General features: G+C 68.5%; 52 protein-coding genes (1 of these 52 only partly in view). 29 read left to right on the plus strand and 23 right to left on the minus strand.

What is annotated here, in order from left to right:
* Positions 1-84: 84 nt before the first annotated feature.
* Positions 85-2046, minus strand: coding sequence for a hypothetical protein (locus PSS76_RS01325; RefSeq protein WP_337455761.1), 1962 nt, complete (start codon positions 2044-2046; stop codon positions 85-87).
* 380 nt (positions 2047-2426) lie between these two features.
* Between PSS76_RS01325 and PSS76_RS01330 the strand changes: the two genes are divergently transcribed.
* Both PSS76_RS01330 and PSS76_RS01335 read left to right on the plus strand, forming a co-directional pair.
* Entirely contained in the window at positions 2427-3995 is a 1569-nt protein-coding gene (locus tag PSS76_RS01330; protein ID WP_064076005.1) for an exosortase/archaeosortase family protein, read from the plus strand.
* Complete coding sequence (locus tag PSS76_RS01335) at positions 3992-5506, plus strand: glycosyltransferase (RefSeq protein ID WP_337455762.1); 1515 nt, start codon at positions 3992-3994, stop codon at positions 5504-5506. The genes PSS76_RS01330 and PSS76_RS01335 overlap by 4 nt, the downstream gene beginning before the upstream one ends.
* Positions 5507-5581: 75 nt before the next feature.
* Here the strand turns inward: PSS76_RS01335 and PSS76_RS01340 are convergent, their stop codons facing one another.
* From PSS76_RS01340 to PSS76_RS01360, 5 genes are all read right to left on the minus strand, one after another.
* Positions 5582-6637 carry a cellulase family glycosylhydrolase gene (locus tag PSS76_RS01340; protein ID WP_044991518.1) on the minus strand — a complete coding sequence of 352 codons (1056 nt, stop codon included), beginning with the start codon at positions 6635-6637 and terminating at the stop codon, positions 5582-5584.
* A 157-nt stretch (positions 6638-6794) separates the two neighbouring features.
* A complete protein-coding gene (locus PSS76_RS01345) occupies positions 6795-7526 on the minus strand; it encodes an amino acid ABC transporter ATP-binding protein (RefSeq protein ID WP_013417655.1) in 732 nt (243 codons plus the stop codon).
* 3 nt (positions 7527-7529) lie between these two features.
* The gene (locus PSS76_RS01350) at positions 7530-9326 is read right to left on the minus strand and encodes an ABC transporter substrate-binding protein/permease (protein ID WP_013417654.1); all 1797 of its coding nucleotides are present in this window, start codon (positions 9324-9326) and stop codon (positions 7530-7532) included.
* A 12-nt stretch (positions 9327-9338) separates the two neighbouring features.
* A complete protein-coding gene (locus PSS76_RS01355) occupies positions 9339-10133 on the minus strand; it encodes an LLM class F420-dependent oxidoreductase (protein WP_306255763.1) in 795 nt (264 codons plus the stop codon).
* Positions 10134-10310: 177 nt separating this feature from the next.
* Positions 10311-10550 carry a hypothetical protein gene (locus PSS76_RS01360; protein ID WP_041674489.1) on the minus strand — a complete coding sequence of 80 codons (240 nt, stop codon included), beginning with the start codon at positions 10548-10550 and terminating at the stop codon, positions 10311-10313.
* 78 nt (positions 10551-10628) lie between these two features.
* Here PSS76_RS01360 and PSS76_RS01365 point away from each other — a divergent pair, with 78 nt between their 5' ends.
* The 7 genes from PSS76_RS01365 to PSS76_RS01395 all read left to right on the plus strand — a co-directional run bounded on the left by PSS76_RS01365 (position 10629) and on the right by PSS76_RS01395 (position 18568).
* A complete protein-coding gene (locus PSS76_RS01365; protein ID WP_337455764.1) occupies positions 10629-11108 on the plus strand; it encodes a nitroreductase family deazaflavin-dependent oxidoreductase in 480 nt (159 codons plus the stop codon).
* Positions 11109-11209: 101 nt separating this feature from the next.
* The gene (locus PSS76_RS01370) at positions 11210-12292 is read left to right on the plus strand and encodes an ABC transporter ATP-binding protein (RefSeq protein WP_337455766.1); all 1083 of its coding nucleotides are present in this window, start codon (positions 11210-11212) and stop codon (positions 12290-12292) included.
* Between the two features lie 146 nt (positions 12293-12438).
* On the plus strand, positions 12439-13722 hold the full coding sequence (locus PSS76_RS01375) for an ABC transporter substrate-binding protein (protein WP_005516718.1): 1284 nt from the start codon (positions 12439-12441) through the stop codon (positions 13720-13722).
* A 33-nt stretch (positions 13723-13755) separates the two neighbouring features.
* Entirely contained in the window at positions 13756-14847 is a 1092-nt protein-coding gene (locus PSS76_RS01380) for a carbohydrate ABC transporter permease (RefSeq protein WP_337455767.1), read from the plus strand.
* Between the two features lie 140 nt (positions 14848-14987).
* Positions 14988-15803 carry a carbohydrate ABC transporter permease gene (locus PSS76_RS01385; protein ID WP_175271511.1) on the plus strand — a complete coding sequence of 272 codons (816 nt, stop codon included), beginning with the start codon at positions 14988-14990 and terminating at the stop codon, positions 15801-15803.
* A 1-nt stretch (position 15804) separates the two neighbouring features.
* Entirely contained in the window at positions 15805-16002 is a 198-nt protein-coding gene (locus PSS76_RS01390) for a hypothetical protein (RefSeq protein ID WP_005516721.1), read from the plus strand.
* A gap of 280 nt (positions 16003-16282) precedes the next feature.
* Positions 16283-18568: a transglycosylase domain-containing protein gene (locus PSS76_RS01395; protein ID WP_041674874.1), complete on the plus strand. Its 2286-nt coding sequence runs from the start codon at positions 16283-16285 to the stop codon at positions 18566-18568.
* 32 nt (positions 18569-18600) lie between these two features.
* Here the strand turns inward: PSS76_RS01395 and PSS76_RS01400 are convergent, their stop codons facing one another.
* The 4 genes from PSS76_RS01400 to PSS76_RS01415 all read right to left on the minus strand — a co-directional run bounded on the left by PSS76_RS01400 (position 18601) and on the right by PSS76_RS01415 (position 22815).
* Positions 18601-20145, minus strand: coding sequence for an MFS transporter (locus tag PSS76_RS01400; protein ID WP_005516723.1), 1545 nt, complete (start codon positions 20143-20145; stop codon positions 18601-18603).
* A gap of 368 nt (positions 20146-20513) precedes the next feature.
* Entirely contained in the window at positions 20514-21566 is a 1053-nt protein-coding gene (locus PSS76_RS01405; protein WP_013417647.1) for an ABC-2 membrane transporter-related protein, read from the minus strand.
* Positions 21563-22423: an ABC transporter ATP-binding protein gene (locus PSS76_RS01410; RefSeq protein WP_005516725.1), complete on the minus strand. Its 861-nt coding sequence runs from the start codon at positions 22421-22423 to the stop codon at positions 21563-21565. The genes PSS76_RS01405 and PSS76_RS01410 overlap by 4 nt, the downstream gene beginning before the upstream one ends.
* Positions 22420-22815 carry a GntR family transcriptional regulator gene (locus PSS76_RS01415; RefSeq protein ID WP_013417646.1) on the minus strand — a complete coding sequence of 132 codons (396 nt, stop codon included), beginning with the start codon at positions 22813-22815 and terminating at the stop codon, positions 22420-22422. The genes PSS76_RS01410 and PSS76_RS01415 overlap by 4 nt, the downstream gene beginning before the upstream one ends.
* 197 nt (positions 22816-23012) lie before the next feature.
* Between PSS76_RS01415 and PSS76_RS01420 the strand changes: the two genes are divergently transcribed.
* Both PSS76_RS01420 and PSS76_RS01425 read left to right on the plus strand, forming a co-directional pair.
* Positions 23013-25157 carry a transglycosylase domain-containing protein gene (locus PSS76_RS01420; RefSeq protein WP_044991495.1) on the plus strand — a complete coding sequence of 715 codons (2145 nt, stop codon included), beginning with the start codon at positions 23013-23015 and terminating at the stop codon, positions 25155-25157.
* Positions 25158-25298: 141 nt separating this feature from the next.
* Entirely contained in the window at positions 25299-26882 is a 1584-nt protein-coding gene (locus PSS76_RS01425) for a hypothetical protein (RefSeq protein WP_064079069.1), read from the plus strand.
* Here PSS76_RS01425 and PSS76_RS01430 read toward each other — a convergent pair.
* Complete coding sequence (locus PSS76_RS01430; RefSeq protein WP_013417644.1) at positions 26879-27484, minus strand: TetR/AcrR family transcriptional regulator; 606 nt, start codon at positions 27482-27484, stop codon at positions 26879-26881. The genes PSS76_RS01425 and PSS76_RS01430 overlap by 4 nt on opposite strands.
* A gap of 91 nt (positions 27485-27575) precedes the next feature.
* Between PSS76_RS01430 and PSS76_RS01435 the strand changes: the two genes are divergently transcribed.
* From PSS76_RS01435 to PSS76_RS01445, 3 genes are read left to right on the plus strand one after another with little or no spacing between them, the layout of a single operon-like run.
* Entirely contained in the window at positions 27576-28808 is a 1233-nt protein-coding gene (locus PSS76_RS01435; protein ID WP_005516740.1) for an acyl-CoA dehydrogenase family protein, read from the plus strand.
* Positions 28805-29884, plus strand: a complete 1080-nt coding sequence (locus PSS76_RS01440) for a phosphotransferase family protein (protein ID WP_005516741.1) — start codon at positions 28805-28807, stop codon at positions 29882-29884. The genes PSS76_RS01435 and PSS76_RS01440 overlap by 4 nt, the downstream gene beginning before the upstream one ends.
* Entirely contained in the window at positions 29881-30639 is a 759-nt protein-coding gene (locus PSS76_RS01445; protein WP_005516742.1) for an SDR family oxidoreductase, read from the plus strand. Before PSS76_RS01440 ends, PSS76_RS01445 begins: the two co-directional genes overlap by 4 nt.
* 14 nt (positions 30640-30653) lie before the next feature.
* On the opposite strand, the gene abc-f is transcribed toward PSS76_RS01445, so the two are convergent.
* From abc-f to PSS76_RS01480, 7 genes are all read right to left on the minus strand, one after another.
* Positions 30654-32264 carry a ribosomal protection-like ABC-F family protein gene (gene abc-f / locus PSS76_RS01450; protein WP_064075996.1) on the minus strand — a complete coding sequence of 537 codons (1611 nt, stop codon included), beginning with the start codon at positions 32262-32264 and terminating at the stop codon, positions 30654-30656.
* A 280-nt stretch (positions 32265-32544) separates the two neighbouring features.
* On the minus strand, positions 32545-33639 hold the full coding sequence (locus PSS76_RS01455) for an inositol-3-phosphate synthase (protein WP_005516744.1): 1095 nt from the start codon (positions 33637-33639) through the stop codon (positions 32545-32547).
* Positions 33632-34198, minus strand: a complete 567-nt coding sequence (locus tag PSS76_RS01460; protein ID WP_013417640.1) for a PadR family transcriptional regulator — start codon at positions 34196-34198, stop codon at positions 33632-33634. The genes PSS76_RS01455 and PSS76_RS01460 overlap by 8 nt, the downstream gene beginning before the upstream one ends.
* Positions 34199-34304: 106 nt before the next feature.
* The gene (locus PSS76_RS01465; protein WP_233281824.1) at positions 34305-35105 is read right to left on the minus strand and encodes a DUF1707 SHOCT-like domain-containing protein; all 801 of its coding nucleotides are present in this window, start codon (positions 35103-35105) and stop codon (positions 34305-34307) included.
* A 2-nt stretch (positions 35106-35107) separates the two neighbouring features.
* Positions 35108-35953, minus strand: a complete 846-nt coding sequence (locus PSS76_RS01470; RefSeq protein WP_064079072.1) for a DUF1707 SHOCT-like domain-containing protein — start codon at positions 35951-35953, stop codon at positions 35108-35110.
* Positions 35954-36014: 61 nt separating this feature from the next.
* Positions 36015-36650, minus strand: coding sequence for a hypothetical protein (locus tag PSS76_RS01475; protein WP_064079073.1), 636 nt, complete (start codon positions 36648-36650; stop codon positions 36015-36017).
* Between the two features lie 2 nt (positions 36651-36652).
* A complete protein-coding gene (locus PSS76_RS01480; RefSeq protein ID WP_337455770.1) occupies positions 36653-37531 on the minus strand; it encodes a DUF1707 SHOCT-like domain-containing protein in 879 nt (292 codons plus the stop codon).
* Between the two features lie 147 nt (positions 37532-37678).
* On the opposite strand from PSS76_RS01480, the gene PSS76_RS01485 reads away from it, so the two are divergent.
* The 3 genes from PSS76_RS01485 (at position 37679) to PSS76_RS01495 (ending at position 42339) form a co-directional block, all read left to right on the plus strand.
* A complete protein-coding gene (locus PSS76_RS01485) occupies positions 37679-38098 on the plus strand; it encodes a DUF5318 domain-containing protein (RefSeq protein WP_005516753.1) in 420 nt (139 codons plus the stop codon).
* Positions 38099-38173: 75 nt separating this feature from the next.
* Positions 38174-40708: a transglycosylase domain-containing protein gene (locus PSS76_RS01490; RefSeq protein ID WP_370530791.1), complete on the plus strand. Its 2535-nt coding sequence runs from the start codon at positions 38174-38176 to the stop codon at positions 40706-40708.
* 23 nt (positions 40709-40731) lie between these two features.
* Positions 40732-42339, plus strand: a complete 1608-nt coding sequence (locus PSS76_RS01495) for a glycosyltransferase family 87 protein (RefSeq protein WP_081183885.1) — start codon at positions 40732-40734, stop codon at positions 42337-42339.
* 19 nt (positions 42340-42358) lie between these two features.
* Here PSS76_RS01495 and PSS76_RS01500 read toward each other — a convergent pair whose 3' ends face one another.
* Positions 42359-42787 carry a DUF2752 domain-containing protein gene (locus tag PSS76_RS01500; protein WP_064079074.1) on the minus strand — a complete coding sequence of 143 codons (429 nt, stop codon included), beginning with the start codon at positions 42785-42787 and terminating at the stop codon, positions 42359-42361.
* Between the two features lie 47 nt (positions 42788-42834).
* The gene (locus tag PSS76_RS01505; protein ID WP_337455771.1) at positions 42835-44199 is read right to left on the minus strand and encodes a glycosyltransferase 87 family protein; all 1365 of its coding nucleotides are present in this window, start codon (positions 44197-44199) and stop codon (positions 42835-42837) included.
* Between the two features lie 184 nt (positions 44200-44383).
* Here PSS76_RS01505 and rpsF point away from each other — a divergent pair, with 184 nt between their 5' ends.
* The 8 genes from rpsF to PSS76_RS01545 all read left to right on the plus strand — a co-directional run bounded on the left by rpsF (position 44384) and on the right by PSS76_RS01545 (position 51559).
* Positions 44384-44671, plus strand: a complete 288-nt coding sequence (gene rpsF, locus PSS76_RS01510) for a 30S ribosomal protein S6 (protein WP_005516767.1) — start codon at positions 44384-44386, stop codon at positions 44669-44671.
* Positions 44672-44763: 92 nt separating this feature from the next.
* Complete coding sequence (locus PSS76_RS01515; RefSeq protein WP_005516768.1) at positions 44764-45297, plus strand: single-stranded DNA-binding protein; 534 nt, start codon at positions 44764-44766, stop codon at positions 45295-45297.
* 39 nt (positions 45298-45336) lie between these two features.
* Positions 45337-45579, plus strand: a complete 243-nt coding sequence (gene rpsR / locus PSS76_RS01520; protein ID WP_005516769.1) for a 30S ribosomal protein S18 — start codon at positions 45337-45339, stop codon at positions 45577-45579.
* Between the two features lie 17 nt (positions 45580-45596).
* A complete protein-coding gene (rplI, locus tag PSS76_RS01525) occupies positions 45597-46052 on the plus strand; it encodes a 50S ribosomal protein L9 (protein ID WP_005516770.1) in 456 nt (151 codons plus the stop codon).
* A gap of 511 nt (positions 46053-46563) precedes the next feature.
* Positions 46564-47952 (plus strand): replicative DNA helicase, encoded by a 1389-nt coding sequence (gene dnaB, locus PSS76_RS01530; RefSeq protein WP_005516772.1) that lies wholly within the window; start codon positions 46564-46566, stop codon positions 47950-47952.
* A gap of 80 nt (positions 47953-48032) precedes the next feature.
* A complete protein-coding gene (locus PSS76_RS01535) occupies positions 48033-48575 on the plus strand; it encodes a putative immunity protein (RefSeq protein ID WP_064059474.1) in 543 nt (180 codons plus the stop codon).
* 299 nt (positions 48576-48874) lie between these two features.
* On the plus strand, positions 48875-50338 hold the full coding sequence (locus PSS76_RS01540; protein WP_005516774.1) for a glyceraldehyde-3-phosphate dehydrogenase: 1464 nt from the start codon (positions 48875-48877) through the stop codon (positions 50336-50338).
* A gap of 234 nt (positions 50339-50572) precedes the next feature.
* The gene (locus PSS76_RS01545) at positions 50573-51559 is read left to right on the plus strand and encodes an NYN domain-containing protein (RefSeq protein ID WP_005516776.1); all 987 of its coding nucleotides are present in this window, start codon (positions 50573-50575) and stop codon (positions 51557-51559) included.
* Between the two features lie 12 nt (positions 51560-51571).
* Here the strand turns inward: PSS76_RS01545 and PSS76_RS01550 are convergent, their stop codons facing one another.
* Complete coding sequence (locus PSS76_RS01550) at positions 51572-53170, minus strand: Na+/H+ antiporter (RefSeq protein ID WP_005516777.1); 1599 nt, start codon at positions 53168-53170, stop codon at positions 51572-51574.
* 65 nt (positions 53171-53235) lie between these two features.
* Between PSS76_RS01550 and PSS76_RS01555 the strand changes: the two genes are divergently transcribed.
* Together PSS76_RS01555 and PSS76_RS01560 are read left to right on the plus strand one after the other, a co-directional pair.
* Complete coding sequence (locus tag PSS76_RS01555; RefSeq protein WP_022598545.1) at positions 53236-53565, plus strand: UBP-type zinc finger domain-containing protein; 330 nt, start codon at positions 53236-53238, stop codon at positions 53563-53565.
* A 105-nt stretch (positions 53566-53670) separates the two neighbouring features.
* Positions 53671-53838 (plus strand): hypothetical protein, encoded by a 168-nt coding sequence (locus tag PSS76_RS01560; protein WP_013417608.1) that lies wholly within the window; start codon positions 53671-53673, stop codon positions 53836-53838.
* Between the two features lies 1 nt (position 53839).
* Here PSS76_RS01560 and PSS76_RS01565 read toward each other — a convergent pair whose 3' ends face one another.
* Positions 53840-55072: an MFS transporter gene (locus tag PSS76_RS01565; RefSeq protein WP_064076382.1), complete on the minus strand. Its 1233-nt coding sequence runs from the start codon at positions 55070-55072 to the stop codon at positions 53840-53842.
* A 122-nt stretch (positions 55073-55194) separates the two neighbouring features.
* On the opposite strand from PSS76_RS01565, the gene PSS76_RS01570 reads away from it, so the two are divergent.
* Positions 55195-56196, plus strand: a complete 1002-nt coding sequence (locus PSS76_RS01570; RefSeq protein WP_064059472.1) for a LysR family transcriptional regulator — start codon at positions 55195-55197, stop codon at positions 56194-56196.
* A gap of 1 nt (position 56197) precedes the next feature.
* Here the strand turns inward: PSS76_RS01570 and PSS76_RS01575 are convergent, their stop codons facing one another.
* A complete protein-coding gene (locus PSS76_RS01575; protein ID WP_064076380.1) occupies positions 56198-56917 on the minus strand; it encodes a DNA alkylation repair protein in 720 nt (239 codons plus the stop codon).
* A gap of 82 nt (positions 56918-56999) precedes the next feature.
* Here PSS76_RS01575 and PSS76_RS01580 point away from each other — a divergent pair, with 82 nt between their 5' ends.
* Positions 57000-57671: the 5' portion of a type 1 glutamine amidotransferase domain-containing protein gene (locus PSS76_RS01580; RefSeq protein ID WP_005516783.1), read on the plus strand. Its footprint extends 12 nt past the window's final position; only the first 672 of its 684 coding nucleotides appear in the window; the start codon lies at positions 57000-57002; its stop codon lies off the right edge, out of view.

Below are 57671 nucleotides of genomic sequence, written 5' to 3' on the forward strand. Positions count from 1 at the left end.
ATGGCTTCCGCCGCTCGCGGACGCGTGGGGTTCCGCGTCCGGCGCCCCCCTGCGCGGGCGCCGGACGCAGGGCCGTCGTCGAGGTCACGACCGGCGCCGGCGCAGCCACACTGTCGCGCCGACCACGATCACGGCGAGGACCGCGGTCCCCGCGACGATCGCGACGATCGCGCCGGTTCCGATACCGGAGTCCTCCTCGGAGTCGGCCTGCGCGGCCACGTCGGTGACCTTGACGCCGATCGCGAACGGTTGCGCGTCACGCGGACCGATCAGGACGTCGCCGGTGAGGCGCGGGAACTGGGACGGATCGGCGTCGAGCCAGCCGAGCAACGCGTCGAGGTCGCCGGGTTCGCCGTTGGACGTCGCCAGCACCACCGTGCGGTTGCCCTGCTCGGTCACCTGCAGCGTGCCGTACGGGGTGGTCCCGGCGACGCCCTGCAGGGCGAGCAGTGCGGGGTCGGCCGACGCGAGCGGCGGCCGCACCGACTGCGGCAGATTGCCGTCGGCGGCGATCAGGATCGCCGGCAGCGTGTCGGTGGCGGCCTCGGTGAGCGGACGCACCCGCGGCTGCAGCGGCAGGTAGCTGCTGTGCTGCATCTGGACCAGGAGTTGGTTGGCCCGGCGCAGGTCGCCGAGGCCGTTGTCGCCGAGGCCGACGTCGACGGTCGGCAGCAGGGTCTGCGGCAGCGACGCGAACCCGCCGGGTAGCGGCGGCGACGCGAGGTGCGACGAGACGGTGCTGCGCGGATCGACCGTGAGCGACGACGCGTCGCTGGTTCCGCACTGGAAGTCCCCGGTGATGTCGAGCGCCACCGTGAGCGTCATGAAGCGGGACAGCAGGTTGTTCGGCACGTCGGCGCGGACGTCGAACCTGCCCGTCGAGTCGAGCGGCGCACTGGCCAGTTGGGTACCACCGAGACTCACGGTGAGGATGCCGCTCCGGGACGGCGGCAGCGGGACGTAGGTACCGAACAGGTGCGCCGACAGGTCGCGGATCGGCCGGCCGAGCTGGGTCTGATTGACCTCGATCGGCACCGCGATGCGGTTGAGGCCGGACGCCGTGAGCGAGCCGATCTTCAGCTGCTCGAGCGTCACCACGTCCTGGGCCACCTCCGGCACCTTCACCTCGGGAGCCGCGATCGCGCGACTGGCGGCCGCGTAGCCGTCGAGATTCGCCACGAACAGGTCCACCTGCGACGAGAGTGCGCTCTCGTTGCCGGTGATGCGCAGTACCGGCGCACCGGCGGGAGTCGGCTCCAGCCCGATTCCGGCGTCGGAGGCGCCACCGACGGCGATCGATCGCTCGAACAGGGCCGGGGCCACCGGCGGCACACCGGCACCGGCGGGCAGCTGGGCCACCTCGACGCGGGTGGGCTGATTGCCGTAGTGGTTGACGACGGCCGTGCTCAACGTCAATGCGGCGTTCTGCTCGGCCGCCGACGACGGGTCCGCGACGTAGATCGTCAGCTTCCGGAGAATCGGCGGCAGGAACTCGGCGGGGGACGCCGGTTGACGCTCGGCGCCGGCGTAGTCCACGGCCGCGTCACGCAGGGTCAGCGGGGCGAACTGGCTGCGGTCGTAGCAGCGGTTGTCGACGGGAATGTAGTGGCTCGTGATCGTGAGGTTCACCGACCGGTCGGTCACGGGCAGGCCGTCGAGCGGTACCGACAGCGGGATGCCGCCCTCGTTCGCGGCCGGGATCTCCACCCGCTGGACCACACGGGCGTCGGACCGGACCTCGAGCCACCCCTGCCGGAAGTCCATTGGGGTCGTGAGGCTTCCGGTGAGCCGGCGGGCCTGCAGCCCGTCCGGCACCGGGAGAGTGACGGTCACGGGCGCGGAGTCCGACACGAACTGCAGGTCGGCGGGGCGTCCCAGCTCGGGGAACGGAACTGACTGTCCGGTAGGGACAGTCGCGTCGCTGGAGTCCTGAGCCGACGCCGTGCCGGCTCCCGGCAGAAGCGCGGCGATCGCGACGAGCGTGCCCGTCACGAGCGTTGCGAGCCTGCGTCGCGGCGCGCGCGAGGGCGCCCCCGTCCTTGCCATGAACTCTCCCCAGATCGTCCTCTACGTGCTGCCGGCATCCGGTCGAGTGGGTCGACGACGGTCGGCTGAACGAAGGAACCCGAATCCGAAACTTCTTGTGCGCAGCCAGGGCCCGTCGGAACGGCCACCACGCTCACCTTCGTCGCGACCATTCAATCACGGGTTTGTACCAAACGCTGGTTCAAAAGTTGAAGTTTCATCGGTGTGATTCGGAGAGGTTGGTCACGGAGCGACACCTGTCACTTCGTGTAACACTCCGATCGCTGCCGTGATGAGTCAAGATGGAAGTGCAAACGGTCCGGTGTAGACCGCGTCGCTCGACGATTGCGAAATAGTCTCGACTGCACATGTGTTCGAGCGAGCGGGGAGGAAAAACCACGATGACGCATGCCACCCCGGGCATCGAAACCTCCCCCGTGGGCGACGGCGAGGAGGCCCAGGCCGCCGCCGCTGCGCCGGCGACCGCGGGCGGGAAGTCCTCGGCACCGGCACCGTTCACCGGCACGTCGATCTTGTTGCGGTGGCTGCTCATCGGTGGTTGCTCGCTCGCCGCGTTCTGGCCCTCGGTGGTCCGGACCGTCGACGACCTTCGTGGCGGCGACTTCCTCGGCTACATCCTGGTGATGCCGTTCCTGGCCGCCGTGGCGGCGATCGGCATCGCCCGACGCCGCGTCGGCGAATTACCCATTCACGACCGGCAGATCGACAGCCTCGTCGGCGGGATGGCCCTGCTGGTCTCCGTTGCGGTCCAGTGGCTGCTGCTACCCCGATACGCCGAGCAGTTCAGCGTCCTGCGCATCGATCTGCTGTCGTGGTTGCTGTTCGTCGTGGGCGCTGCGGTGCTGCTGTTCGGGCTGCGACCGGTAGGCCGGTTCTGGCCCGTGTGGCTGATGCTTCTGCTCATCGCTCCCCTCCCCTACCGGATGGTCGTGGTGATGCTGGGCGGCCAGTCGCAGCACGTGAGCGTCGTCCTGACTGCGTTCGCGGCGGCCGCCACCGGAATCGCTGTGGGCAGGACGCGGCGACGCGGCATCGTGGGCGCCGTCGCCACGATCGCCGTGGGCGTCGCCGTGTTGGCCTTCATCTGGTTCGTCTTCCCCGACGTGCCCCGGCTGGTCGTGCAATTCGTGCCCGCCGGTGTCGCGGCCGTGACGGTCGGAATCGGCATGTACCTGCAGTACGGGTACTACTTCACGGACCGGCGTGCCGCCTATTCCGTGGCGCCGCAGCGCCCCACCGCCGTGCGCACCGGCCTGGTCCGCTCCGGCCTGGTCGTCGTCGCGGTCGCCTTCGTGCTCTCCCTCATCCCGCTGCCCGATCCCCCGGCCACCGTCGTCGCCGACGGTCCGTCGACGCCCGGCACGGGCCTGGTCGTGCCGTCGGGATGGACGCAGGAGGACGTCGAGGATTTCGACTGGGCCAACCGCTTCTTCGGGCGCCGCGCCACGCTCGTGCGGCAGACGATCGTCGCCGACGAGGGGAACCCGGACTGGGATTCGAAGGCACGGCCGCGGCGCGTCGTCATCGACACTCTCGACACGCACCGCCCCGCGACGCTCACCGTGTACCCCACCGACACGCTCTACCGCCTCAGGGACGCCCGCCGCAGCCCCACCGTGCCGGTGGACCTCGGTCACGGCGTGCAGGGCGAGTTCTCGACGATCGTCGACGAGGAGGCGCTGCTCACGTGGAGCCTGCTGTCGTTCACGTGGACGCGAGACGACATCAGCCAGCGGGTCAACCTGGTGACCGTCGACGATCATCGCCCGGACGCGATCTTCCCGCGGCCGACGCCCTCGATGGCGTCCGATGTCACCAACACGTTCAACGTCCTGATCCGCGGCAACGCGGTCACCGTGGACGACAACTCCGAGTACAAGGATCGCGACATGCTCGCCGTCGTCGGAACGCAGCTCGTCGACGCCCAGTGGAAGGCGGACGAGGCATGAGCGCCGACCGTTCGGCCGCCGTCGCCGACGAGTTCAAGGCCGCGGCGTTGAACGACGCCGTCGACGGCCTGCGGGAGCGGCATCCGCTCGCGTCGGCCGCGGTCGCGTTCGTGCCGTGGCAGCGCAACCTGGCGCTCGCGGTGGCGGCGCTGGTCGTGGGCTGCGCGGTGTTCTTCCCGATCGGCACCTTCACGGTGCTGATCGCGGTGTGCACGCTCGCGTACGTCGCCACCATGATCGACCGTCTGATCATCTTCGCCCGCGGGCTCGACCGGGAGGCCATCGTCACTGTCTCCGACGAGGACGCCCGGGCGATTCCGGACGACGAACTGCCCTCCTACACGATCCTCGTGCCCGCGTACGACGAGACCGAGGTGATCTACGACCTCGTCGCGGGCATGACCGCGCTCGAATACCCGCGCGAGAAGTTGCAGGTGCTGCTGCTGCTCGAGGAGGACGACCACGGCACCGTGGAGGCCGCGAAGGACGCGATCTCCGTGCCGGGCGGCGAGATCGTGACGGTGATCCTGGTGCCCGCCGCGCAGCCGCGCACCAAACCCAAGGCGTGCAACTACGGCCTGCATTTCGCGACCGGTGAGATCGTCACCATCTACGACGCCGAGGACAAGCCCGATCCGCTGCAGTTGCGCCGGGTCGTCGCCGCGTTCGCGCGTCAGCCCGACGACGTGGCCTGCGTACAGGCCAAGCTCGCCTACGACAACGGCCGCCAGAACCTGCTCACCGGCTGGTTCACCGCCGAATACGCGGTGTGGTTCAACTTCCTGCTGCCCGGGCTGATGAAGACCAGGTCGCCGATCCCGTTGGGCGGCACGTCCAATCATCTGCAGCGGTGGGTGCTCGACGAGATCGGTGCGTGGGATCCGCACAACGTGACCGAGGACGCCGACCTGGGCGTGCGGATCGCGGCGTCGGGCTACTCGACGGCGGTGTTGGACTCGACGACGATCGAGGAGGCCAACAGCGATCCGATCAACTGGATCCGGCAGCGATCCCGTTGGTACAAGGGGTATCTGCAGTCGTGGCTGGTGCACACCCGCAGGCCGCTCGAGGCGTGGCGTTCACTCGGTGCGCTCAGCTTCATCCGGTTCACCCTGTTGCTGGCCGGGACGCCGATCATCGCGTGCCTCAACCTGGTGTTCTGGTTCATCACGTTCACGTGGCTGCTCGGCCAGCCGCTGATCGTGGCCGACGTGTTCCCGCCGTACATCTACTACGGTGCGCTGGTCTCGCTGGTGTTCGGCAACGCCGCCGCGATCTACATGAACATCGTCGGCTGCCGCGAGACCGGGAACTCGCACCTGCTGCTCGCGTGCGTCACCGTCCCGATCTACTGGCTCATGATGAGCATCGCCGCCGCCAAGGGCTGCTGGCAGCTGCTGCGCAATCCGTCCTACTGGGAGAAGACCTTCCACGGTCTGGGAACACCCTCTCCCCAGTCCCCGGCCGCCCCCCAGTCCCCGGCCGCCCCCCAGTCCCCGGCCGCCCCCTGACCGCGTTTTGCGCACTTGTCGCAGATTTCCGGCGTCCGCCGGCGCGACAAGTGCGCAAAACGCGGGGGTAAGGGATCAGCCGTAGGTGTTGAATCCGGCCATCAACGGGAACAGCGGGTCGTCGTACCCGATGTCCATGGTGCAGTCGTTCGGACGCGGGTCCGGGACGAACGCCCACAGCAGCGCGCCGGCGGTACCGGCCGCGCGCTGACCGGTGATCTTCTGACCGATGCTCGACGCGCGTGCGGACAGCGTCTTGCACGACCCCGCGTTCTCGCCGATCTCTGCCACCAGCAACGGCTTTCCGGCGGCCTCGGCCTGATCGATCCGACGGGCCAGACCGTTCCACTGGTCACCCGGCAGCGGGATGCCGTCGGCGCCGTAGTCGTGGTACTGCACGAAGTCGACGTTGTCGGATTCGGTGACGAACTGGTAGTCGTCGCCGCCGGTACCGCACTGGCCGCCTCCGATCAGGCCCGCGGTGACCAGGTGCTTCGGCGCGATCGTCTTGATCTCGGCGCCCGCCTCCTCCATGAAGTCGCGGAGCACCTGCGCGGCATCGGTGGGGCAGGTGCGCACCCACCAGTCGCAGTTCCCGTTCACGCACTCGCCCGGATCCGGTTCGCCGACCAGCTCCCAAGCCGCTACGGACGGAGAATCCTTCCAGCGGTTCACCGCGGTCTGCACCCAGTCCTCGAAGCTGAGCCGGGTGCCGTTCTCGTCGTCGGTCTTCCAGCCGCCCACGTACCACGAGCGGTCCTTGAACTTCTCGCTCTCGCACGCGCCGTCCTGAGCGGACAACACGGGAATGATCATCTGATCGGTGCGCTCCGCCTCCGCGAACACCGCGTCCATGGCGGTGAAGTCCAGTTCACCGGTGAACTTGTTGATCGCGAGTTCCTGGAAGGCGTTGAATCGCGTGAGCGAATGCGGCGGCAGGGAGTCGAAGTACTCGGGCAGATCGACCATCCCGCCGCAACCACGGTTGATGCCCCAGTTCGTGGACAGCTGGTAGGCGTTGAAGCCTGCCGGCCACCACTTCTCGCCGTCGAGGTACAGGCCGTCCGACGCGGCCTCGACACGCCCCTGCGCCTGGGCTTGCGGGGCCAGGCCCGCGCCGCAACTGGCCATCGTCACCACCGACAGCACCGCTACCAGCAACCATCTCAATCTCGGTGTCGTTTTCAGAACTGCCTCGCTTCGTCAACGCGTGGCCGCGGGATGGATCGATTGCCTCTCCCCGACTCCCCGGCGATCCACGGCGTATGGGACCCATCCGCGCCACACTCTAGAGAACTTCCGACAGAAACGCCTGGAGACGTGGGGTTTCCGGATGGTCGAACATTTGGTCGGGGATCCCGGACTCGACCACGACGCCGCGATCCATGAACAGCACCGTGTCCGACACCGACCGCGCGAAGCCCATCTCGTGGGTCACCACCACCATGGTCATGCCCGTGGCCGCCAGGTCCGCCATGAGCGCCAGCACTCCCTTGACCAGTTCCGGATCGAGCGCCGACGTCGCCTCGTCGAAGAACATCACCTGGGGTTGCATCGCCAACGCCCGGGCGATCGCGACCCGCTGCTGCTGCCCGCCGGACAGGTTGCCCGGACGCGAGTCGGCCTTGTGCGCCAGCCCCACCAACTCCAACTGTTCCACCGCCAGCTGTCGGGCCGCGTCCTTCGACAGCTTCTTCAGTTTGCGCGGGCCGAGCGCGATGTTGTCGGCGACGGTGCGGTGCGGGAACAGGTTGAAATGCTGGAACACCATGCCGATCCGCTGCCGCAGCTGATCCGGGTTGTCCGCGAGCACGGAGCGGCCGTCGAGCAGGATGTCGCCCGCGTCCGGCTCGTGCAGCCGGTTGAGCACGCGCAGCAGCGTCGACTTCCCGGATCCCGACGGCCCGATCACCGTGACGGTCTTGCCGGCGTCGACGTGCAGGTCCACGCCCCGCAGCACCTTGTTGGCCCCGAACGCCAGGTGCAGCCCGGTACCGGTGAGGGAGACGGAATCGTCCACGCGTCAGCCCCTTTCCACGACGATCGCCTGCTCGAGGTCGTCGAGCGTGCCGGAGGTGTCGGCGCGACCGGTGCGCAGCCGACGGTCGATGTAGTTCACCAGGTGGGTGAGCGGAATCGTCAGCGCCAGGTAGAACAGGCCGGCAGCGACGAGCGGCGACAGGTTGCCGGTCTGCGCGTTGAGGTCCCGGCCCACCGCGAACAGTTCCCGCTGCGTCACCAGCAGTCCCAGGAAATAGATCAGCGACGAATCCTTGATGAGCGAGATGAACTGGTTCATCAGCGCCGGCAGCACCCGTCGCACGCCCTGCGGGATCACCACCAGCGCCATCGACCGGCGGTACGAGAAGCCCAGGGCGCGGGCCGCTTCCATCTGCCCCGGCTCCACACTCTGGATGCCGGACCGGAAGATCTCCCCGATGTACGCCGCCGCCAGCAGCGACAGCGCGGCGGCGCCCAGCCAGTACGGGTTGCTGCCGGTGAGGCCCTTCACGACCGGGCCGACGCCCAGACCGACCAACAGGATGATCACCACCGCTGGCAGGCCACGGAAGATGTCCGTGTAGACCCGGGCGGGCCAGCGCAGCCAGCGGGTGCGGGAGATGCCGGCCACCGCCAGCAGCATGCCGATCGCGGTGCCGACGATGCCCGACGACAATGCCAGGATCAGGGTGTTCGGCAGACCGGTGCGCAGCAGATCCGGGAACGCGCGCTTGTACAGCTCCCAGTCGAAGAACGTCTCGCCCAGCTGCTGCAACGTCGACTTGGGTTGCGCGGTGGACGGTTCGGTAGTCGAAGCGTTCTGCGCGGCGATGGCCGCGAAGTCCGGCAGTTGCGGTTCGGGCGCGGCCTTGCTGCCCGGTTTCCAGCCCGCGGGTAGTTCCCGCGGCACCCAGTCCGAGTACAGCCGGGACCACGTGCCGTCGGCGATCACGGCGTCGAGACCCGAGTTGAGGGCGTCGATCAGCGGCTGGCGGTCCTTCGCCACCGCCCAGCCGACGTAGTTGTTGAGGCTGAACGTGTTCTGCACGATCGACGCCGGATCACCCGGCGCGATCGCGCCCTGCGCCTGCTGAGACGGCGCCACCCACGCGTCGATCTGGCCGGTCTTCAGGTTCGCGTACGCGGTGTTGTAGTCCGGGAACTTCACCGGGTCCAGGCCCAGGGTGTTCACGACGTAGTCGTCCTGCACGGTGCCCTGCACGACACCGATGCGCACCGACGACGTCAGGTCCGGGAAACCCTTGATCGCGCTCCCGTTCGGCACCACCAGCGCGAAGTAGCCGAAGTCGTAGCCGTTGGTGAAGCCGACCAGGTCGCGTCGGGCGTCGGTGGTGGTGATCGACGACGAGCCGACGTCGAACCGGTGTCCCGCCACCTGCGCGAGCAGTCCCGCGAAGTCCGTTCCGACGAACTCGACCTGCAGACCCAGCTTCGCCGCCACCGCCCGCAGCAGTTCGTTGTCGAATCCGGTGAAGACGTTCTGCGAGTTGACGCAGATGCTGGGCGGTGCATCGGACAGGGTGCCGACCGTCAGCTTCCCGGGTTCGGCCAGGTTCAGCTTCGACGCGTCGACGTCGGCGAGCGGCAGCGTGTCCGGGGTCGTGTACTTGTCCTCGGCAGAGGTCGCGGCCGCGGAGTCCAGGTTGCCGGGTAGTGCGGTGGCACTCTCGACGCCGGGCGGGGCGCACAGGTCACCCGACGTGGCATCGCCGCCCGACGAGCACGCGGTGAGCGCGAGCAGCAACCCGGCGAGCACCACCGCCACCGCCCGGGCGCGGGAGATGGCGGCGGCGGTCATCGAATTCTCGGTCTACGCGAGGCCGGACAGCTGCGGCGGGGTGTGCTCGTCGCGCCAGGCGACGGCCTCACGGAGGGCGGTGAGGTCGTAGTCCGGTCCGCTCGCGTTCACCGTGAACAGCGTGACGCCGGCGTCGACGTACGCCGCGGCCTTGTCGACCCCGTGCCACCACGTCGACCGTTCGATCTCGTGCGGATCACGCTGTACGTCGCCGCAGTGCTCACCGAGGATCGCCGACTTGCGGACGAATTCGTCCCGATCGCCGAAGCCGTGCCAGATGTCGGCGTACTCGGCCACCAGCCGCAGCGTCTTCTTCTCGCCACTGCCACCGATCATGAGCGGAATGTCCCGGGTCGGTGCCGGATTGAGCTTGCCGAGCCGAGAGGTGATGCGCGGCAAGTACTCCCCCAGCAGCTTGATACGAGAACCCGGAGTGCCGAACTCGTAGCCGTAGGCGTCGTAATCCTTCTCGAACCAGCCGGCGCCGATGCCGAGGATCAGACGTCCGCCGCTGATGTGGTCGACGGTGCGGGCCATGTCGGCCAGCAGGTCCGGATTGCGGTAGCCGGCGCAGCTCACCAGCGCGCCGATCTCGACCCGCTCGGTCTGCTCGGCCCACGCCCCGAGCATGGTCCAGCACTCGAAGTGCGCACCCTCCTGATCGCCGTACAGGGGATAGAAGTGATCCCAGTTGAAGACGACGTCGGCGCAGGCGTCCTCGGCGCGCAATACGGCGTCGCGGATCATGCCGTAATCGGGGGCGTGCTGAGGCTGTAGCTGGATGCCGATACGCACGGGACGGGTCATGGGAACTCCTTCGCGGCGAGACTGCATCTCACGGTAGACCCAGGGTCGTGGCACTGCACGATGTTGGCCGCCGCACGGCCACGAGTGCAGGGGCGATTGTGGTGATGACGCTGATCCGATTCCCGCGTGGTCGGGCCGGAAGCGGCGTCCGGCAACACTTTCCGGCAGAACTTCCGGTCAAAGATCGTGATTCGCGGCGAGCCACTGCTCGACGCCGCGGAATCCGGGGGTGTCGAACGAGATGCCGCGCCTGTCGATTTCGGCGACCGCCACAACCAGCAACGCTTCGAGGCGTTCGATCTCCCTGGACATCTCGACCACCGACTGCAGCAACAAGGTTTCGGGGAGAGCGTTCCCCGCGCCGGTCGGCGGCACGGTGACCGCGACGCCCGCATTGTTCAGTTCCCCCGGTTTCATGACCCGAGCATAGTTCGAACTGATGTTCGAGTCAATCGATCGGGCGCGAGGGTGAATCGTGTGGAGCACACTGGACACATGCGGAACACGCAGCGCCCCAGCCCGCCCACCGGCGTCAAGCGGCGGTTGCTCCGCGCGCCCGTCACGCTGTACCGATGGCACCTCGGCGGCCTGCTCGGGCACCGGTTCCTGCTCCTGGAGCACGTCGGACGCCGCAGCGGCAAGACCCGCCAGGTGGTGCTCGAGGTGGTCGATCACGACGACGCCTCCGACAGTTGGGTCGTCGCGGCGGGCTATGGAACGGCGTCGGACTGGTACCGGAACCTGACCGCGCATCCCTGCGCCCGGGTACGGGGCCGCCGCAGATCCGAGGTGGAGGCCGACTTCCTGGGCACCGAGGAGGGCGGCGACCTCATGGCGTACTACGGCAGCGTGCACCCCAGGATCGGCGTCCGCCTGTGCAAGAGCATGGGCTTCGACGTCGACGGCACCCCGGAGGATTTCCGTGAGGCGGGCCGTCACATCCACTTCGTCAGGTTGCGTCCCGTACGCGCTTGATGGTTCCGGGCACTTCGGACGCCTATGCTGTGGCCCGCACACCCGTGCACCCTGACTCGGATCGTCCGGCACGTTCCTGCCGGTGAAGGGATCGTTCCACCATGGCTTCGGTGACGTTCGACAAGACCACGTGCCTGTTCCCGGGCGCGACGACCCCCGCGGTCGACAAGCTGGACCTGCATATCGAGGACGGCGAGTTCCTCGTGCTCGTCGGCCCGTCGGGCTGCGGCAAATCCACGTCGCTGCGCATGCTCGCGGGCCTCGAGGAGGTGTACGACGGGCGCATCCTCATCGGCGACCGCGACGTCACCGGCCAGGAGCCCAAGGAGCGCGACATCGCGATGGTCTTCCAGAACTACGCGCTGTACCCGCACATGTCGGTGGCGGAGAACATGGGCTTCGCGCTCAAGCTCGCCAAGACGCCCAAGGACGAGATCAAGCGCCGCGTGCAGGAGGCGGCCAAGATGCTCGACCTCGAGCCGTACCTCGATCGCAAGCCCAAGGCATTGTCCGGCGGCCAGCGGCAGCGCGTCGCGATGGGCCGCGCGATCGTCCGCAGCCCGCAGGTGTTCCTCATGGACGAGCCGCTGTCGAACCTCGACGCCAAGCTCCGGGTGCAGACCCGCACCCAGATCGCGCAGCTGCAGCGCCGGCTCGGCACCACCACCGTCTACGTCACGCACGACCAGGTCGAGGCCATGACGATGGGCGACCGGGTCGCGGTCCTCAAGGACGGCGTCCTGCAGCAGTGCGCGCCGCCGCGCGAGCTCTACGCCCGCCCGGTCAACCGGTTCGTCGCCGGGTTCATGGGCTCGCCGTCGATGAACATGCTGACCCTGCCGGTCACCGACGGCGGTATCGCGCTCGGCGACGCGGTGATTCCGGTTTCCCGTGAAACCATCGCCGAGATTCCGGAGGGGCAGGTCGTGCTCGGCATCCGTCCCGAGCATCTCGAACCGGCGCCCGGGGAGCCCGGTATCTCGCTGGACGTCGACGTCGTCGAGGAGCTGGGTTCCGACGCCTACGTGTACGGACGCACCGGTGTCGGTGGCGCCGGCGAGCACCAGCTGGTCGCGCGCACCGACTGGCGCAACCCGCCGCGACGCGGCGAGCGGGTGAACCTGCACGTCGACCCGTCCGAGGTGCATCTGTTCTCGGTGACCGACGGCCGCCGGATCGGGTGAACTCGACCGGTCCAGTCCGGGGGTAATGCCCGAAACCAGCCGTCTTTCATGCCAGAGTAGGCGGCGACATATGCCTCGACACGGGTGTTGCGCACGATCGCGGTGCAGCTGAACGGTGTCGGATACGTCTATCGGAAAGGTGGACCATGCGTTCTTTCAACACGCGCTCGCGGGTTGCTATCGCGGCCTCGGCGGTCGCGATGCTGGCACTCGCCGGCTGCTCGAGCGACGACAGTGGCAGCGCCAGCGCTGGCGACGCCGTCAACCAGAACCTCGACGGCCGCGGTGCGATCTCGTTCGCGATGGGCAAGAACGACACCGACAAGCTGCAGCCGGTGATCGACAAGTGGAACGCGGCTCACCCGGACGAGAAGGTGTCCCTCAAGGAGCTGCCGGGCGAGGCCGACGACCAGCGCAACAAGCTCGAGCAGTCGCTGCAGGCCGGCAACGCCGACTACGACGTCATGGCCCTCGACGTCGTGTGGACCGCGGGCTTCGCCGCGAACGGCTGGCTGCAGCCGCTCGAGGGTGGACTCGCGATCGACACCGCGCCGCTGCTGCCCGCGACCGTCGAGTCCGCGACCTACCGCGGCACGCTGTACGCGGCCCCGCAGAACACCAATGCGCAGCTGCTGTACTACCGCACCGACCTCATGCCGACGGCTCCCGCGGACTGGAAGGCGCTCACCGACAGCTGCCAGATCGCCAAGGACAAGGGCGTTCAGGACTGCATGGTCACCCAGCTCAAGCAGTACGAGGGTCTGACCGCCAACACCACGCAGTTCATCAACTCGTGGGGCGGCTCGGTCGTCGGCGCCGACGGCAGTACCCCCGAGGTCACGTCGCCGGAGGCCAAGGCCGGCATGCAGGCCATGGTCGACGCCTACCAGGCCGGCCAGATCGCCAAGCGTTCGACGGGCTTCACCGAGGAGGAGACCGCGCTCGCCTTCGTCGGTGGCGAGTCGATGTACGCCTACAACTGGCCGTACATGTGGGACAACGCCCAGAAGGACGGCTCGAAGGTGAAGGGCAACGTCGCCGTCGCCCCGATCGTCGGCCCGAACGGCGCCGGCGCATCGACCGTCGGTGGCTACAACAACGGCATCAACGTCTTCTCGAAGAACAAGGCGACCGCGCGTGACTTCATCGCGTTCGTCCAGAACGACGAGAACCAGATGTCGTTCGCGGACGCGGCCTTCCCGCCGGTCCTGAAGTCGGTGTACGACGACGCGGCCCTGCAGGCGAAGTACCCGTACCTGCCGGCGCTGAAGGCTGCTCTCGAGTCGGCGAAGCCGCGCCCGGTCACGCCGTACTACACCGCGATCTCGAAGGCCATCCAGGACAACGCGAGCGCGGCCCTCAACGGCAAGGTGACGGTCGATCAGGCGGCGACCGACATGGCCTCGGCCATCACCAACGCGGCCAAGTAGTCACCGCACACACGAGAGATCAGGTAACGCACGATGGCTGACTCTGCTGAGCTGAGGCGAGCAGACGAGGCCCGCGCCGTGGTCAGGGTCGACGATCCCGACCACGGCGGTCGCGCTTCCGGGCCCGAGCCCGGGACGGCGCGCACGGGTCACGACGACGAACCGCGGGTGGTTGCTGCGCGCAAGAAGCGCGACTTCCGCCCGATCTGGCTGATCGCCCCGACGATGGTGATCCTGGCCGTCGTCATCGTGTATCCGGTGTTGCGCGCCGTCTACCTGTCCTTCCAGGCGAACAAGGGCATCGATCCCGACACCGGCCGCTTCACCGAGGGCGGGTTCGCCGGATTCAAGCACTACCTGCAGTGGCTGGTGCAGGACTGCGGCGGCGGCGCGGGAACGTGTCCGCCCGGCACCCTCGCGCACGACTTCTGGTCCGCTGCGGGTGTCACGATCTTCTTCGCCGTCGTCACGGTCGCGATCGAGGTGCTCCTCGGTCTGTGGATGGCGACGGTGATGGGCAAGACCTTCTGGGGCCGGTCCCTGCTCCGCGCGAGCGTGCTGATCCCGTGGGCGATCCCGACGGCGGTCACCGCGAAGCTGTGGTTCTTCATCTTCGCCGAGAACGGCATCGCCAACAAGATGCTCGGCACCTCGATCGCGTGGACCACCGACCCGTGGGCGTCCCGGTTCGCGGTCATCATCGCGGACGTGTGGAAGACGACGCCGTTCATGGCTCTGCTCATCCTCGCGGGCCTGCAGATGATTCCGCAGGACGTCTACGAGGCGGCCAAGGTCGACGGTGCCAGCGCGTGGCAGCGGTTCACCCGGATCACGTTGCCGCTGGTGAAGCCGGCTCTCATGGTCGCGGTACTTTTCCGCACCCTCGACGTGCTGCGGATGTACGACCTGCCCGCCATCCTGTCCGGCACCTCCGGCGCGACGCCGAACACGACGCTGTCGATCCTGGTGATGGCCGACATCCGGCAGGGCAACTTCCAGAGCGCGTCGGCGTTGTCGACATTGATCTTCCTGCTGATCTTCGCGGTCGCGTTCGTGATGGTGAAGTTCCTCGGCGCCAATGCCGTGCGCACCCAGGACGAGCAGCGGAAGGGAGCTGATCGCTGATGGGCCGCCACCGCAAGCCCGACGAACTCGACGACCCCGCGACGACGCCCACGTCGTCGGTGCCGACGGCGACGGCCGTCGCTCCCCAGCCGGAGCCGGAGGCCGTCCCCAGCCCGCGCCGGCGCACCGACCGCGGCAAGATGGCCCGGACCTATCTGGGTGTCGCGATCATCCTGATCTGGGGTCTGGCGCCGTTCTACTGGATGGTCGTCACCGCGTTCCGGCAGGTCGACCACACCTTCGACACCACGCCGTGGCCCACCTACGTCACGCTCGACAACTTCCGCGCCGCGCTGTCGACCGACAAGGGCAACGACTTCCTCGGTGCGATCGTCAACAGCCTCGTCATCGGTGTCGTCACGACGGCCGTCGGACTGTTGCTCGGCGTGTTCGCGTCGTACGCGCTCGCCCGCATCGAGTTCCGCGGCAAGTACATCGTCACCGGCATCATCCTGGGCGCGTCGATGTTCCCGACGGTCGCGCTCATGACGCCGCTGTTCCAGCTGTTCGGCGACTTCGGCTGGATCGGCCAGTACCAGGCGCTCATCATCCCGAACATCTCGTTCGTGCTGCCGCTGACCATCTACACGCTGACGTCGTTCCTGTCCGATCTGCCGTGGGAACTCGAGGAGGCCGCCCGGATCGACGGCGCCAGCCGGTTCCAGGCCTTCCGCCTGGTGATTCTCCCGCTTGCCGCGCCCGCGCTGTTCACCACCGCGATCCTCGCGTTCATCGCGACGTGGAACGAGTTCATGCTCGCGAGCCTGCTGTCGACGGAGAAGACCGAGCCGGTCACCGTCGCGATCGCCCGGTTCGCCGGCGCCAATTCGTGGGAGCAGCCGTACGCGGCGATCATGGCGGCCGGCACGATCGTCACGATCCCGCTGGTGATCATGGTGCTGCTGTTCCAGCGCCGCATCGTCTCGGGCCTCACCGCGGGCGGCGTGAAGAGCTGACATGCCGTCGGGCAAACCGTCGCGGGGACGCCAGTCGCTGGAGATGCTGATCGGCATTCTCGGGTTCTTCACGTTCATGGCGTTCCTCGCCGCGGTCGTCCCCATCGTCCGCGGTGAGCCGTCGGCGACGGCGTCGCTGATCCTGCTCGGCTGCGTCGCGGCACTCGCCGGCGCGCTCGTCTTCCATCGACGCATCTGACCCCCGCCACCTCCCTCCTCCATCGGTCGCGCCCCTCCGTCCCCGTCCCCTCCCCGCGTTTTGCGCACTTATCGCGCGGAATTCGCTCCGGAACTCGCGACAAGTGCGCAAAACGCGAGGGGCGAGTGGGACGTCGGGTATGCCGGGTCCGTCCTCGCACCTCGACCAATCACATACTCTCGTGACCTCGAGGTGCGACGATCGGAGGACGACCGGATCCGACCCACCCCCGGTGCGAGGGCGCGGCCGGATCGCCGATTTCGGACCGGAAGTAGTGCGCGTGAATTCCACGAGCAACCCGACACCCGAGAAGCCCGAGCGGCGACCAGCGCCGCGATCCCGCCGTCGTACGGTGCTGCGTATCGCCGCCGCCGTCGTGATCGTTCCGTTGATCCTGTTCGGCGTCGCGTACGTGCTGGCGGACGTACCGAGCCCGTCGGAGATGCGTCCGGCGCAGGTGGCGACGATCCTCGCGTCCGACGGCACCAGTGTCGTCGCGAAGGTGGTGCCGCCGGAGGGCAACCGGACGGAGGTGCCGCTCGACGCGGTGCCCGGGTACGTCCGCAACGCTGTCCTCTCGGCGGAGGACCGCAACTTCTACTCCAACCCCGGATACTCGATCTCGGGCTTCCTGCGGGCCGGCCGCGACAACGTCCTGGGCCGGGAGAGCGCGGGCGGCGGGTCGACGATCACGCAGCAGTACGTGAAGAACGCTCTGGTCGGCACGGATCGCAACGTGGTCCGCAAGGCGCGGGAGCTGGTGGTGTCGGCGAAGATGGCCCGGCAGTGGTCCAAGGACGAGATCCTCGGCGCCTACCTCAACACCATCTATTTCGGCCGCAACGCGTACGGCATCGCGCAGGGCTCACGCGCGTTCTTCGACAAGCCGGTCGAGGAGTTGACGCTCGCGGAGGGCGCCGTGCTGGCCTCCGTGATCCAGAGTCCGTCGCTGCTCGACCCGGCGACCGACCCGGACGCGTTGCGTGAGCGCTGGAACTACGTGCTCGACGGCATGGTCGAGATGGGGGTCCTCGCGGCCACCGAACGGGCCGCCACCCAGTTCCCCGAGGTCCTGCCCGTCGCTCCCCCGAACCCCGACGACGTCGCCCCCGGTCCGGAGGGCCTGATCCGGACGCGGGTGGCCGCGGAACTCGAGGCGGCGGGGGTCAGCGAGCAGGATCTGAACACCGGCGGATTGCAGATCACCACGACGATCGACGCGAAGGCCCAGCAGGCGGCCGTCGAGGCCGTCGACCGCACCCTGAGCAAGCAGCCGGACCAGCTGCGGGCGTCGGTGGTGTCGATCGATCCGAGGTCGGGGGCGATCCGCGCCTACTACGGCGGTGCGGACGGCACCGGGTACGACTTCGCGCAGGCGCCGCTGCAGACCGGGTCGTCGTTCAAAGTGTTCGCGGCCATCGCGGCGCTGCAGGACAAGATCCCGCTCAGCGCGCAGTACAGCAGTGCCCCGCTCACGGTCGGCGGCCTCACCGTCGAGAACGTGGAGGGCGAGACGTGCGGAACGTGCAGCCTCGCCGAGGCCCTCAAACGTTCGCTGAACACCAGCTACTACCGGCTGACGCTGTCGATGGAGGACGGCGCGCGGAAGATCGCCGACTCCGCCCACCAGGCGGGCATCCCGAAGCAGATCCCGGGCCTCGAGCACGAGACGCTCACCCAGGCCGGTGGTCCACCCGAGACCGGAATCGTTCTGGGGCAGTATCAGACCCGGCCCATCGACATGGCGTCGGCGTATGCGACGCTCGCGGCGTCGGGCAGGTTCCACGAGCCGTATCTGGTGCAGAAAGTGGTGGACGCGGAGGGACGGGTGCTGCTCGATCGGGAACCGAACGACGGTGAGCAGCGGTTGGATCCGGCGATCGCCGATGCCGTCACGCAGGCGATGGTGCCGATCGCCGGGTACTCGCGTAACCACGGACTGGCCGGTGGACGGGCGTCGGCCGCCAAGACCGGAACCACGCAGTTGGGCGACACCGGCGAGAACAAGGACGCCTGGATGGTCGGTTTCACGCCGTCGCTGTCCACCGCGGTGTGGGTCGGGACCGCCGACGGAAAGGCCATCGAAACCAGTTGGGGCGGCGCGATCTACGGATCCGGGCTGCCGTCGGACATCTGGAAGGAGACGATGGACGGGGCCTTGAACGGCACGTCGAACGAGCAGTTCCAGAACACGCAGCCCGCGCCGCAGTCCGGGGGCCAGCAGAGTCGGGCACCGGCGACAGGGGGATCGACCACCAGCGAGCAGCAGTACTCGGAGTCGGCGCCGACCCGACAGCGTCCGGTGCAGACGCAGCAACAGGAGGCGCCCGCGTGGACGCCTCCCGTGCAGACCTATCCGCAGGCTCCGGTCCAGCAGGCGCCCGCCCCGCAACAGCAGACCGCACCCCAGGAACAGTGGAATGCGCCTGCGCCGCAACAACAGCAGCGGGAGCAGGCTCCCGCCCCCGTACCGCAGGCGCCTGCTCCCGCTCCCCCGGCACCGGCCCCCGCACCGGCGCCGGGGATTCAGATCCTCCCGGGGGTCACCATTCCCCTACCGGGCTGAATTCCACTCGACACGTTGACGATCGGTGATCGTCAGCCGGCGGCGACGAGTTCGTCGCCGTCCGTGGTCCGGCCCGTCATCGAGGCGGGAACCTCGACCTGGGCGATGTTGCGCGGCAGCAGGAAGGCGACCACTGCGCCGACGAGCGCGAAGACCGCGCCGATCCAGAAGGCCACCTGGAATCCGGCGTTGTCGTAGAAGACCGCGCCCTGCAGCGTCGCCTGGATCTCCGGCGGGAACTGGACGATGTGCGAGTTGTTCATCACCGCGAACGCGACCACCGGCAGGATCGCCGGGAACACCGACTGCGAGACACCGACCATCGAGGCGGAGCTGGCCTGCAGCTGCGGCGGCACGGCCTCGATCAGCAGGTTCGGGATCGACGCGTAGCCCATGCCCATGCCGAAACCGAAGATCGCACAGATGATCATGACGATGCCCTTGGCGTCGTGGGTCTGCGCGATCAGGGCGAATGCGACGGCGTTGAGCAGCAGGCCGGTCACCAGCAGGGGCCGCGGACGCATGTTGCGGCCGACCAGGATGCCGACGAGCAGACCACCGAGGACCACGGCGCCGCCGATCGGAACCTGGTACAGCGCGAAGCCCTCCGCGTCGACGCCGAAGCCGTAGCCCAGGCCGAACAGGGCCGGGGTCATGACCATCATCGGCAGCAGGATGGTGAACAGGCCCGACGACCCGTAGACCACGCCGGCGCTGATCGTGGTGAGCAGCACGGGACGCTTGCCGAGTACGTCGAGGTCGATGAGCGGTTCCGCGATCATCTTCGCGGACACCACCCAGCCGATCAGCAGCACGATGCCGCCGATGAGGTATGCGAGAGTGCCGCCGTCGGTCCAGCCCCACGAGGGACCGAAGCTCACCGCGATGAGGATGCCCGCGATGCCGCCGCCGAGCAGGATCGCGCCGACGAGGTCGATCCGCGAGCGCAGGCGCACGTTCGACTCGGGCGTCGTGAGCTGGATCAACCCGCCGAGCACGGCGAGGCAGATGACGAAGAACCAGAAGATGGAACGGAAGCCGTAGCCGTCGAGCAGCCAGCCCGTCAGGAACGGCGCGGCGATCGCGATCAGGCCCATGCCGCTGGTCGCGATGCTGACGGCGAGCGCAACGGTCTTCTTCGGGAAGACGTCCCGGATCAGCGAGTAGCTCAGGAACAGGGTCGGCACCATCAGGCCGGCCAGGCAGCGTCCGGCAATCATCATCGCGTACGACGACGCGATGGCCGACAGGAACGAGCCGACGAGTGAGATACCGACGCAGGCCAGCAGCATCTTGCGCTTGCCGTACATGTCGGCGAGCTTGCCGATCAGCGGTGCCGCCATGGCGCCCACCAGCAGGAATGCGGTGAGCAGCCACGCGCCCTGAGTGGTTTGGTAGTGCATGGAGATGGCGGGCAGGGCCGTCGAGATCATCATGTAGCTGACGGCGAGTAGCTCGAGCAGAAGCACGATCGAGAGCAGTGAGAGGGCGAGCCGAGGGCTCCAGCCTTCCTCGGCGTTCCGACCCGAGGGGTCGGTGGGCGACGGCGCGGGGCCGCCGGTCGGGGTGGTGACCATTTCCGTGGAATCCTTTCAGACACCGATAAGCAACGGGACCAGATGTTTTCGGGTCCTGTGAGATCTCCGGAGATGGCGGGTGCGCAGGTTCCCGCCGTGGCACCTTCGGTCGGCCGACGGCGCTCTCACATCACACTGATCGCAAAAGCGTGACGCCAGTCACATGCCCGTTCAGTGGGACATTTGTGGCCGGAATCGGAGAGTTGCCCTACCCGGCGAATTCGGTTTTCTTGCAGGGCTATTGAGCGCCTGGGTGCCACAAGTGATTCCGTCTGGGCGGTTTGCCGGGATTGTCGAAAGGGTGTGGAACGTCAAACGCTCGACGCCGCAGTCGACGTCGAGCGTTTGATCGGTGACCGGAACGGCTGTCAGGGGCGCAGCCTGCGCACCGCCCACATCGAGGGAATGATCAACAGAAGTGAGAGCCCCAGTGCGAGGGACGCTTCGGTGACCTGGAATCGGCGGAACAGGCTGTCCGGGTGGTAGCGGACCTCGTAATGGTCGAGTCCCTGCGCTCGCTGACAGGCCTCGAACTCGCGGTCCTGTGTGGCGATCATCGTCGCCTCACGCGCCTCGTAGTCGGCCAAGGTCTCGTCCGGACGCTGACTCCACTCGAGGTTCTCGCCGATCTGGTTGCACTTGCGGTAGTCGAACTCGACGCGACGGCCCTGCGCGTCGACGTACCCCTCGCTCAACTGCCAGACCGATCCTTGGTCCGAGGTGTAGGCGACCCGGTACTGCGCATCGAGTGGCCGTGCCTCGACCACGGGGCTCGCGTAGTGCGGTCGCGCGCCGAACTGGAACCCGAGCATGAAGGCCGACACCGCGACGAGGGTCACGACCATCGAACCCAGGGTGTTGCGCAGCAGCAGGGCGGCGAGGCTGCCGAGGACGAGCGCCAGCGCCGTGTAGGTGGCTGCGGTGAGCGCACCCGACTGGAAGAGGGGGAAGGTGAGACTGGAGTGCCCGCTCCAGGTGGCGCGCGACAGGTAGCCGTAGTGCCAGAGGGCATCCGCGGTGCGTGTCCACTCGAGCGCCGCCCCCAGGACGGCCATCGCGATCGAAACCGGAACGAACACGACGAGGAGCCGAGATCCGTACCAACGCGCGCGGCTCACCGACTGGGACAGGCCCAGGACATGGGTTCCGCGTTCGATGTCCCGGGAGAACACCGTGACACCGACGAGGACCCCGAGCGCGACGGGCAGCAGTGCGGCCAGCACTCCGATCGAAACCAGGCTCGCCGCGACCAGCCACTCGAACGTGCTCTCGTCCACGTAGTCGGCCGTCACCGCGGACCGCTGTCCGGTGCGTTGCCGCACGATCGTCCCGCAGATCAGCGCGATCGCTGCCAGCGTCAGGATTCCCCCGACCGCGGCCAGGATCGTCGTCCGGAACTGCCGCCACGTAACCCAGATCATGCTGCCTCTTCGTCGGTCGTGGTCAGGTAGGCCAGGACGATGTCGTCGAGGTTCGGAGGCTCCGTGTGCCAGCCGTCGGAGACGGCGGGGCGCGGGCCTCGAACCAGGTGGGTGCGCTGGTGCGACTCGACGATCGCGCCGGTGCCGACGACGCCGTGCGGGTCACCGGCGCCGCGGAGCAGGTAATGCTCGTCGAGCAGGTCGTCGAGTGCGCCCGACAGGCGGACGCGTCCGGCACCCAGGATGATCAGCCGGTCGGCGATCTCGGCGACCTCGGACAGCACGTGCGACGACAGCACGATCGTGGTCCCCCGTTCGGCGGCGTCCTCCATCAGGGTGCGCACCACGGAGCGCCGCGCGACCGGGTCGAGTTCCGCGAGCGGCTCGTCGAGCAGGAGGACGTCGGGCCGCCGCCCGAGTGCCACCGCGAGGGCGACGCGGGCGCGATGGCCCGGAGACAGCGTCTTCACGCGCGCGGAGAGCGGGATCTGCGCCTCGGCCACCAGTCGCGAGGCGTAGTCACGGTCCCACGTGGTGTTGGTCTTCTCGCCGAACAGCAGTATGTCCGCGACGGAGAATCCTCGATACAGCGGCTTGTGCTGCGCGACGTAGGCGAGTCCGGGGCAGATTCCCCGCCGGTCGGGCCGGCGGCCGAGGACGGTCACCTCACCGGAGTCGGCCTCGAGCAGCCCGACCGCGATCGACATGAGCGTCGACTTGCCGGCGCCGTTGGCCCCGACGAGTGCGGTGATGCTGCCGCGCTCGACCTCGAACGAACAACCGTTCAACGCCTCCGTGCGGCGAAACCGCTTGTGTACGTCACGCATCGTCAGCGCTGCGGTCGTCGCCTCGCTCATCTGTCCACCTCTCCACCGAATTCGTTGTCCAATGCCGCCGCGACGAGCGCCTCGAGATCCGAGCGGTCCAGACCGGCCGCCGCGCCCTGGCGGGCCCAGTCGGCGAGTGCGGACTGCAGGGCGTCCCGCTCGGCCATGCCCGGCTTGGCCAGCGACTGGGTCACGAACGTCCCCAGGCCCGGCCGCGCCTCCACCAGTCCCTCGCTCTCGAGTTCCCGGTAGGCCTTGAGCACGGTGTTCGGGTTGACGGTCACGGCCCCGACCACCTCCTTCGCCGTGGGCAGCTGATCGCCGGTCTTCAGGTCGCCGAGGCGCAAAGCCTGTTTGACCTGCAGGACGAGCTGCACGTACGCGGGGATCCCGGAGCGACGGTTGATGTGGAACTCCACCATCGAATCTCCATTTCACTACAACATTAGTGGAATAGAGGTTGCATGCACGGGCCCACGCTGTCAACCTGTTGGGGGCGTCCGGGGAGGCATCGGGACACTGCGCGGTGGCTGCTGCGTGTCGCAGCAAATGCGGCTCGAAGCCGCTGAGCAGTGCGAAAATTCGTGAGCAGTGCACTGATTGAGACGGAAGTTCGATTGTGAATTCAACCAATACCGGTGGTGCCGGTGGTCGGCATACGGCCGACCCGGCGCCCAAGGCCCGCAGCCGCAAACCGCGTCGGAAGGGCCGCCGGATCGCCCTCTACGTGAGCCTCGTCGTCGTCCTGCTGCTGATCGCCACGCCCCTGGTGGCGTTCGGCGTCGCGTACAAGAACGCCGACGTTCCGCGGCCCAGCGACATGGTCACCAACCAGGTCTCGACGATCCTCGCGTCCGACGGCACCGAAATCGCCCGCGTGGTGCCGCCCGAGGGCAACCGCACCGAGGTCACGATCGACCAGATTCCCGGGCACGTCCGTAACGCGGTGCTGTCGGCCGAGGACCGCGACTTCTACACCAATCCGGGTTTCTCGGTCTCCGGCTTCGCGCGCGCCGCCCGGGACAACGTGCTCGGCCGCGACAGCGCGGGCGGCGGGTCGACCATCACCCAGCAGTACGTCAAGAACACGCTGGTGGGCTCGGAGCGGTCGGTGACCCGCAAGATGAAGGAACTGGTCATCTCTTCGAAGATGGCGCGCGAGTGGTCCAAGGACGAGATCCTGGCCGCCTACCTCAACACCATCTACTTCGGCCGCGGCGCCTACGGCATCTCGGCCGCCGCCACCGCGTACTTCGGCAAGCCGCTGGCCGACATCACGGTCGCGGAAGGGGCCGTGCTCGCGGCGGTGATCCAGAGCCCGTCGAGCCTCGACCCGACGACCGATCCGGAAGCGCTGCAGGCGCGCTGGAACTACGTCCTCGACGGCATGGTGACGATGTCCGCGCTGGCGCCCACCGAACGGCAGTCGATGGTGTTCCCCGACGCGCTGCCCACCGCGCCCAACGCCGACTCCGGTGCCGCGCCCGGACCGGAGGGCCTGATCCGGGCCCAGGTCCTGCGCGAGCTGGCCGAATCCGGGGTGAGCGAACAGGATCTCAACACCGAGGGTCTGCAGATCACGACGACGATCGATCCCACCGCCCAGCAGGCGGCGCTCGAGGCCGTGGCCGACACGTTCGACGGCGAGCCGGAGAACCTGCGTACCGCGGTCGTCTCGATCGACCCGAAGTCCGGCGCGGTCCGCGCGTACTACGGCGGCGACGACGGCAAGGGCTTCGACTTCGCGCAGGCGGGCCTGCAGACCGGATCGTCGTTCAAGGTGTTCGGCCTGGTCGCCGCGCTCCAGCAGGACATTCCGCTGTCCCAGACCTACGACAGCTCCCCGCTGTCGGTCTACGGCGTGACGATCAACAACGTCGAGGGCGAGTCGTGCGGCAAGTGCACCATCGCCGAGGCTCTCAAGCGTTCGCTCAACACCAGCTTCTACCGGTTGACGTTGTCGATGGACGACGGTGCTCAGAAGATCGCCGACGCGGCGCACCAGGCGGGCATCCCGGAAACCGTTCCGGGATGGCAGTACCCCACGCTCACGCAGGAGGGTGGGTCGCCGGAGAACGGAATCGTGCTGGGGCAGTACCTGACCCGGCCGATCGACATGGCCTCGGCCTACGCGACGCTGGCCGCGTCGGGCATGTACCACAAGCCCTACTTCGTGCAGAAGGTCGTGACCGCCGACGGGGTGGTGCTGCTCGACCGGCCCGCGTCCGAGGGCGAGCGCCGGCTGGACGCGGCCGTGGCCGACAACGTTTCGCAGGCGATGCTGCCGATCGCCGCGTACTCGCGCAGTCACGGACTTGCCGGGGGACGGCCGTCGGCGTCGAAGACCGGCACCGCGCAGCTCGGCGACACCGGGAAGAACAAGGACGCGTGGATGGTGGGCTACACGCCGCAACTGTCCACCGCGGTGTGGGTCGGCACCGCCGACGCCCAGGCGATCGAGAACAGCTGGGGTGGCCCTGTGTACGGCTCCGGCCTGCCGTCGGACATCTGGAAGAAGACGATGGACGGCGCACTCGAGGACGCCCCGGTCGAGAAGTTCCCGTGGCCCGCCCCGATCGGTGGTCAGGCCGGTGTCCCGGCCTACACCGGCGTCGGCTCCGGGTCGAGTCCCGCCAGTTCGTCGGCTGCTGCCCCCGCTGCCCCGGCGGCTCCGCCCGCGGCGCCCGCACCACAGTTGCCCCCGCCGCCCGCACCGCGGGTCATCGAGATCCTGCCGGGCGTGAAGATCACTCTGCCCGGATAGCGGGGTGCGGGTCACGTTCGTAGCGAGTATTGCTCCGGCCGGGGTGGGTTCTGGGGGATATTGGATCGCGTGAGCGATCGCGACAGATGCCCGACCCCGGGCCGGAGCCGTCTCCTCGGGGCGCTCGCCTGTGCGGCCGCGGTGACGACGCTCGTGACCGCGGCTCCCTCGGCCGGCGCCTCCGCCCCCGCGGCCTGCGTGCCGTTCGGAACCGCTCAGCTCCCGCCGGGAGCGCCGTCGACGGGCGGACGGGACGGGCTCGGGCTGCTTCCGGAGGCCGTCGGTGTCGCCGCCCCCGCGTCGGTCGAGTTGCGGACGCAGACCACGCAGTTCAACAGGTTCTGGGATTTCGCCCTCGTCGACGGCGCCCTGCTCACCCGGCCGCGGACGGGCGGCGGCGGGAACGTCGAATCGTGGCGATACGCGCCGCTGCCGGACTGCCTTCGAGGGGTCCTCGTGGGGATCTCGGTCGACGACGACGAACTGGTCGCGATCGACGGCGACGGCTGGATGTACACGCTCGACAACGTGTCCCACTCGCCGTTGCTGTGGAACTGGACGTCGGCGTTCGGCGCCCCGCTGTGGGCGGGCACGGGCCAACGCGTCGCCGGTCCCGACCCCGGCAGGTGGGCGCTGAGCGTGTCGTCGCCGTGGGACAACGAGACGTACGTGGACGCAGACGGCCGCATCCATCACGTCGGCCTCGGCAAGATGACGATGGTCCCGTCGCTCACCGGGGACGGCAGTCGCATCACGTACGCGGACCCGTGGCTGCCCAACGACGACAGCTACGAGATCGGCGGACCGCTCGGCGGGCGGTTCCGGTCGGTGGCGCTGTCGTCGGCGGGCTCGACGACGTTCGTGGTCAACGAGTTCGGCGACATGTACACGCGCAATTTCGATTTCGACGCCGCGGGCTCGGATTCGGTGTTCTTCCGCTACAGCTGGGACAGCCAGGACGGCAAGCCGTCGGCGCCGAACCTGTTCGCGGAGTTGCTGAACCGCGACTACGCGGCAATCCGGCTACCCGCACAGGACTGGGTGCACCAACCGAAGATTCCCGGCGAGATCACGTCGGCGATCAGCGTGCACTCGACCGGCGTCGGCCCGGGCGCTCGAGAGTTGCGTGTCGCGGGGCGTAGCGGGGGGACGGCGGGCTTCTGGCACAAGGCCCTGAACGCCGGGTCGTGGGAGTTCACCGCGACCGGCGTCGACCTGCCCGGTACGCCGCTGGAGAACTCGCCGCACGACCGGTCCGCGGAGAGCCTGGCGCCGCCCGCCCCGTGGAACCTGTCGGCATCGCTCCCGGCCCGGGACACGCTCGTCGACGGCGCGTTCCTGCTCGACGTCGGCCTGCCGTACTCGGTGGTCGATCCGCGACTGCTAGACCAGGCCGGACTGCATGCCGGGCCGTCCGGCTACCGGCTGTCCATCGACCACTTCGATCCCGCGGCCACGACACGGAACGCCGTCGTGACCACACCCGACGGCACCGCTGTCCCGGTGCTGCTGCACACTGCCGACGGTCTGCGGTTCGCGCCGCGCGTGGCCGGACTCGACGCGCAGCCCAGGCATCTCGTCGGGGCGATCGAGATCCCGCAGGCGGTGTTCGACGCGCGCGGCGCCGACGCGGCGCTCGACGCGTTCGTCCGGGACTGGATGCGCGGCGAGCGGATCGCGCCGATCACCCTGAGCGCCACCGACACCGATCTGGTGGTGCGCTAGGAGCAGACGTCGGGTCCCGAGGCGGCGTCGGCGGCCACCGGAAGCGCGGCGAGAGCATGCTCGACGACGTCGTCGACGGTGAAGACCGGATCGGTGGTGCGGTCGATCGCGAGGCTCTCGACCATCGACCACCACGCCCGCAGCAGCATTCGGACGGCCGGTGTCGGTTCGGTGCCGGTGGCCGCGAGGGTGCGCTCGACCATGGTGTTCTTCATGTTCTCGCGGATCTCCTGGATCTGCGGGTCGGCGCCGAAGCCGCCGTGGAAGAACGACTGGTAGTTGTCGCCGTGCCGGTCGATGAACGAGACGAAGGCGTGCACGACGGCCCGCAGTTGATCGTCGGTGGGGGCGGCCGCGTCCGGCGCCGCGGCCCGCAGCAGCCTCCGGGCGGCCGCGCCGACGACCGCGACGTAGTAGTCCTGCTTGGTCGGGAAGTACCGGAACAGCAGGCCGCGGGAGATCCCGGCCTTCTCGGCCACCTGGTCGATCGACAGCGCGTGGATGGGGCGGGTGGACAGTTCCTGCAGGCCGATCGCGACGAGTTGCCGCTTACGCTCCTCGGGCGGGAGTCGCCGCCGGGGGGCCGCGGTTTCGATCGACACGAGATGACACCGTCCAGGTTCTTGATTGCGGGGCAAGTCTACGTCTAGGTTAACTGAGCAATGCTCAGTTAGTCGACGTGACGGAGGCAGCATGGATTTCGCCCCGAGCGCGCGGTCGCAGGAGTACCTCGACCGACTGCGTGAGTTCATCGCGACCGAGGTCGCTCCCGTCGAGGCCCGGCTGCGGGCCGCGCGGGTCGAACCGTTCGCGCAGCGGGCCGACGTCTCCGGTGCCGACATGTGGCAGGTGCCCGACGAGTTCCGCGCGTTGCAGGCGAAGGCCAGGGACCAGGGTTTGTGGAATCTCTTCCTGCCCGACGCCGAACTCGGTGCCGGCCTGAGCAACGTCGAATATGCGCCGCTCGCCGAGGAGATGGGCCGCTCCCCCTTCGTGGCCTCGGTGTTCAACTGCGACGCACCGGACACCGGCAACATGGAGGTGCTCTACCACTACGGCAGCGCCGCGCAGAAGGAGCGGTGGCTGAAGCCGCTGCTGGACGGCGAGATTCGCTCGGCGTTCTGTATGACCGAACCCGGGGTCGCGTCGTCCGATGCCACCAACATGGCCGCCACCGCGGTCGTCGAGGGCGACGAGGTGGTGTTGAACGGGCGCAAGTGGTGGAGCACCGGCATCGGCAGCCCGGACTGCAAGATCCTCATCTTCATGGGCCTCACCGACCCGGAAGCACACAAGTACCAACGACATTCGATGGTGCTGGTCCCGATGGACACCCCCGGCGTGAAAGTCGAGCGGATGCTCTCGACGATGGGCTTCTACGACGAGCCCGGTGGGCACGGCGAGGTGTCGTTCACCGACGTGCGGCTTCCACTCGACGCGATCATCGCCGGTCCCGGACGCGGCTTCGAGATCGCACAGGGTCGGCTCGGGCCGGGCCGGGTGCATCACTGCATGCGTCTGGTCGGTCTCGCGGAGGCCGCGCTCGAGCTGGCGATCCGCCGCGGCACCGAGCGCCTCGCGTTCGGTAAGCCGCTGATCAACTTGGGCGGCAACCGCGAACGCGTCGCCGATGCCCGCATTGCCATCAACCAGTTGCGCCTACTCGTGCTGCACACCGCGTGGCTGCTCGACACCCAGGGCATCGCCGGTGCCCGGTCCGCGGTGTCGGAGATCAAGGTCGCCGCGCCCCGCGTCGCGGAGCGGGTGATCGACTTCGCGATCCAGATCCACGGCGGTGGTGGCCTGTCCGACGACTTCCCGCTCGCCGGCGCGTGGACGGCCGCGCGGGCGCTGCGGCTGGCCGACGGCCCCGACGAGGTGCACCAGGGCCTGGTGGCCCGTTTCGAGTTGGGCAAGTACCAGTGACGGCCGGTCCGTCGGAGCTTCCCGACAACGCGCGCGCGGTGCGCGACGAGGACGCGTTCGACGTCGCAGCCGTCGACCGGTGGCTGCGCGACAACGCTTCCGGAAACTTCGAAGGTGTTCCCGAGGTCCGCCAGTTCGCCGGCGGGGCGTCCAACCTGACGTACCTGCTGCGCTACCCGGACCGCGACCTGGTGCTGCGCCGGCCTCCGGCCGGCGCCAAGCCGTCGTCGGGGCACGACATGGCCCGCGAGTTCCGCATCCAGTCGCTGCTCGCGCCGGTGTATCCACACGTACCGGCGATGGTGGGCCTGTGCACCGATCCGGCGGTGCTGGGCAGCGACTTCTACGTGATGGAACGCGTCGACGGCACGATCCTGCGCTCCGCTCCCCCGGACGACCTCGGCCTCACTCCCGAGAACACCCGCGAGCTGTGCCTGCGAGTGGTCGATCTCCTCATCGAGCTGCACGGCGTGGATCCGGCGGCGTCGGGACTCGACGAATTCGGCCGCGGCGCAGGCTACGTCGGACGACAGGTTGCGGGATGGACCAAGCGCTACGCGGCTGCCCGCACCGACAACGTCCCGGACTTCGCGCGGGTGACGGGATGGCTGGCGGACAACCAGCCCGCCGACGTCGCGTCGTCGATGATCCACGGCGACTTCCGGCTCGACAACGTCGTCCTCGGTGACGACCTGCGGCCACGCGCCGTGCTGGACTGGGAACTCGCCACCGTCGGCGACCCGCTCATGGATCTCGGGTCGAGCCTGGCCTACTGGGTGCAGGCCGACGATCACCCGATGATGCTGGCCACCAAGCGTCAGCCGTCGGATCTGCCGGGCATGCTCACTCGCCGCGAGATCGTCGAATACTACGGCGAGCGAACGGGTCTGCCGATAGACAACTGGCGCTTCTACGAGGTGTTCGGACTGTTCCGGCTGGCGGTGATCGCACAACAGATCTACTACCGCTTCCATCACGGGCAGACCACCAACCCGGCGTTCGAGCACTTCTGGATCGCCGTCGGGTACCTCGACACCCGCTGCAACGAACTGATCGACACGGAGGGCAACCAGTGAGCCGCACGCCTCGCAGGAACATTCTCATCACCGGCGCCAGCTCCGGCCTCGGACGCGGCATGGCTCGTGAATTCGCGGCCCGCGGGCGCAATCTCGCGCTCGCAGCCCGGCGCACCGAACGGCTCGAGGAGCTGCGCGGCGAACTGCTCGCGGCGCACCCGCAGATCACGGTCGCGATCAGAAAGCTCGACGTCGACGTCCCCGACGAGGTGTTCGGCGTGTTCCGGGAGTTCGACGAGGAACTCGGCGGCCTGGACCGGGTGATCGTCAACGCCGGCCTCGGCAAGGGACAACCGTTGGGCACCGGCTACTTTCGCGCGAACGTGCAGACGGCACGCACGAACTTCCTCGGTGCACTCGCGCAGAGCGAGGCGGCGCTCGAGTTGTTCCGCCCGCGCAATGCCGGTCACGTGGTACTGATCTCGTCGGTGAGTGCGATGCGCGGCATGCCCCGCAACCTCACCACGTACGCGGCGTCGAAGGCCGGTGTCGCGGCGCTCGGCGAGGGCATGCGCGCGGACCTCGCGAAGACCGGCATCGACGTCAGCACCATCTTCCCCGGCTTCATCCGTTCGGAGATCAACGAGAAGGTGAAGAAGGTGCCGTTCATCGTCGATACCGAGACCGGCTGCCGCGCTCTGGCCGCCGCCATCGAGAAGGAACCACACAAGGCGTACGTCCCGGCGTGGCCGTGGCTTCCGGTGTCGATGGCGATGAAGGTGCTGCCGCTGTCGGTGGTGTCCAAGATGGCGTGAACCGAGGGCGGTCGTCACAGGGTCAGGCGCTCCCCCCGGAACCGCCGTCGCATCCGCCGGTCGTGCGTGACGACGACGACCGTGCCCGCAAACGAGTCGACGGCCTCCTCCAGCTCCTCGACCAGTGCCGGAGACAGGTGATTGGTCGGTTCGTCCAACAGCAGCAGGTCGGCGTCCGAGGTGGCGAGCAGCGCCACCTCGAGACGCCGGCGCTGCCCGAAGGACAGTTCCCCGACTGCACGATGCAGGTCGTCGGGGCGGAACAGGCCGAGCGAGAGCAGGTCGGCGGCAGCGTCCTCCTCGTATCCGGGCCTTCGGGAGGCGTAGGCCTCCAGCAGCGTCGCTCCGGTGGGCCACGGCTGCGGCGTCTGCCGCAGATACCCCACTCGGCCGGCTACCGCCACCGACCCCGTGTCGGGCGTTAGCTCGCCGGCGATCACGTCCAACAGCGTGGTCTTGCCGGCACCGTTCGGGCCGGTTACGAGCAGTCGGCCACCGCGCGGCACCTGCAGTCCCGCGACGGTGAGCCGGCTTCCGACGCGGACGTCGGACAGCAGCAGCGCCGGCGCATCGGAGGGCACCGTCCCGGACACCGCCAGGGACGGGGTGAACCGCAGCGGCTCGGGAGGCGGTGCGACGGCATCGGCCGTCAGCTGTTCGATCCGCTGCTTGGCGTTGCGGATGCGGCCCATCGCGCCGTGGTCGCGGCCGCGGGCCCGGAACGCTCCGTGTCCGAACCCGGCCTTGTCCTGTTTGCGCGGAATGGCCGCCAGCCGCACCGCATTGGCATCGACCAGCCGGGCGTTGCGCGCGAGCTCCGACTTCCAGTCCTCGTACTCCTGCAGTCGTCGCCGACGCTCGGCGGCTTTCGCGGTCAGATACCCGTCGTACCCGTCGCCGTAGCGGTGGACGCCGCGATCGGCGACCTCCACGATCACCGACGTCAGCCCGTCCAGGAAGACCCGATCGTGCGTCACCGCCACGACGGTGCCGCGATGAGTGAGCAGCCGCTGCTCGAGCCAGGCGACGGCGTCGTCGTCGAGATCGTTGGTGGGTTCGTCGAGCAGCAGTAGCTCGGCGTTCGCGGCCAGACCGGTGGCCAACGCGAGCCGGGCCTGTTGCCCACCGGAGAGAGTGCCGAACGGCCGGGCGCGATCGAGATCCGGCAGGCCGAGCGCACGCAGACCGGTGTCGACCCGTTCGTCGACCGTGTACCCGTCCATGCTTTCGAACAGCGCTGTCGCGCATGTGTACTCGAACAGCAACGCGTCGAGTGCGGTGGGCGACGTGCGTGCCAGTTCCCGCTCCAAGCGGCGGATGCGGGCCTCGAGGGCCCGGACATCGCGCAGCACGTGATCGATCGCGTCCTGGACGGTCGCCTCCTCCGGAAGATCCAGGGACTGTGCGGCATACGCGAGGCCGCCTGGAGCGACGACATGCACCTCGCCGTTGTCGGCGGGCGTGTGGCCTACGAGCAGCGCGAGCAGCGTCGACTTGCCGGACCCGTTGTCGCCGACGACGCCGACCCTCGTGCCGGGAGTGATGGCGAGGTCGACCGCGTCGAGGACCACACGGTCGCCGTATCGCTTCGACACGGAACGGAGGGAGAATTGGGAGACGGGCATGAGAGCGCTCCTTGCACCCGGAGGGGATCCGGGGAGATCGGGGAAAGGTGCCCCCGCGCAATCCGGCCCGGCCGAGCCGAACCGGAATTCTGCGCGCTCAGGACCCGCCGCGGAGCGAGCTCGACGCGGCGTCCCGATCTACTGATTCAGAGTGCCCACGAAAGCCACCGTAGCACCGGAGGATTCGCCGGACCACCGATTAGTCCGGAGAATCCCCGTAATACACCTGTGGCGGTGGTCGAAGGAATCGACCACCGCCACAGGAGGTTTACGCGGAGACTCAGGCCTCGATGATGAAGGCCTCGAGCTCGGCACGAGCCTTGTCGTCGGCCATCTGGACCGGCGGGGACTTCATCAGGTACGCCGATGCCGGCAGGATCGGGCCACCGAGGCCGCGGTCCTTGGCGATCTTCGCGGCGCGGATGGCGTCGATGATGATGCCGGCCGAGTTCGGGGAGTCCCACACCTCGAGCTTGTACTCCAGGTTCAGCGGGGCGTCACCGAACGCGCGACCCTCGAGGCGGACGTACGCCCACTTGCGGTCGTCGAGCCACTCGACGTAGTCGGAGGGGCCGATGTGGACGTTGCGGTCGTGGACCTTGCCGGCCAGCGGGCCCTCGAGGTTCGAGGTCACGGCCTGCGTCTTCGAGACCTTCTTCGACTCCAGGCGCTCACGCTCGAGCATGTTCTTGAAGTCCATGTTGCCGCCGACGTTCAGCTGGTACGTGCGGTCCAGCACCACGCCGCGATCCTCGAACAGCTTGGCCATCACGCGGTGGGTGATGGTGGCGCCGACCTGGCTCTTGATGTCGTCGCCGACGATCGGGACACCGGCCGCGCGGAACTTCTCGGCCCACTCCGGATCGGAGGCGATGAAGACGGGCAGCGCGTTGACGAACGCGACGCCGGCGTCGATCGCGCACTGCGCGTAGAACTTGTCGGCCTCCTCGGAGCCCACCGGCAGGTAGGACACCAGGACGTCGACCTGTGCGTCCTTCAGAACCTTCACGACGTCGACCGGCTCGGCGTCGGAGACCTCGATGGTCTGCGCGTAGTACTTGCCGATGCCGTCGAGCGTCGGGCCGCGCTGGACCGGAACGTCCAGCGGCGGGACGTCGGCGATCTTGATGGTGTTGTTCTCGCTGGCGTTGATGGCCTCGGAGAGGTCGAACCCGACCTTCTTGGCGTCGACGTCGAATGCGGCGACGAACTGGACGTCGCGCACGTGGTACTGGCCGAAGGTGACGTGCATCAGACCGGGAACCGTCGAGTTCTCGTCGGCGTCCTTGTAGTACTGCACGCCCTGGACCAGGGACGAGGCACAGTTACCCACGCCCACAATGGCTACACGCACCGCGGTGCTGTTCTCACCCATGGTCGGGTTCTCCTTCTTTCTTCTTGGGTGCTGCTGCTGTTGATGATTGTTCGGCGGCGATCAGCTCGTTGAGCCACCGCACCTCGCGCTCGCTCGATTCGAGACCGAGCTGGTGGAGCTGGCGGGTGTAGCGGTCGAGTGATCCGGTGGCCCGCCCGACGGCGTCGCGGAGGCCTTCTCGACGCTCCTCGACCTGACGTCGCCTGCCTTCCAGGATTCGCATCCGCGCCTCGGCGGGGGTGCGACTGAAGAAGGCGAGGTGAACGCCGAAACCGTCGTCGGTGTAGTTCTGGGGCCCCGTGTCCGCCACCAGCTCGGAGAAACGCTTCCGACCGGCGGGGGTGAGCTCGTACACGCGGCGCGCCCGACGCTTGACGGTGCCGTCCGCGCCTGCGTCCTCCGCGATCAGCCCGTCGGCCTGCATGCGGCGCAGGGTCGGGTAGAGCGAGCCGTAGGAGAAGGCGCGGAATGCACCGAGCAGGCCGGTCAGCCGCTTGCGGAGCTCGTAACCGTGCATGGGTGACTCGAGGAGCAGCCCGAGAATTGCGAGCTCGAGCAAGACCACACCCCCTGAGAGTCCCGAACATAACCGATAGATGCGATTGCCAACTATATCGCACCGATATATACGGACGCACGGTCATCCGAGATTCTCGCCGGACGACCTACCGGTCGGCCCGGTAGACGCTGCGCACTTCACCGTCGAAACCGACCGTCATGAACCCCTGTGCGCCGGTGTTCTCGTCGGTCACATGGACGCTCACGATCGATCCGTCGTCGTCGTCGCGCTGCGCGATCAGATACACCTGGGTCGGATCGCTCACACCCAGCGTGCGGTCGGCGCCGTACAGCAAACCCATGAGCCGGGCGACGTTCGGGCGGAGCTCCGCGAGGTCGACGGGCACACCCGCGGTTCGCCCGGGCGAGCGCCCGTTGTCGGTGAGGTGGCCGTCCTCGTAGCGGTACGACTGCTCGCTGCCGGGGGCCCCGACGACCGCGCGAGAGATCGACGCGTACTCCGGGTAGACGATCAGCCGGTCGACCTCCCCGCTGCCGAGCTGGTGTTCGATGTCGTCGAGCATCCGGCCGAAGCCGGCTGCCGTGGTCAGCTCCACCGACGACGCCCCGGACGACGCCGGAACGACGTCGCGATCCGAGGTGACCGCAACGATGCCGCAGATCACGACGACCGCGGCCGACAGCGCGACTGCCCAGCGTGTGCTCGTCGACATCGATGTCGGCGCGGTGGTGCCGCTCAGGGTCGGCGGTGCCTGCAGGTCGCCGACGAGCCGGTCGAGGTCGTCGAGCGTGCGCGCCGACTGTGCCGCCTCCGTTCGCCTCCGGTGCTCGACGTCGCTCAGTTGGCCGTCGGTGAAGGCGGCGTCGAGTGCCGCCCGCACCGCGGTGCGGTCGACGTCGCGGGCACGAATCCGCGTCGGCGTTCGTCCGGGGAGCCGGTTCGACACGGTCACCGTCCCTCGGCCGGCGAGACGTCCACGACGGTGCCGTCCATCCGTGTGTCGATCATGCCCGTGCGTTCCTCGTGATCCTGGAAGAGGACAGAGACGAGGACGTCGTCGGGCGGATCCGGGCGTACGAAGACGTGTTCCACGTGCGCCGTCGGAAGCCCGACCCGGTCCGCTCCGGAAGCGAGCACCTCGGCGAGACGGTCGACGTCGAGGGTCGCGAGGTCCACGGTGACGGTGCCGAGCTCGCGCCCGTCCGGTCCCCCCGACGTCGAGAAGCCGCCCCGGAAGCTCCAGTCCTGCGCCCGATGCGGCTGGTCCGGAAGCGCCCTGGTGAAGAACGCGTAGGTCGGGTAGAAGATCACATCGTCCACCAGCAGATCGCCGAACTTCTGCTGATACCGAGTCAGGAAGTCACGGATGCCCTCGGCGGATACCGGGTCGTACGCCTCCACCACGATCGGCTCCGGTTCGCCGGCCGGGATAGGCGCCGCTCCGGCCGCAGCCACGGTCTCCGGCGCGGTGTCGCCGCCCCGGTTCGTGTACAGCGCTGTCGCGCCGATCGCCAGGACCGCGACGACGACAGCCGCGACTGCGCGACCCTCGATCGCAGTGCGTGGCGTCGGTGTGGATTCGCGTGCGGCTTCGACGAGGTGGGCAGGGATCTGCAGATCCGCGACGAGAGAGGCGAGTTCCCCGAGCGTCTTCGCCTGCATGGCCTGTGTGGTGCGGTTCTGGTACTCGGTGGGGTCGAGCTGACCCTCGCCGTACCCGGCGTCGAGAAGCGCACAGATCTGCGCACGGTCGATGTCACGTGCGCGCTTTCTGGCGGAGACTCGCTCTGGCACGCGGTGATCATAGGGAACCGGTCGGAATGTCGCGTGTCCGCGTCCACGGGATTCCAGCGGTCTATCGGTCGGCGCCGCGGACGGCGCGGACCTGACCGTCGAAGCCCACCGTCAGGAAGCCGCTCGTACCCTGCTCGTCGTTTCCCAGGTAGATCTCGGCCGTCGGCCCGTGCTCGTCCTGTTCGATCGAGATGTGCGTCGACGTCGGGTCGGCGACGGCGAGCGTGCGATCGGCGCCGTAGAGCAGGCCGATCACGGTGGGTACGTTCGGGCGCAGCGGGGCGAGATCGATCGGTACGCCGTTGCCGCTGCGCGGCGACGGGGAGCCGGCCTCCGTGAAGCGGGCTTCGCCGTCGTCCATCTCGTACTGATAGGAGACCGACATCCCGGGCTTTCCGGGCACGGGACGGTTGAACAGCGCGTACTCGGGATAGATGTCGAGCGCGTCGACCGTGGAGTCGCCGAACTTCCGCTGGATCTCGTCCAGCAGTCGAACGAGCCCGGCGGCGGTGGTCAGCTTCGCGGGGCCGGAGGAGGAGCTCGCCGTGTGATCGGTGCCCGCCGAGTGGCCCCACCGACCGGTCCCGACCACCACGAGCAGCCCGGCCACGACGACGGCCGCCGCGGCGACGACCGCGATCAGGCGCCGGTTCGGCTGCCGCGGCGAATCGGTCGCCGTGCCACGAGGAGCGGTCACGGTCAGCCGCCGGCGCGCGACGGGGCGGAGACGTCGGTGACGACCCCGTCGAACGTCGCGTAGAGGTGTCCGGAGAACAGGCCGGGGTCCTCGACGTAGACCAGGATCTCGGGCTCGTCGGTGATCGGGTTGGGCCTGACGATGATGCTGTCGACCCGGCCGCCCGGCAGTCCCAACGTCGACGGTGCGTCCCGGATCAGGTTCCGGAGCCCTTCGATCCGGAGTCCGGCGAGGTCGACCGACGCGTTGGACGGACGGGAGGACGGCGACCCACTCGGATTGAAACCGCGGTAGTAGTCCCAACGCTGGACGCGATGCGGCTGCTCCGGCAGCATCCGGGTGAAGGTGGCGTAGCGCTGCTTGAGATACAGCTCGTCGACGATCTGGTCGCCGAACTTGATCTGGAACTGTTGGAGGAACTCCTCGATCCCCTCGGCGGTCGTCGTGTCGATCGGCTCGATCACGATCGCGTCGGGCTCGCCCGGAATCGGTGCCGGTGCCGCGGCCGGTCGTTCGGCGGCCACGACCTCGCGGACGGGGTCCGTCTGCGGGCTCGCGTCGTCACCGCGTGTGACGACGGCCACGAGACCGATCACGACGGCCACCGCAACGACGGCCGCGGCGATCACCGGACCCCGGCGCTTGCGGCGGGAACCGGGGGCCTCGCGGACCACCGCCTCGGACAGGTGCGCCGGGATCTGCAGATCGGACACCAGCGCGTCGAGTTCACCCAGAGTCTTCGCCTTCATCGCGGCGGCCGTGCGGGTGTCGTACTCGCTGGTTGTCAGCTGGCCCTCGCTGTATCCGGCGTCGAGCAGTCCACACGTCTGCGCACGATCGATGTCGCGCGCGCGTGTGCGTGCGGAAGCCTGCCCGGACATGGTCATGAGTTTAGGTAACGGCCCGAGGGACGCGGCGACGCCGTCCCGCCCCCGCCGTCCGGCGCGTGTCAAGACCTTGTGTTCGTCCCCACGTGCGGTCACTCCCGCTCCACCCCACCGACGGTGGACGCACGTACTCTGGTCTCCGTGCGGATACAGCGGCAGGTCGTGGATTACGCGCTGCAGCGACGGTCCCTGCTGTCCGAGGTGTACTCGGGGCGGACCGGCGTCAGCGCGGTCTGCGATGCGAGCCCGTACCTGCTGCGTGCGGCCAAGTTCCACGGCCGCCGTAGCGAGGTGATGTGCCCGATCTGTCGTAAAGAAGAGTTGACCCTCGTATCTTGGGTGTTCGGCGACAAGCTGGGTCCGGTGTCGGGGTCGGCACGGACACCCGAGGAACTGGTTCGTCTGGCCGCGACCGAGGAGGAGTTCTCGGTTCACGTCGTCGAGGTGTGCCGCACATGCAGCTGGAACCACCTGGTCCAGTCCTACGTTCTCGGTGCAGTGCCTGCACCGAAACGGCCGCGGAGGTCTTCGTCCCCGCGTCGCCGCACCGCGAGCGAGTAGGGATCCGACAGCTGTGCCCACCGACCGACGCAACCGAGGACTGCCCACAGTCACCCGATTACTGGAGATTCGTACGTGAGTTCCCCCAACAACCCTCAGGGTCGAGCCAACGGACCTAGACGTCCCAACGGCCCGCAGCAGAGTGGACGACCGGCCGGGCAGCAGCCCGGCCGACCTGTGGGTGGCCCCGCGCCGCGCCGCAACCCCGGCCCACCGCCGGGGGGCCGCCCCGCAGCACCGCGGCAGCCGCAGGGCGGACGCCCCCCGCAGGGCGGACGTCCCCCGCAGGGTGGTCCGCGTCCGGCTACGGGCGGCGGCGGTGGCCGCGGTCCCGGTGGGCGTCCGCCGGTCGGTCCGCCGCCGACGGCCCGCAAGTCGGGTGGGGGTTCGGGCGGTCAGCCGCCCAAGGGGCCGAAGAAGACCAAGTCGAGCAAGTGGAAGATCGCACGACGCGTCACCGCCGCGGTGGTGGCCGTCGGGCTGATCGTCCCGATCCTCGGCTTCATGGTCGCGTACATCTTCGCGGACGTCCCACGCCCCGGAGACATGAAGACGAATCAGGTGGCGACCATCCTGGCGTCCGACGGCACCACCGAGATCACGCGCGTCGTGCCGCCGGAGGGTAACCGCACCGAGGTCACGATCGACCAGATCCCGGCCCACGTGCGCAACGCCGTGCTCGCCGCCGAGGACCGTGACTTCTACTCCAACCCGGGCTTCTCGGTCACCGGCTTCGCCCGCGCGGCGCGCGACAACGTGCTCGGCCGCGACAGCGCAGGCGGCGGGTCGACGATCACCCAGCAGTACGTCAAGAACGCGCTCGTGGGTTCGGAGCGGTCGCTCACTCGCAAGATGAAGGAACTGGTCATCTCCTCGAAGATGGCCAAGCAGTGGTCCAAGGACGAGATCCTGGCCGCCTACCTGAACACGATCTACTTCGGTCGTGGCGCGTACGGCATCGCGGCGGCCTCGAAGGCGTACTTCGGCAAGCCGGTCGAGGAACTGACCGTGTCCGAGGGCGCCGTGCTGGCCGCGGTCATCCAGCAGCCGTCGGGGCTCGATCCGGAGTTCAACCCGACCGGCGCGCAGTCGCGCTGGAACTACGTCCTCGACGGCATGGTCGGCAGCGGCACACTCAACTCGGCCGATCGTGCGGCAGCTCAGTTCCCGCAGGTCATTCCGTCCGCCGAGGTCGACAACGGCGGCGGTGCCGGCGGCCCCGAGGGTCTCGTGAAGCAGCAGGTGCTGCAGGAACTCTCGGCGTCGGGGATCAGTGAGCAGGACCTCAACACCGAGGGCCTGCAGATCACCACGACGATCGATCCGAAGGCGCAGCAGGCCGCGATCGACGCCGTCGAGACCTACATGGAGGGCGAGCCCGAGGAGTTGCGCACCGCCGTCGTGTCGGTCGATCCGCGCAGCGGCGCCGTGCGCGCCTACTACGGCGGCCAGGACGGCTCCGGCTACGACTTCGCGCAGGCCGGCCTGCAGACCGGATCGTCGTTCAAGGTGTTCGGTCTCGCGGCCGCACTGGACCAGGGGATTCCGCTGTCGCAGATGTACGACAGCGGCCCGCTCACCGTCAACGGCATCTCGATCGGCAACGTCGAAGGCGAATCCTGCGGCACGTGCACCATCGCCGAGGCGCTCAAGCGGTCCCTCAACACGAGCTTCTACCGACAGATGCTGTCGATGGACAACGGTCCGCAGGCCATCGCCGACATGGCGCACAAGGCCGGCATCCCCGAGGAGATTCCCGGGGTCGGCAAGTCGCTCACCGAGCCCGACGGCAACGGCCCCAACAACGGCATCGTGCTGGGCCAGTACCAGTCGCGGCCGCTCGACATGGCGTCCGCGTACGCGACGCTGGCCGCGTCGGGTGTGTACCACCAGCCGTACTTCGTGCAGAAGGTCGTCACCGCCGACGGCACCGTGCTGCTCGACCGCGGCACGCCGGCCGGTGAGGAGCGCATCGACGACGCCGTCGCCGACAACACCACTGCCGCGATGACCCCGATCGCCGCGTACTCGCGCGGCCACGGCCTGGCGGGTGGACGCCCGTCGGCGTCGAAGACCGGCACCGCGCAGCTCGGTGACACCGGCGCCAACAAGGACGCCTGGATGGTCGGCTACACCCCGTCGCTGTCGACGGCCGTGTGGGTGGGCACCGAGCAGGGTCTGCCGCTGGTGAACAGCTACGGCGGCATGATCTACGGCTCGGGTCTGCCGTCGGACATCTGGAAGGCCACGATGGACGGCGCACTCAAGGGCACGGACGTCGAGAAGTTCCCGACGCCCAAGCCGATCGCCGGTGTCGCGGGTGTGCCCGCGTACTCGGCCCCGGCAGCGCCCAAGACGACGACCCAGGCGCCCCCGAGCACCTCGGAGACCACGACGACGCGGCCGCCGCTCGAGATCACCACGAGCAACGTGGAGATCCTGCCCGGCGTGACGATCCCGATCCCGGGGATCCGACCGGGGCAGACCACGGAACCCACCCCGACGCAGTCCCCCGACGCGTCGTCCGAGGAGCAGGAGCCGCCCGCCGCGGGTGGCAACGCTCCACAGGGACAGCAGCGGCCCGCGCCGCAGCCGGTACCCGCCGGGTAGCGGATTCCCGGTAGCCTCGCGGAGTGGCCGACACTACTGCGGGCAGCACCGAAGACAGGATCGGCGGTGAGTTGGTGTCTCCGGCACCACTCGCCGCCGATCGTCGTTCCGCCGACTGGCGGGACGTCCCCGGCCACACGGATCCGCTGACGTCGAAGCTGGCATCGACCATCGGCGGCCCTGTGGGCCGGCACGCGCTGATCGGCCGGACCCGCTTCTTCACCCCGATGAGGGTGATCCTGCTGCTGGCCGTCGTCTTCCTCGCGCTCGGCTGGTTCACCAAGGCCGGCTGCATCCAGCAGGCCCCGGTGGGCGCGGACGGCGCTCTCGGGCTGGACTGGAGCGGCAACCGCCAGTACGTCGCGATGTGTTACTCCGACACCGTCCCGCTGTACGGTGCCGAGCACCTCGACGAGGGCGCGTTCCCCTACAAGAAGTGGTGGGAGGAACCGAGATCCGACGGCTCGATCCAGCAGCGGTACATGGAGTACCCGGTGCTGTCGGGTCTGTACCAGTACGGCTCGATGGTGGTCGCGAAGGCGTGGGACGCGACGCCATGGTTGCCCGGTGGCCTGCAGGTGGCGATCTACTTCAACGTCGTCGCGTTCGGTCTGGCGATGGCGTGGCTGGTGACGGTGTGGGCGAGCGCGCTGTTGGCCGGCAGGCGGGTGTGGGACGCGGCCCTCGTCGCGTGCTCGCCGCTGGTGATCGTGCACGCGTTCACCAACTTCGACCCGCTCGCGACGGCGTTCGCGATGGGAGGCCTGCTGGCGTGGGCGCGCAAACGACCGGTGCTCGCGGGCATCCTGCTCGGGCTGGGCGGCGCCGCCAAACTGTTCCCGCTGATGCTGCTCGGCCCGCTGCTGGTGTTGTGTCTGCGGTCCGGACGGATGCGCGACTGGACGCGCGCGACGCTCGCGGCGGCCGCCGCGTGGCTGGTGGTGAATCTGCCGATCGCGCTGCTGTTCCCGCGTGGTTGGGCCGAGTTCTTCCGGCTCAACTCCGAACGCGGCGCCGATCCCGACTCGATCTACAACGTCATCGCGTCGTTCACCGGATGGACCGGATTCGACGGACCGCTCGCGCCGGGTGAGTCGCCGTCCGTGCTGAACGTCGTCACGCTGCTGCTGTTCGCCGCGGTGTGTGTCGGCATCGGGTACGTCGCGCTCACCGCGCCGCGTCGTCCGCGCGTGGCGCAACTGTGCTTCCTGCTGGTCGCCGGCTTCCTGCTCACCAACAAGGTGTGGAGTCCGCAGTACTCGTTGTGGCTGGTGCCACTCGCCGTCCTGGCCCTGCCGCACCGTCGGATCCTGTTGGCCTGGATGACGATCGACGCACTCGTGTGGGTGCCGCGAATGATGTACTACCTGGGCGTCTCCAACAAGGGGCTGCCCGAGGAATGGTTCACCGGCGCCGTCGTCGTGCGTGACCTGGCCGTCGTCGCGCTGTGCGTGCTGGTCCTCCGGCAGATCTACCGCCCGGCCGACGACCTCGTGCGGTTCGGATTCATCGACGACCCCGCGGGAGGCGTCCTCGATCAGGCCGAGGACGCACCGCCGAGATGGCTGCCGCCGTGGCTGCGGCCCAAGGTGCCACCGGCTCCGGTCGAGGAACCGGTCCACGCGAGGTAGAGAGTGTCCTTCCGGCCGCTCAGACCCGCAGTCCGGTGAACGGTTCGAACGGAAGATTCCTGACCACGAACCACACCGCGAGGGTCGAACCGACGGCGACGGGAACCCAGCCGGGCCGTCGCGTGCTCTCGCCGCGGCGCCCACGCACCGATCGGAACACCCACACCACGTATGCGACCACGAGCACGACCGCGGCGACGACCCCGACGGCGTTGTACCGCAGCGCGCCCGGAACGTCGAAGTGCAGCAGCGCGTACAGCATTCGAGAGCTGCCGCACAGCGGACAGTCGAGGCCCAGCAGCGCCTGCGTGGGGCAGGTCGGGATGGGTCCACCGGGCACGGTGGGGTTCGCCCGGACGACGAAGCCGCAGACCGCGAACGCGGCGGCGGCCACTGCCGCGGGTGCGGCGAGGCGACGTAGCCCTCGATGCGCAGGCGGGACGGTCACGGGATCCAGTGCATCACAAGGATGCCGGCGGGGCGCGGAGCCGCGGTTCACCGCGAGCGCGCCGTCGTCGCGGTGACCGGACGTTCCCGGACGAGGTCGGCCGATGTCGTGGGCGCCCGGGTCCCGCCCGCGTAGCGGCGCAACGGTACCCGCGTGAACAGCACGAAGAACACCACCAGCAGTGCGGCCTGACTCCACACGCCCAACTCGACGAGGAACCGTGCGACCTCCGCGTCCGAGTTCGTCGCGAGGGCGTCGAACCAGCGGAACACCGCGATTCCGAGCACGGCGTCGGCGACCAGGTACGTGCCGACCAGCGACCAGGGGATCCGGAGCAGCACCAGGAACGGCAGCAGCCACAGCGTGTACTGCGGCGAGTGCACCTTGTGCAGCAGGACGAACGCGCACAGCATCGACGCGCTGACACCGATCCACGGGTAGACGCCCTCGCGTCCGTACCGGCGCCAGCCCAGCCACACCGCGAGCGCGAATCCGGCGACGAGCGCCAACGGGGACAGCGTGCCGACGAGAGCGTGGTACGACGCGCTCCCCCGATCGCCGGCGCCCATCAGCGGACGCAGGCCCCAGTACCAGATGCTGTTGCTGGTGAGGTCGGCCTCGCGCAGTTGCTGGAACGAGAAGGACGCGCGCCAGCCCGTGTAGTCGTGCACCGCGAACGGCAGGTTGATCGCCGCCACCGTCGCCGCCGCGGCGCCGACCACGGCGGCGGCGCCGCGGACGTCGAGGTCGGCGCGCGCCCGGTTCCGGGTGAGGACGTACATCGCGAGGGGCAGCACGAACAGGCCCGGATAGAGCTTGAGGCAGAACCCCACGCCCAACAGCACCGCCGCGAGCACCCCGCGGGTGCGCACCGACCACCGGCCCGTCGCCATCACCGCGATCGCTGCGACCGACGTCGCGACCACGGGCAGTTCCCAGTTGTGGAATCCGTACAGCAACAGCGGCGGGGTGGCCGCCCACAGCAGCGCGGTGCGTCCGGTGAGCCGGCCGAGCATCCACGCCGTCGCCAGCCCGAAGGGCGCCAGCAGCAGCGCCGAGTGCTGGAAGAACTCGGCATCGGTGTGCGCGCCGATCGCCCCGAGCCACATCAGCAACCCGGTGAGCACCGGATATTCGACGGTGCCGCCGGTGAGCAGGCCGTCGGGCGTGATGCCGCCGGTGTAGGGGAACAGGTGCTGGTCGATGCCGCGTCCGAGCCACAGGAGTTGGACGTCGGAGTAGCAGACGTCGGAGTCCTTGATCCGATCGAAGATCAGACTGCGACCGTCGGCGCCGAACGGTGGACCGATGCAGCGAGCCTTGTCCAGGTAACCGAGCAACAGGGTGAGCACGCATGCGGTGAGAACGGTGACCGTCGTCCCTCCGGCCCGGAGGTGCCCCGTCGCCCGCATGGATCCAGCGTAGGGCGATCCCGCGGTCCCGTGGGACCGGCGAGCCCCGGCCGGATCCGACTGCGAGGTCAATTTCGCAGGTCAAAGGGCACTCGTGTACCCTGCAAAGGTTGCTGACGCAACGACCCTCCTGCCACGGACAGTCCGTGGCCGTTTCACAGTCCATAGGAGGTGATGAGGTCTTATGCGTCATTACGAATTGATGGTCATCCTCGACCCCAGCCTGGACGAGCGCACTGTCGCCCCGTCGCTGGATACGTTCCTGAATGTCGTCCGCAAGGACGGCGGCAATGTCGACAAGGTCGATGTCTGGGGCAAGCGTCGTCTCGCGTTCGAGATCGCGAAGAACGCCGAAGGCATCTACGCGGTCGTCGACATCACCGCCGAGCCGGCCACCGTCAAGGAGCTCGACCGTCAGCTGGGTCTGAACGAGTCGGTGCTTCGTACGAAGGTCCTGCGCCACGGCAAGTGATTCCCGTCTGATCCGGGGACGGGCGCTGGTCGTCAGTATCAGCACCTAGGCTCTGGACCAACAGGAACTCCACAAACAGCAGGAGGAACCACATGGCAGGCGACACCGTAATCACCGTCATCGGAAACCTGACGGCTGATCCCGAGCTTCGTTTCACCCCGGCGGGTGCCGCGGTCGCGAACTTCACCGTTGCGTCCACGCCCCGCACCTTCGATCGTCAGACGAACGAGTGGAAGGACGGCGAAGCGCTGTTCTTGCGCTGCAACATCTGGCGTGAGGCTGCGGAGAACGTTGCGGAGAGCTTGACCCGTGGCTCGCGAGTGATCGTGAGCGGACGGCTCAAGCAGCGGTCGTACGAGACCCGTGAGGGCGAGAAGCGCACTGTCGTGGAGCTCGAGGTCGACGAGATCGGCCCGTCGCTCCGTTACGCCACTGCCAAGGTCAACAAGGCCAACCGCGGAGGCGGTGGCGGTGGTGGCTTCGGTGGTTCTTCCGGCGGATCCGGCGGCGGACGTCCGGCGTCCAACTACAACAGCAGTCCCGGCGGAGAAGATCCGTGGGGCAGCGCGCCGCAGGCGGGCTCCTTCGGGGGCTCCCGCGGCGGGGACGACGAACCGCCGTTCTGATCCGTACCCGATCGGAACATCCAGAAAACGGAGATAGACATGCCGAAGCCGCCGCTGCGCGACAAGGTTATGAAGAAGAAGGTCTGCACGTTCTGCAAGGAAAAGAACACGCAGATCGATTACAAGGACACGGCACTGCTGCGTAAGTACGTCAGCGACCGCGGCAAGATCCGCGCCCGCCGCGTCACCGGCAACTGCGTCCAGCACCAGCGGGACATCGCGGTTGCCGTGAAGAACTCGCGTGAGGTTGCCCTGCTGCCTTACGTCTCGACGGCTCGCTGAGGAAAGGGAGGGACGACATGAAGCTGATTCTCACCGCTGACGTGGAAAACCTCGGTGCGCCCGGCGACACCGTTGAGGTCAAGGACGGCTACGGCCGTAACTACCTGCTCCCCCGCGGCCTGGCCATCGTCGCCACCCGTGGCGCCGAGAAGCAGGTCGAGGGCATCCGTCGTGCGCAGGAAGCGCGCGCGGTCCGTGGCCTCGACCACGCCAAGGAGCTCAAGGCTGCCATCGAGGGTCTCGAGGGTGTGTCGCTGTCGGTGAAGACCGCCGGTGACTCGGGCAAGCTGTTCGGTTCCGTCACCGCGGCCGACGTTGCAGGCGCCATCAAGGCTGCCGGCGGCCCGGTCGTCGACAAGCGCAGCCTGGAGCTGCCGAAGGCCCACATCAAGGCCACCGGCAAGCACCAGATCGTGGTCAACCTGCACCCCGAGGTTGCTGCCAAGTTCCACCTGAACGTCGTCGCCGCCTAGTCGACACGTTCGGTCGAAGGGCCCCGCGGACTCCTGGTCCGCGGGGCCCTTCGCGTTGTTGGGGACGGCTTGTGGATAGATTCGCCACCCGGTGCCATTTCTATGACCTGAGTCATACTCTCGTTGGACGTTTGTTTACCCAACACGCCCGGCTTGTCAACTTGGCCGACACGCCGAGAGAACTTCAATCCACAGGGTTGTGAAATCGAAAAGTGCCATCTACCTGCGAATTGTTGAGTGTGATGTTCATCGATCCACAGGTTGTCCCCAGTTTTCCCCAGCCGGTTAACACTCGAGGGTTCCGCGTCCCCAATTCATCCACAACTGTGTACACAGGCCGGTTTGATGTGGGCTCCTCGAGACCCCTAACGTCGCTGCGAGCATGTCTCTCGAGGCGCCCGCGGGGCGGCCGGGATTTGTCGGGGGACGCGAGTACAAAGAGAGTGCAGGACGCCGCCCGGACCTCGGTTCGGTAGGCGTCGCGGGCTCGTTGCGGGGAAGGACGGTCGCGTTGGCGGTTGTAGATGATCGAGGCCACTCCGAGTACCCGGGACCCCCGGAGGAGCCCAGCGAGGAGTTCGGCCGGCAACCTCCGCACGACATGGTCGCCGAGCAGTCGGTGCTCGGCGGCATGCTGCTGAGCAAGGACGCGATCGCCGACGTCCTCGAGGTGCTGCGCCCGGGCGACTTCTACCGGCCCGCACACCAATCCGTCTACGACGCGATCCTCGACCTCTACAGCCGAGGCGAGCCCGCCGACCCGGTGACGGTCTCTGCGGAACTGGATCGTCGCGGCGAACTGCGCCGCATCGGCGGCGCCCCCTACCTCGTGACCCTCACCCAGACCGTCCCCACCGCCGCGAACGCCGCGTACTACGCCGAGATCGTCGCGGAGAAGTCCATCCTGCGTCGCCTCGTCGACGCCGGCACCCGCATCGTGCAGTACGGCTACGCGGGCTCCGACGGCCAGGACGTCGCCGAGGTGGTCGACCGTGCGCAGGCCGAGATCTTCGAGGTCACCGAGCGGCGCACCACCGAGGACTTCATGCCGCTCGAGGAGCTGCTGCAGCCCACGATGGACGAGATCGACTCCATCGCCAGCCGCGGCGGCATCTCCCTCGGCGTGCCCACCGGGTTCAGCGAACTCGACGAGATCACCAACGGTCTTCATGCAGGTCAGATGATTATCGTGGCGGCTCGTCCGGGCGTCGGCAAGAGCACTATCGGCATGGATTTCATGCGGTCGTGCTCGATCAAGCACGGCATGGCGAGCGTCATCTTCTCGCTGGAAATGAGCAAGACCGAGATCGTGATGCGTCTGCTGTCGGCGGAGGCGAAGATCAAGCTCTCGGACATGCGTTCGGGCAAGATGACCGACGACGACTGGACGCGCCTGGCGCGGCGGATGAGTGAGATCAGCGAGGCCCCGCTGTTCATCGACGACTCCCCCAACCTGACGATGATGGAGATCCGCGCGAAGGCCCGCCGGCTCAAGCAGAAGCACAACATCCGGCTGATCGTGATCGACTACCTGCAGCTGATGTCGTCCGGCAAGAAGGTCGAGTCCCGTCAGCAGGAAGTCTCGGAGTTCTCGCGAAGCCTCAAGCTGCTCGCGAAGGAACTCGAGGTTCCGGTGATCGCGATCTGTCAGCTCAACCGTGGTCCCGAGCAGCGCACGGACAAGCGCCCCCAGGTTTCCGACCTCCGCGAGTCCGGCTCGCTCGAGCAGGACGCCGACATGGTGATGCTGCTGCACCGCCCCGACGCCTTCGAGCGGGACGATCCGCGCGGTGGTGAGGCCGACATCATCCTCGGCAAGCACCGTGGCGGTCCGACGGCCACCATCACCGTCGCGCACCAGCTGCACTACTCGCGGTTCGTGGACATGGCGCGGGGGTAGTTGCTGCCGCCGCACGCGAGCTGCCCGCCGGAACGCCGCGGGAGGCCCGCCGTAGGCCCGCGCGGTGAGAGGCTGGGGTCATGACCGTGGTTTCCGGGGACTTCGAGCTGACGATCGAGGAGCTGCGATGTGTCGCGCGGTACGTGGTGGAAAGCGCTGAGGAAGTCCTGCCGGTGTTCGAGGCCGTGAGTCCCGACGATCCGCGGCCCCGTGCAGCCGTCGATGCGGCGTGGGAGTTCGTCAACGGCGCGAGGAGGACCAATTTGCAGCGCCGGACGTCGCTGGACGCACACCGGGCGGCGAAGGAGGCGCCCACTGAGGCGGCCCGTCTGGCCGCTCGCGCTGCCGGCGATGCGGCGTCCGCCGCTTACTTCCACCCGATCGCGAAGTCTCACCAGGTCGGTCACATCCTGCGCGCCGCTGCAAGTGCGGCGCGCATCGGTGAGTTGAACGCCGGCGACGATGCCGACGTGGGGAACGAGCTGATCGAGCGGGCGCGGCAGCGCGCCACACTCACGTTGACCGACGTGCTCGGCCGGTATCCCGCCGCGCAACCGGGGAAGGGCCGCGTTGCGGAGCTGATGTGTGCCCTCGACACCGCTCTCCGCGCGACGAGCCGGTAGGGCCGGGACGCCGGGATTTCGACCCGATGACGCGGCCGCAGGCGCCACGCCGCCCCCCTTCGCCGGCCCGGGAAAACCCGTCCGGGACTCGTCCGGAGCCGGTGGCTTGGCAAGCTGATCCGGGGCGGCCTGACAGCTCCGGGAGACGCTGCATGTGTGGTGCCGGTAGGCCCGCCGAGACGCTTCAATATGCTGGGTGCGCACACGCCGTTCTCCGCCATACCGGCATATGACGTGCGTCTCATCCAGCCCGGCGTCCCACCGAGCACGCCAATGAGCCAGAAAGACAGAGGAACGCAGTGAGCACAGCGGAACTGACGCAGTGGAACTCCGAGGAAGCCCTCGCCGAAGCGATGATCCCGATCATCGGCGGTCTGCACCGTAAGCACTCGGTGACCATTCTGCTGCACAGTCGTTCGTTGGTGAACAAGTCGGTCATCAAGATCCTGAGGACCCACCGCTTCGCCCGACAGATTCGTGGCGACGAGCTCTCGGTCGAGGAGACCTTCCCCTTCCTGGAGGCGCTGACCGACCTCGATCTGCGGCCGTCGAAGATCGACCTCGGTCTGCTGGTGACCGCGTACCACGCGCACGGCGCCGGTGTGCCGATCCCCGAGTTCGTCGCGGAGAGCCTCGCCGACCTGGTCGGTGGCGCACAGACGAGCCCCGCGCGGCCGCAGGACGTCGTCCTCTACGGCTTCGGCCGTATCGGCCGTCTCGTGGCGCGTCTGCTCATCGAGAAGGCCGGTTCGGGCAACGGCCTGAACCTGCGTGCCGTGGTCGTCCGGAAGGGTGGCGAGGACGATCTGGTCAAGCGTGCGTCGCTGCTGCGTCGTGACTCCGTCCACGGTCAGTTCAACGGCACGATCAAGGTCGACGAGGCGAACAACGCCCTCATCGCCAACGGCAACGTCATCAAGTTCATCTACAGCAACGATCCGACGACGGTCGACTACACCGAGTACGGCATCGACAACGCGATCCTGATCGACAACACGGGCATCTGGCGTGACCGCGACGGGCTGTCGAAGCACCTGCGCCCCGGTGTGGCGAAGGTGGTGTTGACCGCGCCCGGCAAGGGCGACGTCCCCAACATCGTGCACGGCGTCAATCACCGCGACATCGATCCGGACGAGCGCATCGTGTCGTGCGCGTCCTGCACCACGAACGCGATCGTCCCGCCGCTGAAGACCATGGACGACGAGTTCGGCGTCCTGCGTGGCCACGTCGAGACCGTGCACTCGTTCACCAACGACCAGAACCTGCTGGACAACTTCCACAAGGCCGACCGTCGTGGTCGGTCCGCGCCGTTCAACCTCGTCCTCACCGAGACGGGTGCGGCCTCCGCGATCGCGAAGGCGCTCCCGGATCTGAAGGCCAAGATCACCGGCAACTCGATCCGCGTGCCCACGCCGGACGTGTCGGTCGCGATCCTCAACCTTCAGCTCGGCCGCGAGGCCACCAAAGACGAAGTGCTCGAGCACCTTCGTCAGGAGTCGCTGACGGGTGTGCTGAGCCGCAACCTCGACTACACCGCGGCAACCGACGCCGTGTCGAGTGACTTCATCGGCTCGCGGGCGGCATGCATCATCGATGCGAACGCCGCGATCGTCGAAGGCGACACCGCGATCCTGTACGTCTGGTACGACAACGAGTTCGGCTACTCGTGCCAGGTGGTGCGCACCGTGCAGTACCTGTCGGGCGTGGAGTACCCCATCTACCCGACCGTCGACGCGGCCGTTGCCGCCGAAGTGGTCGCCTAGCGTCTCGGGTCCGCGTCACGACCCACCGGATCGCAGCTTCGTCCGGACGGGATGCGGGTGATCATTCGCCGTGTTCACTCGCATCCCGGCCGGCCACGGGCCCGGCGGACCCCGCGCGGTCAGGGCACGTCGGATCGAAGCCCCGTCCAGCTCCTGTCGACGTAGAAGCCTCGGCGGTCTGCGCTGTCGAGCGAGTTCACCGTGGGCGTCGGGTCTGCGTGCCATAGTGAGCGGATGCGGTCGACCTGCTCGCTCTACATCGATGCCGGGTACCTGCTCGCCTCGGCGGCGACCCGGGTCACCGGCACCTCGCTCCGCGGTGGGATCCACGTCGACTACGCCAAGCTCGTCAGTTCACTCGTGGACGCGGCGCAGGCCCGGTCGGGACTTCCGGTTCTGCGCGTGCACTGGTACGACTCGGCTCGCAACGGTGTTCCGGATCCGCAGCAGGAGCGCATCGGCGAGCTCTCCAAGGTCAAGCTCCGGCTGGGCCGGTTCGGGGTCAACGGCGAGCAGAAGGGTGTCGACCTGCGGATTGGCCTCGATCTCGTGGCCCACGCGCGCAACGGTGCCTCCGACGTGTTCTTCCTCGTGTCGGGTGACGACGATCTGACAGAGGCAGTGGACGAGGCGCAGGTCCACGGAGTCCAGGTGGTGGTGTTCGCCGTGCCGTCCGCCGAGGGCAAGCCGCACGGCGTGAGCCGGCACCTGGTGCGGGCGGCGGACGAACTCGACATCATCGAGGGCGCCGCGGTCGACGACGCCGTCCTCAAGGTCGATCGACAACCGGTTCCCGAGCCCGTTGCGCCGGAGACGGTGTCGGCGACACCCGCGACGGTGGCGGCGGCGCGGCCGACCCGCACCCCGCTCGATCTCGCGTCCCTCCCGCACAGCCCGGCACCGGCGCGGCCGACCAGCGTGCTCGCCTACAGCGTCTCCACCGGGTCTCAGGCGCAGGCACTGCCGGGATACGGCCACACCGAGAACCCCGAGCACGACCGGTTGATCGACGAGGTCGTGATGCGAGTCATCGCCTCGTTCCAGGAGAGTGCCACTGCTGCAGACCAGTTGGAGCTCCTGCGGGCGAAACCGTCGATCCCCCACGACATCGACCGAGCTCTTCTGCTCGACGCCTGCGACGTGATGCAGAAGTACGACCTGGACGAGGGAATCCGATACCGCTTGCGAGCGCGCTTCTGGGAGAGGTACGACGAGTCCTGAACCGCGGTGGCTCTACTCCCGGTTCAGCGTCGCCTCCTCGAGATCGAGTTCGCGCAACACCTGGCGCAGCACGTCGTCGTCGATGCGGCCGGTGTCGCGTTCGGCGATGAAGACGCCGCGCTCGGTCTCGAGCATCTGCAGACGTAGTGCGCGGAAGGCGGCGGACGGACTCTCGCCCAGCTCCGCATCGCTGCGGCCCAGTCGTTCCCATGCCGCGTTGGCGCGGTGTTCGCTCCACGCCCGCAGAATCTCCGCCGCGCGCTGCCGGACGGCGGCCGGGTCACCGTCGGTGTCGGCGACCAGTTGGTCGAGCACCTCCGTCGCGGCCCGCGCCGCCTTGTCCTGTGCGGCGGCGAGGGTGACTGCGTCCCTGCGGCGTTCCTCGGAATTGTCGACTCCGAGGCGAGTGATGAGCCACGGCAGGGTCAGCCCGTGCAGCAGCAGGGTGCCGACCACGACGACGAACGTGATGAACAGGATCATGTCGCGTCCGGGGAAGGGGGCGCCCGAGTTGACCGTGAGCGGAATAGCGAAGGCCGCGGCCAGCGAGACCACGCCGCGCATCCCGGACCATGCGAGTACGAACACCGCTCGCAGGCTCGGCGCAGGCTCCCGCTCGCGGATGCGCGCGGACATCATGCGGGGCAGGTAAGCCGCGGGATACACCCACACCACCCGCACCAGAATCACGGTGGCGAGTACGGCCGCGGACGCGCCCACCACCTCGATCGCACTGCGATCGTGCAGTGCCCGTACGACGCCCGGCAGCTGCAATCCGATCAGGAGAAACACGAACGACTCGAGGACGACGTCGACGGCCTTCCACACCGCGGTGTCCTGTAGGCGGGTCGCGTAGCCGGCACTGGTCGACCGCTGGCCGAGATACAGCCCGGCGACGACGACGGCGATCACCCCGGAGCTGTGGACCTCCTCGGCGGTCAGGTAGGCCACGAACGGGACGATCAGGCCGATCCCGCTCTCCATCACCGGATCCGAGAGCCGAGACCGGATCGCGGCGACGACCACTCCCACCGCGAAGCCGATCAGGGTTCCGCCGATGGCGGCGCCGAGGAACGTGCGGACTCCTTCCAGGAGTGTCACTCCGGTGCCGATCGCCGCGGCGAGCGCGACCCGGTACGCGGTGAGCGCGGTCGCGTCGTTGAGCAGGCTCTCCCCGCCGAGCAGCGTCATGATTCGCCGGGGCAGGCCGAGTCGGCGTCCGATCGCACTGGCGGACACGGCATCCGGTGGGGCCACCACCGCCCCGAGCACCAACGCGGCGGCGAGCGGGAACTGGGGAATGACGAGGTAGGCGACGAGCCCGACGACAGCCGTGGTGGCCAGCGGCAACCCGATGGCGAGCAGCGCGATGGGACGCGCATTGCGGCGCATCGCCGGCGACGAGCTGTCTAGGGCAGCGGAGTAGAGCAGGGGCGGCAGCACCGCGTACAACACGAGATCGGGATCGAGTGCGGTGTCGGGCAACCCCGGGATCTGTGATCCGGCCAGGCCGACCAGGACCAGCAGCAGCGGCGCCGACCAGTTCAACCGGCGCGCGACGGCGGCGGTGAGCAGCGCCACCACCGCGACGGCGAGCAGGGCCACGTTCACGGCGGTTCTCCGTCCGACGTTTCCGGTGTGGATATCGCTCCTTGAAGCATGCAGGATGGGAGGTGATGAAGAGAGCACTCCGACGTGCGGCGGACGCCATCAGGGCCGGATCCTCGGATCCGGCCACCGGCACGTCGTGCGTGGAGCTTGCGGAGGCCACCGGCGCGGACCCCGCGGCGAGGACGCCCGGTCGCTGCGAGGAGTGTGCGGCGCTCGGCGAACAGAACTGGGCGCACCTGCGGATGTGTCTCACCTGTGGGCACGTCGGATGCTGCGATTCGAGCCCGCATCGGCACGCGACCGCGCATTTCGCGCAGACGGGACACCCGGTCATGCGTTCCCACGAACCGGGTGAGACGTGGCGGTGGTGCTACCGGCACGCGGAGATGGGCTGATCGTCTCCGACTCTTCCGTGGCGTCCGCGAGCGTGGTGTTCTAAATAGGTCACTGCCCCGGTCTCGGGGACCGGGGCGGATCACTCGACTGTCGAGGAATACGCCATGACGACGATCCATCTGCACGAGAAGACGACCGCGACACCGGAGGAGTTCCTGGCCGGTCTGACCGATTTCGGGCCCGGTCGCGGGGAACTGTTCGGCAACAGCACCGACGGGTATCTGAAGGTGCACAGCGAGGGCCCGCACGACGCGGACGTCACGGAGGGCTGAGTCACGCCACCGGCGCCCCGTCGGCGGCGTCGGGCACATCGGCTCGTCTCGGCAACAGAAGTGGCGTCGCGAGAAGCAGGACGCCGGACGCGGTGATCGCCGCGAGCGGACTGGTCAGCGTGGCCAGGACGCCCCAGGCCGCGACGAGGGCGGCCTGGGCGAGCCTGCTGCTGACGCTCCACGCGGTGAGGACCCGCGCGGTGTGATCGGCGGGGGTGCGGCGCAGGCGTTCGGTCGCGTTGACGGGGTTGAAGACGCCCATGCAGACGATCAACAGGCTCTCGACGACGATCACCGTGAGCAGGCCGGTGACGCCCGGTCGGACGAGCGCGAGGCCCAGTGGAAAAACGGAGCGCAACCAGCCGGAGACGGTCATCACCCGGTGCCGCCCGTAGCGGGCGACGAGACGCGCGGAGAGGCGGGCGCCGACGAGACCGCCGAGCGCCGGGACGCCGAAAAGGAGTCCGTATTGCCAAGCCGGGAAACGATATTCGTCGAGCAGGAGAACCGTCAGGACGGGAACCGCGGCCATGATCAGACTACCGACCGTGACCGAGTTGAGGAACAGGCAGCGCAGGACACGGTCGTGGAGGATGAATCGCCACCCGGCCAGCAGGTCGCCGGCACGCATCACCGCGATCGGATCGAGGGGCAGCGCGACGTCGTCCCCACGGATGCGGCGGATTCCGAGCGCGGACAGCAGAAAGCTGAGGGCGTCGACGGCGACGGTGACGACGGGTCCGAGCAACCCCACCAGCGCCCCGCCGAGCGGTGGCCCCATCGCGGTCGCCATCCAACTCGTCCCCTCGAACCTGGCGTTCGCGACGAGCAGATGCTCGCCGCGGACGAGGTGTTTCAGGTAGGCCCCGGAGGCGGCGGTGAAGACGATGCCGGCTGTACCCGACGCGACCGAGACGATCAGCAGTTGTCCGTAGGTCAGCACACCCAGGGCGTACGCGAGGGGCACGCTCGCCGTCGCGAGGAACCGGGTCAGATCCGCCGCGACCATCACCGGCCGCTTGGCGCAGCGCTCGACCCACGGTGCCAGCGGGACCGCGGCGAGCGCGGCGACGGTGAGTCCGGCGGCTTCGAGCAGCGAGACGGCGAAAGCCGTGGAGTGCAGCACCTGCACCGCGATGAGGGGAAAGGCCCCGAACGCGATCCAGGTGCCGTAGGTGCTGACCGCGTAGGCCGACCACAGCCGGCCGAGGTTGCGTCGCGACGACCCGTCCATGCGCCTCCTCTCCGACAACCGATCCGCGGGTCTCGAATGAGAACAGCTGCGTCCGTGCCGGATCAAACAACGCGGGAAGCGGTGCGCCACAACGTTCGGTTGTGCGGGCATAGGCTCGGAAGATGGACACCGAGGGCTTGCGTTCGTTCGTCCGGGCCGCCGAGCTCGGGCAACTACGGCATGCGGCGGACGAACTGGGGGTGACTCAGCAGGCCGTCTCGAAGCGGATCGCGGCTCTCGAGCGCGAGCTGGGCGTGCGACTGTTCACCCGCACGCCTCGGGGCGTCCAGCTGACGCTCGACGGCCAGGCGTTCCTGCCTCACGCGCGGGGCATCGTCGCGGGCGTCGACCGGGCAGTCGCCGCGGTGAGGCCCGGGTCGCGGGCGCTGCGCATCGACGTCCTCGGGCTGAGGTCCGCGCAGGCCGTTGTCCTGCACGAGTATTGGCGGATGCACCCCGACGTCGAGCTCGACGTGGTGACCCTCAAGGTCGACGACCCGCGGGTGGCGGTGGCCGCCGTCGAAGCGGGTGAGATCGACGCTTCCTTCCGCTCGGTCACCGATCCGGCGATGTTGCCACGCGACGTGCGGATGATCCCCGCGTTCGACTCGCCGCTCGAGCTTCTCGTCGGGCCACGGCACCCACTGGCCTCCGCACGGACGCTGACGCCGCCGCAACTGCGTCGGCATCGGATCTGGGTGCCGGGAATGGTGCCCGGCAGCGAATGGTCGGAGTTCTACGATCAACTCGCCACCGCGTTCGACCTCCGCATCGACGCCGCCGGTCCGAACTTCGGCAACGAGGTTCTCCTCGACACGCTCGCCGACTCCGCCGACGTTGCCACCCTGATCGCCGCGCGCGATCGGTATCTCTGGCCGGTGCACTACGATCTGCGGCGAATTCCGATCGTGAATCCAACTCTCGCATACCCGATCTCGCTCCTCATGCGGGCTACCGGCGCCCACCCGGCGCTAAGCGGGATCGTCGACCACCTGAGCGCTCTGACGCCCCTCGCCGTGGGCGCCTGGCGACCGTCCTGGGCGCCGGCTCCCCGCGGAGTGGACGGCACGGTCGCCGACCGGAGTCCTACCGACCGGCCACCGAGATCCGTCGGTACCCCGTGACCTACTTCGGTTCCCGTCGGCGCACCATCTCGTCGATCCAGACCGGCGCGAAGGGCGAGGTGCAGTTCGGCGGCGTCGGATAGTCCTTCAGGACTTCGAGTCTCTCGCCGATGTCGATCGCCCGCGCCCGGAGTTCGCGGTGGTGGATGCCGATGGTGGCCAGGCACTCGTTCATCGCCCACTGCAGGCGCTCGGGGGCGTCCTTCATTCGGGTCTCGATGGTGTCGAGTAGCCCGGAAAGATCGAGCCCCTCAGGCGATTTCGCGACACGATCGCTGGTGAGCGTCCATCCGGCGGCGGCGACGGCGGGGTCGGGATCGGCGAGCCACGCGGTCCGCAGTTCTTCGACATGCGCGTTCTTCTTCACGACGTTGCTCACGAGCCATCCGTGCACCTTGGGGACCCGCGCATCGCGGAGCATGGCATCCAGTTCCGCTGCGCTGTAGGCCTTGGGGCGGCTGATCAGGATCGCGACGAGCCGGGCCGCGGTGTCGCCGGTCCCCCACAGCTGCCCCGCGAGGGCGTGCTGCGTCTTCAGGCGCTTGGCCACCGCCCGCAGCGCGGTGAGGTTGACGCCGTGATCGTCCCCGTGCCGTTCGTTGACCGCACGGATCTTCGGATCCTCGAGGGCTGCCAGCTCGGCCAGTATGTCGTCGACCGTCGTCTCCGGTGTCGTCGTCACAACCGCCTCCTTCCCCTCGATCCAGCGTACGGGCCGCATGTGGCGTTTGCGGCGATTGCCCGGGCGATGGACGCGGCACTCGATACGGTGGACACGACTCGGCCGACAGGGAGGACCGACCTTGACCAGGCGCATACTGCACGTCGTCAGCAACGTCGCGCACTACGACGATCCCTCCGAGCCGACCGGCTTGTGGCTGTCGGAGTTGACCCACGCCTGGGAGGTATTCGAGAAGCGCGGGTTCGAGCAGCGCATCGTCAGCCCCAAGGGTGGGCGTTCGCCGCTCGAGCCACGCTCGCTCAAATGGCCGAACATCGATGCGACGGCGAAGGCGTGGCTGGCCGACGAGGCCCGCATGGCGTTGCTGGCGGACACGGCGCGACCGGACGAGATCGACACCGCGGACTTCGACGCGATCTATCTCACCGGCGGACACGCCGTCATGTGGGATTTCCCGGACAGTCTGGGCCTGCAGCGCCTCACCTGCGACATCTGGGAACACGGCGGGGTCGTGTCCTCCGTCTGCCACGGCTACTGCGGCCTGCTGAACGCGAAGCTGTCCGACGGCACGCTGCTCGTCGCGGGACGCCGGCTCACCGGCTTCTCGTGGCGGGAGGAGGTGCTGGCCAGGGTGTCGAGGAAGGTGCCGTACAACGCGGAGGAGGAGATGAAGCAGCGCGGTGCGCTCTACGAGCGGGGCACGCTGCCCTTCACCTCCAAGGTCGTCGTCGACGGACGTCTGGTGACCGGTCAGAATCCGCAGTCGGCCGCGGCCACGGCCGAACAGGTCGCC

Origin of the sequence: Prescottella sp. D32 (assembly GCF_037287305.1) — a bacterium.
Classification (GTDB): Bacteria; Actinomycetota; Actinomycetes; order Mycobacteriales; family Mycobacteriaceae; genus Prescottella; species Prescottella equi.

Bases quoted from the DNA above. Each gene is read 5' to 3' on its own strand.
- PSS76_RS01325 (WP_337455761.1), bottom strand. From the start codon at position 2,046: ATGGCAAGGACGGGGGCGCCCTCGCGCGCGCCGCGACGCAGGCTCGCA.
- PSS76_RS01330 (WP_064076005.1), top strand. From the start codon at position 2,427: ATGACGCATGCCACCCCGGGCATCGAAACCTCCCCCGTGGGCGACGGC.
- PSS76_RS01335 (WP_337455762.1), top strand. From the start codon at position 3,992: ATGAGCGCCGACCGTTCGGCCGCCGTCGCCGACGAGTTCAAGGCCGCG.
- PSS76_RS01340 (WP_044991518.1), bottom strand. From the start codon at position 6,637: ATGGCCAGTTGCGGCGCGGGCCTGGCCCCGCAAGCCCAGGCGCAGGGG.
- PSS76_RS01350 (WP_013417654.1), bottom strand. From the start codon at position 9,326: ATGACCGCCGCCGCCATCTCCCGCGCCCGGGCGGTGGCGGTGGTGCTC.
- PSS76_RS01355 (WP_306255763.1), bottom strand. From the start codon at position 10,133: ATGACCCGTCCCGTGCGTATCGGCATCCAGCTACAGCCTCAGCACGCC.
- PSS76_RS01360 (WP_041674489.1), bottom strand. From the start codon at position 10,550: ATGAAACCGGGGGAACTGAACAATGCGGGCGTCGCGGTCACCGTGCCG.
- PSS76_RS01365 (WP_337455764.1), top strand. From the start codon at position 10,629: ATGCGGAACACGCAGCGCCCCAGCCCGCCCACCGGCGTCAAGCGGCGG.
- PSS76_RS01370 (WP_337455766.1), top strand. From the start codon at position 11,210: ATGGCTTCGGTGACGTTCGACAAGACCACGTGCCTGTTCCCGGGCGCG.
- PSS76_RS01375 (WP_005516718.1), top strand. From the start codon at position 12,439: ATGCGTTCTTTCAACACGCGCTCGCGGGTTGCTATCGCGGCCTCGGCG.
- PSS76_RS01380 (WP_337455767.1), top strand. From the start codon at position 13,756: ATGGCTGACTCTGCTGAGCTGAGGCGAGCAGACGAGGCCCGCGCCGTG.
- PSS76_RS01385 (WP_175271511.1), top strand. From the start codon at position 14,988: ATGGCCCGGACCTATCTGGGTGTCGCGATCATCCTGATCTGGGGTCTG.
- PSS76_RS01390 (WP_005516721.1), top strand. From the start codon at position 15,805: ATGCCGTCGGGCAAACCGTCGCGGGGACGCCAGTCGCTGGAGATGCTG.
- PSS76_RS01400 (WP_005516723.1), bottom strand. From the start codon at position 20,145: ATGGTCACCACCCCGACCGGCGGCCCCGCGCCGTCGCCCACCGACCCC.
- PSS76_RS01405 (WP_013417647.1), bottom strand. From the start codon at position 21,566: ATGATCTGGGTTACGTGGCGGCAGTTCCGGACGACGATCCTGGCCGCG.
- PSS76_RS01410 (WP_005516725.1), bottom strand. From the start codon at position 22,423: ATGAGCGAGGCGACGACCGCAGCGCTGACGATGCGTGACGTACACAAG.
- PSS76_RS01415 (WP_013417646.1), bottom strand. From the start codon at position 22,815: ATGGTGGAGTTCCACATCAACCGTCGCTCCGGGATCCCCGCGTACGTG.
- PSS76_RS01435 (WP_005516740.1), top strand. From the start codon at position 27,576: ATGGATTTCGCCCCGAGCGCGCGGTCGCAGGAGTACCTCGACCGACTG.
- abc-f (WP_064075996.1), bottom strand. From the start codon at position 32,264: ATGCCCGTCTCCCAATTCTCCCTCCGTTCCGTGTCGAAGCGATACGGC.
- PSS76_RS01455 (WP_005516744.1), bottom strand. From the start codon at position 33,639: ATGGGTGAGAACAGCACCGCGGTGCGTGTAGCCATTGTGGGCGTGGGT.
- PSS76_RS01480 (WP_337455770.1), bottom strand. From the start codon at position 37,531: ATGTCCGGGCAGGCTTCCGCACGCACACGCGCGCGCGACATCGATCGT.
- PSS76_RS01505 (WP_337455771.1), bottom strand. From the start codon at position 44,199: ATGCGGGCGACGGGGCACCTCCGGGCCGGAGGGACGACGGTCACCGTT.
- rpsF (WP_005516767.1), top strand. From the start codon at position 44,384: ATGCGTCATTACGAATTGATGGTCATCCTCGACCCCAGCCTGGACGAG.
- PSS76_RS01515 (WP_005516768.1), top strand. From the start codon at position 44,764: ATGGCAGGCGACACCGTAATCACCGTCATCGGAAACCTGACGGCTGAT.
- rpsR (WP_005516769.1), top strand. From the start codon at position 45,337: ATGCCGAAGCCGCCGCTGCGCGACAAGGTTATGAAGAAGAAGGTCTGC.
- rplI (WP_005516770.1), top strand. From the start codon at position 45,597: ATGAAGCTGATTCTCACCGCTGACGTGGAAAACCTCGGTGCGCCCGGC.
- PSS76_RS01535 (WP_064059474.1), top strand. From the start codon at position 48,033: ATGACCGTGGTTTCCGGGGACTTCGAGCTGACGATCGAGGAGCTGCGA.
- PSS76_RS01545 (WP_005516776.1), top strand. From the start codon at position 50,573: ATGCGGTCGACCTGCTCGCTCTACATCGATGCCGGGTACCTGCTCGCC.
- PSS76_RS01555 (WP_022598545.1), top strand. From the start codon at position 53,236: ATGAAGAGAGCACTCCGACGTGCGGCGGACGCCATCAGGGCCGGATCC.
- PSS76_RS01560 (WP_013417608.1), top strand. From the start codon at position 53,671: ATGACGACGATCCATCTGCACGAGAAGACGACCGCGACACCGGAGGAG.
- PSS76_RS01565 (WP_064076382.1), bottom strand. From the start codon at position 55,072: ATGGACGGGTCGTCGCGACGCAACCTCGGCCGGCTGTGGTCGGCCTAC.
- PSS76_RS01570 (WP_064059472.1), top strand. From the start codon at position 55,195: ATGGACACCGAGGGCTTGCGTTCGTTCGTCCGGGCCGCCGAGCTCGGG.
- PSS76_RS01575 (WP_064076380.1), bottom strand. From the start codon at position 56,917: ATGCGGCCCGTACGCTGGATCGAGGGGAAGGAGGCGGTTGTGACGACG.